Origin of the sequence: Pseudidiomarina aquimaris, from assembly GCF_003987395.1 — a bacterium.
Taxonomy (GTDB): domain Bacteria; phylum Pseudomonadota; class Gammaproteobacteria; order Enterobacterales; family Alteromonadaceae; genus Pseudidiomarina; species Pseudidiomarina aquimaris.
The window spans coordinates 173,015-230,685 of sequence record NZ_PIPT01000005.1; the positions used below are offsets into that span (position 1 = coordinate 173,015).

The 57,671-nt window shown below is 50.4% G+C and carries 49 protein-coding genes and 2 tRNA genes (2 of these 51 running past the window's edge); 32 read left to right on the top strand and 19 right to left on the bottom strand.

The window, feature by feature from the left end:
• A protein-coding gene (fadI, locus tag CWE21_RS07845) for an acetyl-CoA C-acyltransferase FadI (protein WP_126833888.1) crosses the window boundary here: on the top strand, positions 1–810 show its 3' portion. 501 nt of this gene lie to the left of the window's left edge; only the last 810 of its 1,311 coding nucleotides appear in the window; its start codon lies off the left edge, out of view; it ends in the stop codon at positions 808–810.
• Positions 810–2,948, top strand: a complete 2,139-nt coding sequence (gene fadJ, locus CWE21_RS07850; protein ID WP_126833889.1) for a fatty acid oxidation complex subunit alpha FadJ — start codon at positions 810–812, stop codon at positions 2,946–2,948. Before fadI ends, fadJ begins: the two co-directional genes overlap by 1 nt.
• A gap of 260 nt (positions 2,949–3,208) precedes the next feature.
• On the opposite strand, the gene CWE21_RS07860 is transcribed toward fadJ, so the two are convergent.
• From CWE21_RS07860 to nadK, 5 genes are all read right to left on the bottom strand, one after another.
• The gene (locus tag CWE21_RS07860) at positions 3,209–5,863 is read right to left on the bottom strand and encodes an EAL domain-containing protein (protein ID WP_126833891.1); all 2,655 of its coding nucleotides are present in this window, start codon (positions 5,861–5,863) and stop codon (positions 3,209–3,211) included.
• Between the two features lie 83 nt (positions 5,864–5,946).
• On the bottom strand, positions 5,947–8,688 hold the full coding sequence (locus tag CWE21_RS07865; protein WP_126833892.1) for an insulinase family protein: 2,742 nt from the start codon (positions 8,686–8,688) through the stop codon (positions 5,947–5,949).
• A gap of 52 nt (positions 8,689–8,740) precedes the next feature.
• Complete coding sequence (locus CWE21_RS07870) at positions 8,741–9,088, bottom strand: outer membrane protein assembly factor BamE (RefSeq protein ID WP_126833893.1); 348 nt, start codon at positions 9,086–9,088, stop codon at positions 8,741–8,743.
• A 116-nt stretch (positions 9,089–9,204) separates the two neighbouring features.
• On the bottom strand, positions 9,205–10,884 hold the full coding sequence (gene recN / locus CWE21_RS07875) for a DNA repair protein RecN (protein ID WP_126833894.1): 1,680 nt from the start codon (positions 10,882–10,884) through the stop codon (positions 9,205–9,207).
• Between the two features lie 87 nt (positions 10,885–10,971).
• Positions 10,972–11,862 (bottom strand): NAD(+) kinase, encoded by an 891-nt coding sequence (gene nadK, locus CWE21_RS07880; protein ID WP_126833895.1) that lies wholly within the window; start codon positions 11,860–11,862, stop codon positions 10,972–10,974.
• Between the two features lie 102 nt (positions 11,863–11,964).
• On the opposite strand from nadK, the gene grpE reads away from it, so the two are divergent.
• From grpE to greA, 12 genes are all read left to right on the top strand, one after another.
• Positions 11,965–12,573, top strand: a complete 609-nt coding sequence (grpE, locus tag CWE21_RS07885; protein ID WP_126833896.1) for a nucleotide exchange factor GrpE — start codon at positions 11,965–11,967, stop codon at positions 12,571–12,573.
• A gap of 157 nt (positions 12,574–12,730) precedes the next feature.
• Positions 12,731–15,697 (top strand): TonB-dependent receptor domain-containing protein, encoded by a 2,967-nt coding sequence (locus CWE21_RS07890; protein WP_126833897.1) that lies wholly within the window; start codon positions 12,731–12,733, stop codon positions 15,695–15,697.
• A gap of 118 nt (positions 15,698–15,815) precedes the next feature.
• A complete protein-coding gene (locus CWE21_RS07895) occupies positions 15,816–16,607 on the top strand; it encodes a hypothetical protein (RefSeq protein WP_126833898.1) in 792 nt (263 codons plus the stop codon).
• A gap of 25 nt (positions 16,608–16,632) precedes the next feature.
• A complete protein-coding gene (locus CWE21_RS07900; protein WP_126833899.1) occupies positions 16,633–18,276 on the top strand; it encodes a tryptophan halogenase family protein in 1,644 nt (547 codons plus the stop codon).
• A gap of 154 nt (positions 18,277–18,430) precedes the next feature.
• Positions 18,431–20,353: a molecular chaperone DnaK gene (dnaK, locus tag CWE21_RS07905; protein ID WP_126833900.1), complete on the top strand. Its 1,923-nt coding sequence runs from the start codon at positions 18,431–18,433 to the stop codon at positions 20,351–20,353.
• Between the two features lie 112 nt (positions 20,354–20,465).
• Positions 20,466–21,611, top strand: coding sequence for a molecular chaperone DnaJ (gene dnaJ, locus CWE21_RS07910; RefSeq protein ID WP_126833901.1), 1,146 nt, complete (start codon positions 20,466–20,468; stop codon positions 21,609–21,611).
• Positions 21,612–21,640: 29 nt separating this feature from the next.
• A complete protein-coding gene (locus tag CWE21_RS07915; protein ID WP_126833902.1) occupies positions 21,641–22,438 on the top strand; it encodes a M48 family metallopeptidase in 798 nt (265 codons plus the stop codon).
• A 289-nt stretch (positions 22,439–22,727) separates the two neighbouring features.
• Positions 22,728–23,951 carry a dicarboxylate/amino acid:cation symporter gene (locus CWE21_RS07920; RefSeq protein WP_126833903.1) on the top strand — a complete coding sequence of 408 codons (1,224 nt, stop codon included), beginning with the start codon at positions 22,728–22,730 and terminating at the stop codon, positions 23,949–23,951.
• Positions 23,951–24,742 (top strand): 4-hydroxy-tetrahydrodipicolinate reductase, encoded by a 792-nt coding sequence (dapB, locus tag CWE21_RS07925; protein WP_241970251.1) that lies wholly within the window; start codon positions 23,951–23,953, stop codon positions 24,740–24,742. Before CWE21_RS07920 ends, dapB begins: the two co-directional genes overlap by 1 nt.
• A 157-nt stretch (positions 24,743–24,899) precedes the next feature.
• Positions 24,900–26,057 (top strand): glutamine-hydrolyzing carbamoyl-phosphate synthase small subunit, encoded by a 1,158-nt coding sequence (gene carA / locus CWE21_RS07930; protein WP_126833905.1) that lies wholly within the window; start codon positions 24,900–24,902, stop codon positions 26,055–26,057.
• A gap of 30 nt (positions 26,058–26,087) precedes the next feature.
• The gene (carB, locus tag CWE21_RS07935) at positions 26,088–29,312 is read left to right on the top strand and encodes a carbamoyl-phosphate synthase large subunit (RefSeq protein ID WP_126833906.1); all 3,225 of its coding nucleotides are present in this window, start codon (positions 26,088–26,090) and stop codon (positions 29,310–29,312) included.
• On the top strand, positions 29,309–29,785 hold the full coding sequence (gene greA, locus CWE21_RS07940; RefSeq protein WP_126833907.1) for a transcription elongation factor GreA: 477 nt from the start codon (positions 29,309–29,311) through the stop codon (positions 29,783–29,785). Before carB ends, greA begins: the two co-directional genes overlap by 4 nt.
• A 22-nt stretch (positions 29,786–29,807) precedes the next feature.
• On the opposite strand, the gene CWE21_RS07945 is transcribed toward greA, so the two are convergent.
• Positions 29,808–30,086 (bottom strand): helix-turn-helix domain-containing protein, encoded by a 279-nt coding sequence (locus CWE21_RS07945; RefSeq protein WP_126833908.1) that lies wholly within the window; start codon positions 30,084–30,086, stop codon positions 29,808–29,810.
• 106 nt (positions 30,087–30,192) lie between these two features.
• Here CWE21_RS07945 and CWE21_RS07950 point away from each other — a divergent pair, with 106 nt between their 5' ends.
• Positions 30,193–30,723 (top strand): helix-turn-helix domain-containing protein, encoded by a 531-nt coding sequence (locus CWE21_RS07950; protein WP_126833909.1) that lies wholly within the window; start codon positions 30,193–30,195, stop codon positions 30,721–30,723.
• A 74-nt stretch (positions 30,724–30,797) separates the two neighbouring features.
• On the opposite strand, the gene yhbY is transcribed toward CWE21_RS07950, so the two are convergent.
• Entirely contained in the window at positions 30,798–31,106 is a 309-nt protein-coding gene (gene yhbY / locus CWE21_RS07955; protein WP_126833910.1) for a ribosome assembly RNA-binding protein YhbY, read from the bottom strand.
• Positions 31,107–31,186: 80 nt separating this feature from the next.
• Between yhbY and rlmE the strand changes: the two genes are divergently transcribed.
• The 17 genes from rlmE to CWE21_RS08040 all read left to right on the top strand — a co-directional run bounded on the left by rlmE (position 31,187) and on the right by CWE21_RS08040 (position 48,176).
• Entirely contained in the window at positions 31,187–31,813 is a 627-nt protein-coding gene (gene rlmE, locus CWE21_RS07960) for a 23S rRNA (uridine(2552)-2'-O)-methyltransferase RlmE (protein ID WP_126833911.1), read from the top strand.
• A gap of 43 nt (positions 31,814–31,856) precedes the next feature.
• Positions 31,857–33,782 carry an ATP-dependent zinc metalloprotease FtsH gene (gene ftsH, locus CWE21_RS07965; RefSeq protein WP_126833912.1) on the top strand — a complete coding sequence of 642 codons (1,926 nt, stop codon included), beginning with the start codon at positions 31,857–31,859 and terminating at the stop codon, positions 33,780–33,782.
• A gap of 57 nt (positions 33,783–33,839) precedes the next feature.
• Positions 33,840–34,652 carry a dihydropteroate synthase gene (gene folP, locus CWE21_RS07970; RefSeq protein ID WP_126833913.1) on the top strand — a complete coding sequence of 271 codons (813 nt, stop codon included), beginning with the start codon at positions 33,840–33,842 and terminating at the stop codon, positions 34,650–34,652.
• Positions 34,649–35,989 carry a phosphoglucosamine mutase gene (gene glmM / locus CWE21_RS07975; RefSeq protein WP_126833914.1) on the top strand — a complete coding sequence of 447 codons (1,341 nt, stop codon included), beginning with the start codon at positions 34,649–34,651 and terminating at the stop codon, positions 35,987–35,989. Before folP ends, glmM begins: the two co-directional genes overlap by 4 nt.
• Positions 35,990–36,093: 104 nt before the next feature.
• The gene (gene tpiA / locus CWE21_RS07980; RefSeq protein ID WP_126833915.1) at positions 36,094–36,870 is read left to right on the top strand and encodes a triose-phosphate isomerase; all 777 of its coding nucleotides are present in this window, start codon (positions 36,094–36,096) and stop codon (positions 36,868–36,870) included.
• 2 nt (positions 36,871–36,872) lie between these two features.
• Positions 36,873–37,220 carry a preprotein translocase subunit SecG gene (secG, locus tag CWE21_RS07985; RefSeq protein ID WP_126833916.1) on the top strand — a complete coding sequence of 116 codons (348 nt, stop codon included), beginning with the start codon at positions 36,873–36,875 and terminating at the stop codon, positions 37,218–37,220.
• A gap of 12 nt (positions 37,221–37,232) precedes the next feature.
• Positions 37,233–37,317, top strand: a tRNA-Leu gene (locus CWE21_RS07990).
• Positions 37,318–37,383: 66 nt separating this feature from the next.
• Positions 37,384–37,460: transfer RNA gene (locus CWE21_RS07995), tRNA-Met, on the top strand.
• Between the two features lie 158 nt (positions 37,461–37,618).
• The gene (gene rimP / locus CWE21_RS08000) at positions 37,619–38,077 is read left to right on the top strand and encodes a ribosome maturation factor RimP (protein ID WP_126833917.1); all 459 of its coding nucleotides are present in this window, start codon (positions 37,619–37,621) and stop codon (positions 38,075–38,077) included.
• A 24-nt stretch (positions 38,078–38,101) separates the two neighbouring features.
• Positions 38,102–39,601, top strand: a complete 1,500-nt coding sequence (nusA, locus tag CWE21_RS08005; RefSeq protein ID WP_126833918.1) for a transcription termination factor NusA — start codon at positions 38,102–38,104, stop codon at positions 39,599–39,601.
• A gap of 23 nt (positions 39,602–39,624) precedes the next feature.
• On the top strand, positions 39,625–42,291 hold the full coding sequence (gene infB, locus CWE21_RS08010) for a translation initiation factor IF-2 (RefSeq protein WP_126833919.1): 2,667 nt from the start codon (positions 39,625–39,627) through the stop codon (positions 42,289–42,291).
• Positions 42,292–42,296: 5 nt separating this feature from the next.
• Positions 42,297–42,692: a 30S ribosome-binding factor RbfA gene (rbfA, locus tag CWE21_RS08015; RefSeq protein WP_126833920.1), complete on the top strand. Its 396-nt coding sequence runs from the start codon at positions 42,297–42,299 to the stop codon at positions 42,690–42,692.
• On the top strand, positions 42,692–43,633 hold the full coding sequence (gene truB / locus CWE21_RS08020; protein ID WP_126833921.1) for a tRNA pseudouridine(55) synthase TruB: 942 nt from the start codon (positions 42,692–42,694) through the stop codon (positions 43,631–43,633). Before rbfA ends, truB begins: the two co-directional genes overlap by 1 nt.
• A gap of 82 nt (positions 43,634–43,715) precedes the next feature.
• Positions 43,716–43,985, top strand: coding sequence for a 30S ribosomal protein S15 (gene rpsO / locus CWE21_RS08025; RefSeq protein WP_126833922.1), 270 nt, complete (start codon positions 43,716–43,718; stop codon positions 43,983–43,985).
• 154 nt (positions 43,986–44,139) lie between these two features.
• Positions 44,140–46,290 (top strand): polyribonucleotide nucleotidyltransferase, encoded by a 2,151-nt coding sequence (pnp, locus tag CWE21_RS08030; RefSeq protein ID WP_126833923.1) that lies wholly within the window; start codon positions 44,140–44,142, stop codon positions 46,288–46,290.
• Between the two features lie 109 nt (positions 46,291–46,399).
• Positions 46,400–47,311 (top strand): lipoprotein NlpI, encoded by a 912-nt coding sequence (gene nlpI, locus CWE21_RS08035; RefSeq protein WP_126833924.1) that lies wholly within the window; start codon positions 46,400–46,402, stop codon positions 47,309–47,311.
• On the top strand, positions 47,244–48,176 hold the full coding sequence (locus tag CWE21_RS08040; RefSeq protein WP_126833925.1) for a hypothetical protein: 933 nt from the start codon (positions 47,244–47,246) through the stop codon (positions 48,174–48,176). The genes nlpI and CWE21_RS08040 overlap by 68 nt, the downstream gene beginning before the upstream one ends.
• Here the strand turns inward: CWE21_RS08040 and CWE21_RS08045 are convergent.
• The 12 genes from CWE21_RS08045 to nadD all read right to left on the bottom strand — a co-directional run.
• Positions 48,129–48,521: an MAPEG family protein gene (locus tag CWE21_RS08045; RefSeq protein WP_126833926.1), complete on the bottom strand. Its 393-nt coding sequence runs from the start codon at positions 48,519–48,521 to the stop codon at positions 48,129–48,131. The two genes, CWE21_RS08040 and CWE21_RS08045, sit on opposite strands and share 48 nt — an antisense overlap.
• Positions 48,522–48,540: 19 nt before the next feature.
• On the bottom strand, positions 48,541–49,506 hold the full coding sequence (gene lipA, locus CWE21_RS08050; RefSeq protein ID WP_126833927.1) for a lipoyl synthase: 966 nt from the start codon (positions 49,504–49,506) through the stop codon (positions 48,541–48,543).
• Entirely contained in the window at positions 49,490–50,155 is a 666-nt protein-coding gene (gene lipB, locus CWE21_RS08055; protein ID WP_126833928.1) for a lipoyl(octanoyl) transferase LipB, read from the bottom strand. The genes lipA and lipB overlap by 17 nt, the downstream gene beginning before the upstream one ends.
• Positions 50,145–50,411 (bottom strand): DUF493 family protein YbeD, encoded by a 267-nt coding sequence (gene ybeD / locus CWE21_RS08060; RefSeq protein ID WP_126833929.1) that lies wholly within the window; start codon positions 50,409–50,411, stop codon positions 50,145–50,147. The genes lipB and ybeD overlap by 11 nt, the downstream gene beginning before the upstream one ends.
• Before the next feature lie 19 nt (positions 50,412–50,430).
• Complete coding sequence (locus CWE21_RS08065; RefSeq protein WP_126833930.1) at positions 50,431–51,279, bottom strand: D-amino acid aminotransferase; 849 nt, start codon at positions 51,277–51,279, stop codon at positions 50,431–50,433.
• Positions 51,280–51,303: 24 nt separating this feature from the next.
• Positions 51,304–52,467, bottom strand: coding sequence for a D-alanyl-D-alanine carboxypeptidase family protein (locus tag CWE21_RS08070; RefSeq protein ID WP_126833931.1), 1,164 nt, complete (start codon positions 52,465–52,467; stop codon positions 51,304–51,306).
• A gap of 79 nt (positions 52,468–52,546) precedes the next feature.
• Positions 52,547–53,344, bottom strand: coding sequence for a septal ring lytic transglycosylase RlpA family protein (locus tag CWE21_RS08075; RefSeq protein ID WP_126833932.1), 798 nt, complete (start codon positions 53,342–53,344; stop codon positions 52,547–52,549).
• A 113-nt stretch (positions 53,345–53,457) separates the two neighbouring features.
• Positions 53,458–54,564, bottom strand: a complete 1,107-nt coding sequence (gene rodA / locus CWE21_RS08080; RefSeq protein WP_126833933.1) for a rod shape-determining protein RodA — start codon at positions 54,562–54,564, stop codon at positions 53,458–53,460.
• A complete protein-coding gene (mrdA, locus tag CWE21_RS08085; protein ID WP_126833934.1) occupies positions 54,554–56,443 on the bottom strand; it encodes a penicillin-binding protein 2 in 1,890 nt (629 codons plus the stop codon). The genes rodA and mrdA overlap by 11 nt, the downstream gene beginning before the upstream one ends.
• 3 nt (positions 56,444–56,446) lie before the next feature.
• Positions 56,447–56,917 (bottom strand): 23S rRNA (pseudouridine(1915)-N(3))-methyltransferase RlmH, encoded by a 471-nt coding sequence (rlmH, locus tag CWE21_RS08090; RefSeq protein WP_126833935.1) that lies wholly within the window; start codon positions 56,915–56,917, stop codon positions 56,447–56,449.
• On the bottom strand, positions 56,917–57,240 hold the full coding sequence (rsfS, locus tag CWE21_RS08095; protein WP_126833936.1) for a ribosome silencing factor: 324 nt from the start codon (positions 57,238–57,240) through the stop codon (positions 56,917–56,919). Before rsfS ends, rlmH begins: the two co-directional genes overlap by 1 nt.
• A gap of 67 nt (positions 57,241–57,307) precedes the next feature.
• A protein-coding gene (gene nadD, locus CWE21_RS08100; protein ID WP_126833937.1) for a nicotinate (nicotinamide) nucleotide adenylyltransferase crosses the window boundary here: on the bottom strand, positions 57,308–57,671 show its 3' portion. It continues 233 nt past the right edge of the window; the window shows 364 of its 597 coding nt (coding positions 234–597); its start codon lies off the right edge, out of view; the stop codon is at positions 57,308–57,310.

Sequence of the window (57,671 nt, forward strand, 5' to 3'; positions counted from 1 at the left end):
CTTTTACCGGTGCCGCCAGCGATTGCTGAATATAGTACCGGCTTAACGATGGGCGACACGGCTGAGCAGATGGCGAAGTCCCACGGTATCGAGCGTGCTGACCAAGATGCTTTAGCGCATCGCTCACACAGTCTTGCCCACGAGGCATGGGAAGCCGGCAAACTTGATGATGAAGTTATGACTGCTTTTGCTGAGCCATACAAAGACTTCTTGCGTCGTGACAATACGATTCGTAGTGATAGCAAGCTCGACAGCTACGCTAAGTTACGCCCCGTATTTGATCGCAAACACGGCTCGGTTACCGCCGCGAACAGTACCCCGTTAACCGATGGTGCTGCGGCAGTTTTATTGATGACAGAGAGTAAGGCAAAAGCCCTAGGCTATGAGATTTTAGGTTACATCAAGAGCTACGCATTTAGTGCCATAGGCGTAGAGAAAGATATGCTCATGGGACCATCGTTTGCGACACCGATCGCCCTGGATCGCGCAGGCATGAAGCTGAGCGATCTTGACTTAATCGATATGCACGAGGCGTTTGCTGCACAAACTCTTGCTAACGTAAAAATGTTTGCTAGTAAGAAGTTCGCGCAAGAGCAGCTGGGTCGCAGTGAAGCGATTGGCGAAATCGATATGGACAAATTTAATGTCTTAGGCGGCTCAATCGCTTATGGTCACCCATTTGCCGCAACTGGAGCGCGGATGATTACGCAAACCCTACGTGAGCTTAAACGACGCGGAGGCGGTACCGCATTAACCACAGCCTGTGCTGCAGGTGGCCTCGGTTCAGCAATGATTTTGGAGAGTAACTAATGACTGATACGAAACGCGCATTTACCCTTGAAACGCGTGACGATGGCGTCGCGGTTATTCATATTGATGTACCAGGCGAGTCGATGAATACGCTAAAAGCCAGCTTCGCTGAAGAAGTGAGCGAGGTGTTGGGTAAGCTGGAACAACTCAGTACGCTGAAAGGTGTAGTGGTGATCAGTGATAAGCCTGGTTCGTTTGTTGCCGGTGCCGATATCAGCATGATTGATGAATGTGAGAATGCGGCTGATGCTGAGAGCCTAGCGCGACAAGGTCAGGCAATGTTCGATCGCATCGAGCAACTCAAGGTGCCGGTGGTGGCTGCCATTGACGGTGCCTGTTTAGGTGGTGGCTTAGAGCTGGCGTTAGCTTGTCACTATCGCATCTGTACCGATAGCGAAAAAACCTCATTAGGTTTACCTGAGGTCCAGCTGGGTTTGTTGCCGGGCTCAGGCGGAACGCAACGCTTACCGCGTTTGATTGGTATTCAAAAAGCGTTGCCTTTAATCCTGGCGGGTAAGCAGTTGCGTCCAAAGCAAGCGAAGAAACAAGGCATTGTAGATGATGTGGTGCCCGCTAGCATTTTGCTAGAGGCCGCCGTTGAGAAAGCGCTGAATAGCAAACCGAAAGTACAAAAGGTGCACCATAGCTTGATTAATAAAGGGCTTGAGGGCACCAGCTTTGGTCGCGGTATTATTTTCAAGAAAGCCCGCGAACAGGCGCAAGCGAAGGCGAAGGGTAATTACCCGGCGATTGATGCCATCATCGACACCATTAGCTACGGTGCTGACCATGGCTTTGAAGAGGGGCTGCAGTACGAAGCGCGCCAGTTTGGCATGCTGGCAATGACCCCAGAATCGAAACAATTGCGTGGTATTTTCTTTGCCACAACGGCAATGAAGAAAGAGACCGGTGCTGGCGCGACGAAGCCGGCCACTGTTCAACGTGTCGGTGTGCTGGGTGGTGGCCTTATGGGTGGCGGTATTGCCTATGTTACTGCAGCAAAAGCTGGTATTCCGGTACGGATCAAGGATATCGCTGAGCAGGGCATTGTGCATGCGATGAAATATAGCTATGACTTGCTGAACAAGAAGGTAAAACGCAAGCATATGCGCCGTGCGGAACTTGAGAAAACTATGCTGCGCTTGAGCGGTACCTTAGATTATTCTGGTTTTGCCCGTACGGATCTGGTGATCGAAGCGGTTTTTGAGGACCTGGAACTCAAGCAAAAGATGGTTGCCGACGTCGAAGCTAATGCGCAAGAGCATACGATTTTTGCTACCAACACCTCGAGTTTGCCGATCACCCAGATTGCGGCCAAAGCGCAGCGACCAGAGAATGTGATTGGCCTGCATTACTTCTCGCCGGTCGACAAAATGCCATTGGCGGAAATCATAACCCATGCGAAAACTTCCGATGAGACCATTGCAACCACTGTTGCGTTGGCGAAGAAACAAGGCAAAACACCGATTGTCGTCAAAGACGGCGCAGGTTTTTATGTCAATCGCATCCTTGCGCCTTATATGAATGAGGCGGCGCGCATCGTTCTTGGTGGTGAGCCTATAGAGGTAGTCGACAAAGCGTTGGTGAAATTCGGCTTCCCAGTGGGGCCAATGAAGCTAATGGACGAGGTGGGTATTGATGTTGCAGCTAAAGTTGCGCCCATTATGGCGAATGAGTTAGGCGATCGTTTTCGCGCACCAGACGCCTTTAGCAAGCTGCTAGATGACGACCGTAAGGGTAAGAAGAATAAGAAAGGCTTCTATGCTTATAGCGGTAAGAAACCAGGTAAAGAAGTTGATAGCAGCGTCTATAGCTTGCTAGGAATTCAACCGAATGCGCAACTGAGTGCGAAAGAAATCGCACGTCGTACGGTTTTCTTAATGCTCAATGAGGCTGCGTATTGCCTGGCCGAAGACATCATTCGTAGTCCACGCGATGGCGATATTGGCGCTATTTTCGGAATCGGCTTCCCACCGTTCCGTGGTGGGCCTTTCCGCTACATGGATAGCCTTGGCATTGCTGAGGTGGTCGGGCAATTACGCGGTTATGCCAAAGAACATGGCGAGCGTTATGAGCCAGCACCATTGTTAGTCGAAATGGCAAATGAAGGCCGTTCGTTTTATAATGATGGCGATTAATACGTTGTGAGGGCGTTATGAAGTCGGCTAATGTCGGCTTCATAACACCTGTTTGAGGAGGTTGTTTTGTTGATTGCGCTGTGTTGTTTGCTGTCTGCGCTTTTGGTTTACGTTCAAGCTTTACGTAATGCGATGGGAGCGAAACGTTGGGGTTTTGCTGCGCTGATGCTTGGACCGATCGTCCTGCCTTTATTTATGTCACAAAAACGCATGACATTGTTGCGCGCCTTAGGCCGCGAAAACGTTTTGTGGCAGCCTCGTTAAGGATTATTTTTTAGCGTCGCCAGCGTGGTACCAATGTGTGCTAAGAAATTCTCGCGACGCAATGGCTCTGCAAATAAGAAGCCTTGTGCAAACTCACAGTTGAGATTGTTCAAGGTTGCTGCCTGTTCAAGATTTACCACGCCTTCTGCAACAACATCGAGGCCGAGATTGTGCGCCATGGCGACAATGGAGGCGACCATATTGCGATCGCGCTCAGCACCATTAATGTCGTCAATGAAGGCTTTGTCGATTTTCAGTGTTTGAATTGGGAAGCGCTTCAAATAGGCAAGCGATGAATAGCCGGTGCCGAAGTCGTCAAGTGCAAGGTGAATGCCTAAGTTATTCAGCTCGGTCATGATTTCAATGGCTCGCTCAGGATCGTCCATGACAACCCCTTCGGTGATCTCTAATTCCAAGTAGCTCGGATGCAGCTTCTCTTCCTGCAAGATACTCATGATGCGCTTCGCTAAGTCAGGCTGCAGGAACTGCTTGGCGGACAGGTTAACTGCAACGCGGCCTTGTACGGCACCTGCTTCAACCCATTCACGCATGTCGCGACAGGTTTGCCGTAATACGCGTTCACCCACATCGATAATCAAGCCAGTTTCTTCGGCGAGCGGAATAAAGTCTGCGGGACTGACCACTCCCACATCAGGGATTTCAAGCCGAACTAGAGCCTCTAAGCCAACGAACTTATTTGAGCGCAAGGAAACTTTTGGTTGGTAATGAACTTGCAGATAGTTATTGCGTAGGGCGTGGCGCAATTGGTTCTCCACTTGTAAACGCCGCACTGCGTTTTTGTTCATCGACTCATTAAAGAATTGATAGGTTGCACCACCACGATTTTTGGCATGGTACATCGCCGTATCGGCATTCTGCAGGAGTTCCTGTGATGATTGTCCGTCGTTCGGATAGACCACGATACCAATGGAACTGCTGACCACAATATCGTGACCGCTGATATGGAACGGCTGGGACAAACACTCAAGAATGCGTTTCGCCGCAGAAGTGATCACGCGCACATCGGTCGTGTCTTCCAGCATCAGAATAAATTCATCACCGCCGAGGCGATAGAAAGTATCTTGCGGGCGGCCTACTTCGCCGACACGTTCGGCAACATGCATTAATAAGTGGTCTCCGACCTCGTGGCCGAGGGAATCGTTGATCTTCTTGAAGTCATCGAGATCGAACAAGAGGAGGGCATGCATAATGCGTTTGCGCACCAGATTCGAATGACTTACTTGGAAATAGGAACGGTTGGGTAGACCGGTTAAAGTATCGGTGTTCGACAGTCGCCGTAGTTCGCGCTCGGCGTTTTTACGATCGGTGATATCTGAGAACGTAGCAACGTAATAGGAAATCTCTTTGCTTTCATCACGAATAGCATCAAGGGTTAATTCCATTTGGTACACGGTACCGTCTTTGCGTAGGTCCTCTAACTCGCCGTGCCAAGTTCCTTGTTGCTGGACAATTTGCTTGATTTGTTCAAGGTGATCAGGGCTGTACAAGCTGAAACGCAGGGAGCGACCAATCATGTCATCGCGACGATAGCCGGTGATGCGCGTAAATGACTGGTTAGTTTCAACAACGTTGAATTGCGCATCGTAAATGCAGACGCCATCAGAGATATTGGTGATGGACGCGGCAAGCATTTTTAGCCGTTCTTCAGCGGTCACCAGCGGCGTGATGTCTTTAAGGGTACCAGTCATACGACGCGGACGTTGCTGGTCATCGTAGGTGACTATTTTGCCGCGGTCGAGAACCCACATCCAACCTTTGTTTGAGGCGACACGGTAGGTTTGCTCATAATGGTCGGTTTTGCCTTCAAGATAATTTCGCAGTGTCCAACGAACCTTTGCAATGTCGGCCGGATGGATGTTGGATTTGCCACTGTCATCACCGTAGCGAATCCCATCTTCGGGAAAGGTCTTTAATTGCCGCCAGGTATTATGACGGTGCAACTCGTCAGTATCGATATGCCAATCCCACAATTGGTCGCCACTGCCCCACAAGCTCAGTTTTAGCCGTTCTTCGCTGTCACGCAGCAGGTGAATGGCTTGGCGGCGCGTACTGATGATAGCGCCTACGCCGACTAAAACACCAATCAGCAGCGCGGCATAAAAGGCGATAGCCCATGGCGATAGCCAGAGCGGTGCTGCAACATCAAGTTCAATGGTACGGGTACCGAACCAGTAATTACCGTTAGGCGAGGCTTCTACACGAAAGGTATAGCTACCAAAATCAAGATTAGTATAGGTTGCGCGGCGATAATCTGCGTCTGTGTAAATCCAGTTGGCGTCAAAGCCGTCTAACTTATAGCGGTAGCGGAGTTTCTGCGCACTAGGAGCGTAAGGAGCTCCAAACTCGATAGTTAGCGGCTCTTGCAGGCGAGGTACGTGAAGTTGTGTGGCGTTATAGAGTTGCGCGAGGTTGCGTTCATCAAGAGTGTCTGCGCTAATGGGTTTATTTGCTACGCGCAACGTTATCAGCTCAACCCGCCAATCGTTGCCAGAGGCAACTTGCGCAGAGGCTGTGGGGATGCCAAATACACTGGTGAAGATTACTAAAAAAGTGGCAACGCTAAGCCCCAGAACGATTCTGTTATGGGTACAAGCTATCCACCACTTTCTAAATTGTGTATTAAAGCGCACGTGTCATCCCATTGGTGGGTTGTGTTTCGGCACAACTCTTATTTTTGTTATACCGCTCAACTTACCCAATAATTTAGGGGCTGTCAAAGTTCTTTAGGACTCGCGGTAATATAGCCTTGATGCCCTGTTGTAGCTAGTATTTCAGCTAATTCTTTGATGAAAAAAGAAGTTGTGTTGACTTCTAGCTGTTGAGCCATTTTTTCGAGGCGGTCAAAACTTACGTCAGTTGGCGAAATTGTGCTCCACAAACGTTGACTACGTAACCTCAAATTCGTGTCAGGTTCGCGTAACTTACGAATAAGGTGCCCCTTCACTTGGTCTAATTCGTCGTGAATGCGCTCATCAAATTGCTGCAAAAAATGCTTGCGGAACGCTTCGATGGCCTTACATAGCTCGGGCGCCTTCGAATTACTTGATTGCACATACATCAACAGGTGCGGGCGCTGCTCAATCGGCATATAGGTACTTCCCACCAGATAGCCAAGCTGTTGGCGAGTTCGCAGCTCATTAAATAAATGCGGCTGAATAAATTGATTGAGTAATAACATGCAGGTTTGCTGCAAGACACTGGTATCGCTGCCTTGAATTACCAACATGGCGGCATGGTCGGTATGCCGTGTCAGAAGCTGCCCGCGCGTTTCAAGCTTTCCCGAACTCTTTAGTTCGGCGAGGTCGCGTGTCGCTGGCATATTCGCTTGCAGATTTGCCTGCATGCTAAAGGTCTGCTGAGCGCACTCGGTTAACGGACGCAGTGTTTCTTGGGTGAGGTCGCCATGGGCAAACAGTTTTAACTCAACCTCTGCAAATAGCTGCTGTTGCCAATCGTCAAAGCCTGAGCGCGTAATTTGCGCCAGTGCTTCGGCAAGATCGCTGAGTGCATACATGTGCGGCTGCAAAAGTACATTTAACCGGGCAAACAAAAGGTTCAATGGTTTATTGGCGAGGGCCGACTGCCAATTGACATACAGCTTTTGTTTAATATCGGCAAAACGCGATTCACTGAACCGAGTTGTTTGTAGCCGCTCGAGCAAATCTCGGCTGAGCTCTACAATTCCTTGCGAGTAACCACTGATGTGCAAAGTGATACCATAATGCTGCGGATAAATATTGAAATGCAAGCCGGCAATTTCTGCATCGTAGCAGTCCTCATTGAGGCGGTCGATCATCAACTCGCACCATAATCGTGCACTGGCATAGTGGGTCGCACTTGCGGTGACATTCGGTAGCGTAAATTGACAATAAATATGGGCCTTTGGCGCCCGAAAGTCAGGGTCTTGCAAATGCCACAAGGTTAGCCCATCGGCTAACTGATGCTGGCGTGGGTCGCGCGAGACCGGTTCGCTAAGCGCTTGCGGTGGCCGTAAAGGGTGCAAATAAGGGTTGGGTCCAGGTAACTGAATTGCCGAGACCTCGGCACTTTGCCAAAACTCCAGCTGCGCTTCGGTAAACGGACGCACCTGATAATCAGTACCATAAATCGGCTCGTGTTGATCAACCTCAACCTGACGGTGAATAAGTGTCGCGCGTAAATTGTCAGCGCGCATGCAGTCCAACAGTTCGCGCGCCTTACTGACATTCAGTTGGTCCATACGATAATCACCAAAGATTAAATCGTGTGGCTGATAATGATGCATATTAATAGCGAGTTGAGGGGCTAAATCTGCGGTTCGGGCCGGTTCCTGAAAACGGAACGCGTTGGCAATCGCAACTTGTCGCTCTTTGTAACGCCAGTCTTCAAGCCCTTCATGCTTTATACGGTCGATAGCGGCTAATACTTCCGCAATAATCCGATCGGTGTGTTGCAACCCATATTCGGTAAGTTGCATATTCAGATTAAAGTCTTTGAAGTTACTACCGCTAATGCCGCCACCTGCGGCCAGACTATTAATTAAATTGGCATGGTGCAGCTCGGCATAGAGGCTACCAGGACCTTCATAACCCAATAAATGGGCAATGAAACTGGTTGTCTTGTATGGGTAGTCTTTGTCAATGCTGGGTAAAGCGAAGGCGAGTATGAGTCGCCGAGCATCCTTGAGTGGGCGCACATGGAGCTGTATGCCGGTTTGTTCAGGCAAATAAAGTGGCGCCTGTTCGGGGGTAACGGTGGCACCGTTACCTGGGATCGACTGAAAACATGCAATCGCCAATGTTTCGAGTTCATCAAGCGATTGCGGTCCTGCCAGAACGAGTGTCATGCGGTTGGCTCGGTACCAAGTCGAAAAATAGCTTCGCATGTGCTGATCGAGGCCAGTCGTGTCGCCTTTGTTAGTGAGCGTATTAAAATTCCCAACCGAAAATTTAGAAAACGGATGCGCTGGGTTAGCAGTGACTTTATGCACCTGATACAGCCGCCGAAGCTCGTCTTTTCGTTTTAACTGGAACTCGGACTCAATGGCATTGACTTCTTTTGCAATCCACTCGGGATTGAATGTCGGTTGATAGAAAAAACGTGAAAAACGATCCAGTGCTTCGGCAAAGCTAGGCGCGTCGACGCTGCAATAATAGCTACTGTACTCGGTTCCGGTCCACGCGTTGTGGTGGCCACCGTGTTGGTGAATAAAGTCTTGATAGGCAGTGGCTTCAGGATACTTTTCAGTTCCTAAAAAAAGCATATGCTCGAGAAAATGCGCGAGACCTTGGTTTTCGAGGGGATCTTGGAAGTGACCTGCGGCAACTGCCAGGGCTGCTGTACTTTGATGAGCTTCTGGGTCATGAACAAGCGTGCAGCGTAAACCATTCGACAAGGTCACCATCGCGTAATCGCGATGGTCTGTCGGACTTTTTATAATGTCAGTAAAGCGCTCGAGGCGGCTGCTCGGTTCCATACACTCCCCATGTTGTGCTTAAAATGACGGAAGTGCGCTGGCAACAGCCTGATTATTGATCCAGCGGCGTGTCAAAGTTCTTAGGGCGATCAAAGTCGCCAGCGTAATCGCTCAGTTGATTATCGACAAAGGTCAGCGTCACACTGCGACGGTAATCATTCCCACTACCTGAATTCATGTTAAAAACATAGTACCAAGTGTCGTCTGCGAAAACGTTCTCAGCGACGGGAGCCCCTAGAACATAATTAACTTGTTCTTTCGACATACCGATACGTAATTGGTCAACGTCACGTTGTTCTAAGTAGTTGCCTTGTGGCACATCAATTCGGTGCACTAGACCATCAAATACGGAGCAACCACTAAGGGTGATCACTAGGCCTGCCAACAATAATTTCTTCATAAATGCGACTTAACTTCTTTTTTATGGAGTTCAATAGTTCCGATGATAAACAAAGCAAGGCCGAATAACTAGCCTTGCAGTGTTTAGATTGACCGAATAATTGTGGAAACGTTCACTCAACTGGCGTTGGCGAGTAACTCTTTCGCATTTGCTTTAGTCGTATCGGTAATTCGATCACCGCCGAGCAGGCGGGCTAACTCAATAACGCGGTTATCATGATCGAGTGTGACCATTTGTGTTTCAGTGTGCTCACCATCGGTTGTTTTATCGACGCGCAATTGCTGGTGAGCCTGAGCTGCGACTTGCGGTAAGTGGGTAACACAGATCACTTGGTTCTGTTGGCCGAGCTGTCGCAAAAGTTTGCCGACAGTTGCCGCAGTCGCACCACTCACGCCCACGTCGACTTCGTCAAACATCAACGTAGGAGTTGTCATTTGTGCGGCCGCGATAACTTGCACGGCGAGACTAATGCGCGAGAGTTCACCGCCTGACGCAACGCGAGCTAGCGATTGTAGCGGCTGTCCTGGGTTTGTGGTCACTTGGAACTGCACATTATCGGTACCTAAGCGCGTTGCAGGTGCCTCGGCTTGATGATCCACGGCAATCACGAAGCGGCCATGCGGCATATTTAGTTCGCGCATTGAGTGCGAAATCTGCTCACTCAGTTCTTGTGCCGCTTTTTGTCGCTGGGTCGAGAGTTTAGCTGCGCATTTACGGTAATGTTTGGCTGCAGCTTGTACTGCTTCATCTGAATTTGCTAACGCATCAGCAGCGGCATCAAGTTCTGCTAATTCGCTGGTAAGTTGCTTGTGAAGACCAGGTAAAGCTGTGGGTTCAATTTGATGCTTTCGGGCTAATTGAACCGCTTGTGTGACACGTTTTTCGGCATTGACCAGCTCAGCTTCATCCAACTCAATAGCATCACTGTAGTGGCGCAACTCACGTGCCGCTTCCTCAATCTGTACGCTCGCTTCACGCAGCATCTTCACCGCAGGTTCCAGTTCAGGGTCATTGTCCAGTTGCTGCTCTAATCTTTGCACAGCCGCTTGCACAAGTCCGTAGGCATTGTTGTGCTCTCCCTCAAACAGGGCGTTCACTGCAAATTGACTGTCTTCTTGCAGAGCGGAGCTATTACTAAGCTTCTTGTGAAGTTGCTCGAGCTCTTCATATTCACCTTCTTGCAGCGCAAACTGGTCGAGTTCTTCAACTTGATAACGAATCAATTGCGCCCGCGCTTGACGTTCTTCTTGTTGTTGCAAAGCTTGCTTTTGTTCTTTCCGTAAGCTGTACCACTGACGGTAAGCCTCGCTTACTTCGTTCAATAAATCAGCGTGGCGCGCGTAAGCATCTAAAAGTTCGAGTTGATGTTCTGGCTTAGTTAACAACTGATGCTCGTGTTGGCCATGAATGTTGACGAGTAATGGTGCCAGTTGCTTCAGTTGCGTCACATTCACGGGGCAGCCGTTGATCCAAGCTTTAGAGCGTCCTTCACGGGTAATCACCCGACGCAATACGCAGTGATCGGGTTCCGCCTCATCGCTCAACTCTTGACTTTTTAGCCATGCATCCGCTGGGCCTGCGGTCACTAACTGGAAACTGGCGATGACTTCGGCCTTTTCTGCACCTGGGCGTATCGTATCGCTATCGGCACGATCACCAAGACACAGCCCTAAGGCGTCCAGTGCAATGGATTTACCTGCCCCGGTTTCGCCAGTGATGGCTGTCATACCTTGTTTAAAATCAACGTCGAGTTGCCGTACCACGGCAAAATTGCGAACGTGTAGATGCACCAACATAGAAAGCTCCTTACGCATAACGTGCTACAACTACTGTGTTTACATACAGTAGTTATACAGTATTTATACAGTAATGCAAGCCAGTGCTTAAAAGAGTCGACTGCCCCAACCGAGTTTGTTACGTAAGACTTTGAAGTAACTATGATCTTTTGGATGCAAAAGGGTGAGGGTATAGGCGTATTTGTGAATCAACACCTCATCTTTGGGGAGTACCTCCATGCGCATGTGACCATCACAACTTAATTGCAGGTTGCCGTTGTCGGGTGAGGGTTTTAGGTGCAGCGTGCAATTAGCACCTACCACGATTGGGCGGCTACTTAAGGTGTGCGGGAACATTGGCACCAAGCTAATGGCGTCTAAACCGGGCGTCAAAATCGGGCCGCCACCAGAAAGAGAATAGGCAGTAGAACCGGTTGGAGTGCTGACGATGAGGCCATCAGAGCGCTGACTGTAGACGAAGTCACTGTCAACATAGACCTCGAACTCGATCATATGTGCGACTTTGTCGGAATGCAGTACCACTTCGTTGATGGCGCGTCCGACGTTATGACGATGGCCGTCTCGGATCACTTCTGCTTGCAGCAAGAAGCGCTCCTCGGTGATGTAATCGCCGTTTAATACCGCACGCAACTGTTGCATCACATGGTCGGGGTCAATATCGGTCAGAAAGCCAAGGTTGCCGCGGTTGACGCCGACCACCGCGACGTTAAACTCGCAAAGAATTCGCGCTGCGCCGAGCATATTACCATCACCGCCAACGACCACGGCAAGATCTGCCGCTTCACCGAGTTGCTCAAGTGGAAGTGTTCGACGTTCGCGCTTATCCAGTTGTTGTGCGGTGCGTTCTTCAATAATGACGTCCAAGCCAAGGGCGCCCAGCTCTTGTTCCAAGGTAAGGAGCGTGGCACGGGTCGCCTCATGGTTGACCTTACCGAGTAGAGCAATGCGTTGAAAGGCTAGCGCCTGTGGATTCGCCATAAAACTTCCCTCGATTTTTATGCAAAATACCTTGAATCAAAAAATCACGCCCCCATAACTGAGCACAAGCTTAGTTATATCACATTGAAAGAGTAACGAAACATGACCCAACACGATTCTGCGAAGGAAAATGAGCAAAAAGTTGCAGCTGAGGAGCACGAGCAAGTGACGACCGAGCAGACAGAAAGTAATGCTACGGACACAAATGAAGAGGAACTATTGTCGACCGCAGCAGACGAGCGTATCGCTGAACTTGAATTAGCTTTGAGTCAAGCCGAGCAGCGTGCCGATGAGTCAAAGGACCGCGCTGTGCGTGCCGTGGCAGAAATGGAAAACGTGCGTCGCCGCGCGGCGCAAGATGTAGAGAAAGCCCACAAGTTTGCGCTAGAGAAGTTCGCCAATGAGCTTCTGACCACGGTTGACAACCTTGAGCGCGCATTAGCGATTGCGGATCAGGAAGAAACCATTAATGCCAACTTCCTCGAGGGAATCGAGTTAACGCATAAGAGTCTGTTGAGCACGCTCAATAAGTTTGGCGTAGAGGCTGTCGGCGAAGAGGGCGAAGCTTTCAATCCGGATTTACATCAAGCAATGTCGATGCAAGCGGCTGAGGGTAAAGACAACAACACTATCCTAGCGGTCATGCAAAAAGGCTACACCTTGAGTGGCCGATTGCTACGTCCGGCGATGGTGATGGTGGTCAAAAACTAAACCGTCGTAAGACGGACGAATTAAACGAGTAAGACGTCCAATCCCGCATTTTGGGTTGTAAACTCGTTTTTATGGTTTATTATCATTTGTTAGGGGCAAAGCCTGCGCTTTCCTGTTCCCTGATGATAATTATCATAAAAACAATAAAGGACGTCTTATGACTACATTCCTCGAAGAGTTGAAGCTGAGTCGCTTGGCGATTGCTATGGGCTGCGTTTTTGCCGCAACTAGCCCAGCAGCATTTGCGCAAGACACCGGCTCTGACGACGAAAACGATAATGCGGTTGCAGAAGAGCCGCAAGAAAAAATCCAAGTACTTGGTTCGCGTATTCGCACTGATGGTTTAGACCAAGCGGCGCCTGTAGAGATCATCAATGCGAGTGACGCGGTTGACCAAGGTCTTGTCACTCTAGGTGACTTGCTGCGCACCTCAACTGTAGCAGCTGGTTCAAACCAGATCACCGCTGCGACTTCTACTGCATTCGTAACTGAAGGTGGTACAGGTACTGAAACCTTCTCACTTCGCGGCCTCGGCGCAAACCGTACTCTCGTACTCTTGAATGGCCGTCGTATCGGTCCTGCGGGTACGCGTGGTCAGGTTTCTGCGTTTGACTTAAACATCATGCCTTTGTCTGCCGTTGAGCGTGTTGAGATCCTGAAAGATGGTGCCTCTTCACTATATGGTTCTGATGCGGTTGCAGGTGTTGTGAACATCATCACCAAATCAGGTGATGAAAGTAGCCTCAACTTGAACATGAGTCAGCCGATGGACGACGGCGGTGCGCAGTTCCGCCTAAGCGGTACTATGGGCCGCAGCTTTGACAGCGGTTCAGTGCGCGTAGTCGGTGACTATCAGCGTACTCAAGAGCTTGCGCGCGGTGACCGTGATGTGTTTGCTTGTGCAAACCCGTACTTCTTTGATCCAGACTCAGGTGAGCGTGTTGATGTAGTTGACCCGCGTACCAACGAATACCATTGTAACGACTTACTTTGGGGTCATGTTTGGATTTATGATTACTCTGACGAAGTTCCTCCAGGCGCGAAAGCGCAGTACGATTACGATGGCGACTTAGGTCAATACCTCGATTCGTTTAATGAGCGTGCGACCGGCCCTAACTCAATGCGTACGCCAGAAGGCTGGTACCCAGTTGCTTACGACCGCGAATCTTTCGGCGTAACCAATGCTGACCATCCTTTCCAAGATCTTGAAACCTTGTCGCCAGAAACCGAAGTCGCAACCGTCTTCGTTGAAGGTGAATACTGGGCATCAGATACCACTACTTTGTACACAGAGGTGTTGCTAAACCGTCGTAAAACCACCACCAATGGTTATCGTCAGTTCTGGAGCTACATCTACAACGAAAACTTCTTCGCTGGCGATTCGCGCAGTGAAGGGTGGACGGGTGCACAGTGGTTAAGCCCAACCGCGATCACTGATCATTCTGGTAGTGAAATCACCGTTGATTACCGTCGTTTTGTGGCCGGAATCGAAGGCTCTATTGGCGATTGGTACTGGGATATTAACTATCAAGACAGCCGCAGTGACGGTGATTATCAGCAGAAAATCATCTATCAAGACGCTATCTTCGATCAGAACTTCCTAACAGGTTCATGTGAAGGCATGGAACTGTCGGTACGTGGCATTCCGTGTAAAGATATTCCATGGCTCGATCCGCAATTCTTGGCGGGTAACATCAGCCCGGAAATGCAAGACTTCTTGTTTGGCAGCGAAACCGGTAACACCATCTACGAACAACGTACGCTGGAAGGTATTATCACGGGCGACTTGATGGAGCTTCCAGCTGGCTTTGTCGGCATGGCTGCAGGCTTGTCATTCCAACAAGATAAAATCAACGATACTCCTGGAGAAGTAACGCTGCAGGGGAACAGTTGGGGCATGTCATCAGCAGGTATCACCCGCGGTAAATCACTCACTCGCGCAGCTTTCGCAGAATTACAGATTCCAGTTGTCCGAGATTTACCATTAGTTGAAAGACTCGACGCATCTATTTCAGGGCGCTTCACTGATGTATCGACTTACGGCAGTGATACAACATACAAAATGGGTTTGAACTGGTCGATTACTGAAGACCTACGCGTTCGAGCATCACAAGGCACCTCGTTCCGTTCACCAGCGCTGTATGAGCTGTTCTTGAATGACCAAACAAGCTTCGTAGGTCAGCGTATCGACCCATGTGTTCGTTGGGGGCAAGGCGTTGAGGATGGCAGTACTTCTGACATCGTAGCGGCGAATTGTGCGGCTGACGGTATTCCAGACGATTATCCGGGCGGTGCGATTTCTGCAGAGGTTGTCACCGGAGGTGGTTTCGGTAAGCTGAAAGCAGAAACCTCAACTGCGCGAACTTTAGGCGTAGTATGGACACCGAGTTTCACTGATTTTGCGATGAGTATTGACTATTTCGATATCGAAATTGAAGGTGAGGTAACGCTTCTGTCAGCGGGTGAAATTGTTGGTGGTTGCTATGCATCTCAGAACTTCTCGACCGAGCCGTTGTGTGATCAGTTCTTCCGTAACGATACTGACTTACGTATCGAAGAAGTCCAAGGTGAGTACCTGAACATTGCGAGTCAGGTCAACCGTGGTATCGATTTGCAAATGAGCTATCCGTTCTCTACTGATTTTGCTGAGTTCGAATTGAGCTATGAGCACACTTACCAAATCGAAGCTTCGAGCAAGTTGTTGCCTACCAGTGAGCGTCAAGACCGCGCTGGCCGCTTAGGTCGTCCTGAGCACGTAGGTAACTTCAACTTCGCAATGATGAAAGGCGATTGGACCTTTAACTGGACCGCCCGTTATATCGGTGATGCGTCGAACCATGAGTTTTATGGTGACGGTGAGTACCGTGATGATGCAACTTACTGGGGGGAAACCGTTCGAGTTGACCTAGCAACGCCTTCAGTTACGTATCACGCACTTTCTGTGACGCGTGACTTCATAGATGAGGGTCTTAGCGTGACGTTCGGTGTTGCGAATGCATTCGATAAAGAAGCACCGCAAATTTCATCGAACGCCTATACTACACGTGTAGGTAACGCAGCGTTCTACAGTCAGTATGACTGGTTAGGTCGCCGTGCGTTCGTCAACATTGCTTACGACTTTTAATTAGCAGTGTAGAGACAAGCACTAAGATAAAATGCCGACTTTTTGTCGGCATTTTCTTTTTTATAGGCCATGAAAATGGCACACTCATAGAACTAATAACAACAACAGTGAGTAGACAATGGCGCGTATTGTGACTAAGCCTGATACCCTTAACGAGCGTAATCAGGACTTTGAACAACAAGTTCTAACCGTTCCCGTATTTTTAAATTCAGTTCCTAAATGTGGTACGCACCTCATCCGCAATATCTTTCGGATGTTTGTTCCAGTGAATCAGCAATACCACGATACTTTTATTCAGATCCCGGTTTTGCGTCAGCATGTTGGTGCTTTTAACCCGTTGCAGCCGAAATTAAGTTGGGGGCATCTGCTGTTCTCCGATGAGGCCTGCATTGCGTTGCACAAAGCCCAACATATTGTCGTCGTTCGAGACCCGTATGATTGGGTTTTAGCGCGCGCACGTTTCTTCCTGTCAGACAATTTCCAAGGCAACCTTGAGCATCTTAAAGCGGGCCAAATAAACCTCGAAGAAATCCTCAATATGATGATTTTTGGTATCCATCAGAAGGTTCCCTCATTGGCCGATATCTTCGATAACAACGCTGCGGCATGGTTGGGTACCGGAGTGAAACTGGTGCGCTACGAAGAACTTCGCGATCATGTTGTGAATCTCGATACCGACGCTGCTGAAACCTACTTCCGCGAGTTGCTGGCGCCACTGAACTTACGTGAATTCCCCGCGGACTGGCGTGAGCGCATTCGTGTGGGGGCCGACCGTGAGCAAAGCGGTACCTATCGCGACAACCTCAGCAATACGGCATTTTCAATTCCCAATGAGCTTCCTGAACAACAGCGCAAATTGGTGGATTACGCTGCTCCAGGTTTGCGGGCGCTGTTAGGTTACGATTCATAATTACAAAGCATAAGCGGAGTTGGGTATGGAAAAGCGGAAGATTCTTATTGTCGGTGGCGGCTCGGCAGGCTGGATGGCAGCTGCTTATCTTAATGGTGCGCTGAATCGTCGTGGTAATGACCACCGCGTTGATATCGAACTGCTCGAGTCACCGGATACACCCCGTATTTCAGTTGGTGAAGCAACCATTCCGTCGATGCGACACCTATTAGCGGCTATTGGTATCGATGAAATGGAATTCATGCGCGTTACCGAAGGTACGTTTAAACAGTCGATTAAGTACGTGAATTGGGTGCATAACGACAATAGCTTCTACCATCACCCGTTCAGTAGTTTACGCACCCACCCCATCGATTATGCTGGCAGTAACTGGCTGCGCTCTGACCGCAGTGTGCCGTTCATGGAAACTTGTTCCATACAGCCGCTCATTTGTGAGTGGGGTCGCGCTCCAGTTATGTTTGGTGAATGGCGCATGGGCGCACGGCTCAACTATGCCTACCAAATGAATGCGCAAAAGTTTGCCGACTATTTACGCGATTTCTCCACGGCGCGTGGCGTGGTGCATACCAAGGCTAACATGGCGCAGGTGAAAAAGCACGCCAATGGCGATATTGCCAGCGTCACCACTGACAAAGGCCAAGAAATCACGGCCGATATTTTTGTCGACTGTACGGGTTTCCGCTCGCTGCTGTTAGAAAAAGAAATGGGCGTCGGCTACGAGGATTTTGGCAAGTACCTGCTTTGCGATCGTGCGGTGACAATGCACGTGCCCTATGACACGCATTACCCCGGCATGGTGCGGCCTTATACGACCGCCACAGCGTTGTCGAACGGTTGGATCTGGGACATTCCTATGCAAACCCGTCGTTCGATTGGCTATGTGCATTCCAGTGCCTTTATTGACGAAGAAGCTGCCGAGCGTGAAATGCGTGCTTACCAGGGCGGTAATACAGACGATTTACCGTGTCGCTTTATTCCATTTAAAGCCGGCCGTCGTCATCAACAGTGGCAGGGCAATTGCGTTGCTATCGGTCTTTCTGGTGGCTTCATTGAGCCGTTAGAGTCAACAGGCCTCTACCTGAGTGACTTGGGCGCGGTCTTGTTGGCGGAGCACTTCCCATGGCGTCGTGAAGACCAAGAGATGCTCGCCGCGCGCTACAATCGCCTGATGACCAACCGCTACTATGAGATCCTTGATTTCATTAATATGCACTATTGCCTCACCAAGCGCACCGACACGGAGTTCTGGCGTACTGTGCAAGAGCGAGAGCATATCACCGACCGTTTACAGGCAAAATTTGACTACTGGCGCCGCAAGCCGCCAAGTCCGCATGATTTCCAAGACCAAAACTTTGCTGCCATGTTAGGGCAAGACACGTCCGCGCTACCACCTATCGGGAATGGCCGGCAAGATGCACGTGCACCGGTTGATACCGGCGGCCTATGGAATCATGAAAGTTACGAGTGCATTCTCTATGGCATGGAATTCCTGCAAAAAGAATGTGATCAGTGGTTCGGTGAGCGTCGTCCACCCACACAAGTGAATCCAGCGATTTTGCAACGCCTTCAAATGGCGCGACAAATGCTACCGCCGCACGAGCTTTGGCTGCAACAGGCACTTGGCATGCAGGATTACCCGAAGGCAGCACGTCCAAAAGGCTGGATTTAAGAAAAAAATTAACCACAAGACTTGTAATCCTTTTTCGCAACCCCATAACACTGTCAACCAAAGATGAAATACCTGAGTGGGCATTGAAAAAAGTTAAAGATGCCCCATATCAGGAATAACAAAGTAATTTGAATGTTGGAGTTTGGAGACAGTCATGGGCAAAATTATTGGTATTGATTTAGGTACGACTAACTCATGTGTTGCTGTATTAGACGGCGACAAAGCACGCGTTATCGAAAACGCTGAGGGTGATCGTACAACCCCTTCAGTGGTTGCGTTTACCGACGACGGTGAAACATTAGTGGGTCAGCCGGCCAAGCGCCAGGCGGTAACCAACCCGAATAAAACCCTTTTCGCAATCAAGCGCTTGATCGGTCGTCGCTTTAAAGACGAGGAAGTCCAGCGCGATATCGGCATTATGCCGTACAAAATCGTCGAAGCTGACAATGGCGATGCTTGGGTCGAAATCAACGATGACAAGAAAGCGCCACCACAAATTTCTGCGGAAATCTTGAAGAAGATGAAAAAGACCGCAGAAGACTTCCTTGGTGAGAAAGTAACTGAAGCTGTTATTACGGTTCCGGCTTACTTTAACGATGCGCAGCGTCAAGCAACCAAAGATGCGGGTCGTATCGCTGGTCTTGAAGTGAAGCGTATTATCAACGAGCCAACCGCCGCAGCTCTTGCGTACGGTATGGACAAGAAGAAAGGTGACAACACCATCGCAGTATATGACTTAGGTGGTGGTACCTTCGATATCTCAATCATCGAAATCGACGAAGTTGAAGGCGAGCACACCTTTGAAGTATTGGCGACCAATGGTGACACGCACCTTGGTGGTGAAGACTTCGATAACCGCTTGATCAACTACTTAGTAGAGCAGTTCAATAAAGACCAAGGCATCGACTTACGCAAAGATCCGTTAGCGATGCAACGTCTGAAAGAGGCTGCTGAGAAAGCGAAGATTGAATTGTCATCAGCACAGCAGACCGAAGTAAACCTGCCGTACATCACTGCAGACAACACCGGTCCTAAGCACTTAGCGATTAAAGTAACGCGTGCGAAGCTTGAGTCACTGGTCGAAGACTTGATCACCAAGTCATTGGAGCCAGTAAAACAAGCACTTGCTGACGCGGATCTATCAGTGAGTGATATCCAAGATATCATCATGGTAGGTGGTCAAACACGGATGCCGAAAGTACAGCAAGCCGTGACCGATTTCTTCGGTAAAGAACCACGTCGTGACGTTAACCCTGATGAAGCGGTAGCGGTAGGTGCTGCGGTCCAAGCGGGTGTATTGCAAGGTGACGTGAAAGACGTTCTGTTGCTTGACGTAACCCCATTGTCGCTGGGTATCGAGACCATGGGCGGCGTGATGACCAAGTTGATTGAGAAGAACACGACGATTCCTACGAAACAGTCGCAAACCTTCTCAACTGCCGAAGACAATCAGTCAGCGGTAACCGTCCATGTGATTCAAGGTGAGCGTAAGCGCGCTGCCGACAACAAATCACTTGGTCAGTTTAACTTAGAAGGTATCCGTCCGGCTCAACGTGGCGTACCGCAAATCGAAGTAACCTTTGATCTTGATGCTGACGGTATCTTACATGTGTCGGCGAAAGACAAAGACACTGGTAAAGAGCAGAAGATCACCATTAAGGCTTCTTCAGGCTTGAGCGATGACGACGTCGAAAAAATGGTACGTGACGCTGAAGCGCATGCTGAAGAAGATCGTAAGTTCGAGGAAATGGTGCAGGTTCGCAACCAAGCTGACGGCCTTGTGCATGCAACCCGTAAGCAACTTGAAGAAGTTGGCGACAGCTTAGATAGTGCTGAGAAAGAGAAAATCGAAGCGGCTATCAGTGAACTTGAAGCGGCTGTGAAGAGCAACGATAAAGAACAAATCGAAGCCAAGCAGCAGGCCTTGATCGAAGCTTCTAGCAAGCTCATGGAAGCGGCACAACAAAAAGCACAGCAAGCTGGCGCTGATGCAGGTGCTGGTGAGCAACAAGCGAAGCAAGACGATGACGTTGTTGATGCTGAGTTTGAAGAAGTCAAAGACGACGAGAAAAAGTAAACATACGCCCACCGGGTGTCTGTGATAACAACGCACGGGGGTTGCCAGCAGGTGGCCTCCGTGTGTTTGTGTCAGGACAAAGCAAATTTAGAAAAGTGGAAGACGCAAGATTATGGCGAAACCAGATTTTTATGAAGTGCTGGGCGTAAGCAGAGATGCCAGCGAACGCGACATCAAAAAAGCTTATAAGCGCATGGCGATGAAGTATCACCCAGACCGTACCAAGGGTGATAAAGAGCTTGAGCTTAAGTTTAAAGAAGTCAAAGCAGCGTACGAGGTCCTCATGGATCCGCAAAAACGTGCGGCCTATGACCAATACGGGCACGCAGCCTTTGAGCAAGGCCAAGGTGGCTTTGGTGGCGGTGGTGCTGGCGCAGCTGACTTCGCGGATATTTTTGGTGATGTGTTCGGTGATATCTTTGGTGGCGGCCGTCGTGGCGGTGGTCGCGCACAAGCGCAACGCGGTGCCGACTTACGTTACAACCTCGAATTGTCGCTGGAAGAAGCTGTTCGCGGCAAAGAAGTTGAATTAAAGATTCCAAAATTGTCCGAGTGTGAAGACTGTGATGGTTCAGGCGCACGCAATGGCAGTAGCGCAGAAACCTGCTCGCACTGTCACGGTGCAGGCCATATTCAAATGCGCCAAGGCTTTTTCGCGGTGCAACAGCCATGCCCTCATTGCCGCGGTCGTGGCAAGGTTATTAAGGACCCATGTCGTACCTGTCACGGTGAAGGCCGTGTCGAACGCACGAAGACCTTGAATGTAAAAATTCCGGCAGGCGTTGATACCGGTGACCGTATCCGCTTAAATGGTGAAGGTGAAGCGGGCGAGATGGGGGCTCCAGCGGGCGACTTGTATGTGCAAGTACATGTTCGAGAGCACCCGATTTTCAAACGCGATGGCAATAACCTGTATTGTGAAGTACCTTTAAGTTTCACTCATGCTGCGTTGGGCGGCGAAATTCAAGTTCCGACCTTAGATGGCAAAGTGAAATTAAAGATTCCGGCGGAAACCCAAACCGGCAAACTCTTCCGTATGCGTGGCAAGGGGGTTCGCTCAGTTCGCACGGGTGCCACCGGTGACTTGATCTGTAAAGTGGTACTGGAAACACCAGTGAACTTGTCAGATGAACAGAAAGATTTATTACGCCAACTCGATGATTCGATGGGTAGCGGTGAGGAAGCCGCGCGCTATCGACCAAAAGAAAAAGGCTTTTTCGATGGCGTGAAACGTTTCTTTGATGACCTCCGTAGCTAAGCGCGGAGGTGTGAGCTAGGAGAAAGCATATGCGCACCTTTAAGAAGGCTTTAATTGCAGCGGCAGTAGTCGGTTTAGCGGCTTGTACGCAATCACCAACAGGTCGTTCGCAATTGCAACTGTTTAGCAGTGATGAGCTGGCTCAATTAGGTGCGCAAAGCTACAGCTCTATCAAAGAAAAAGAAAAAGTTTCGCAAGACCCTGCACTCAATCAATACGTGCAATGTATTACCAACGACCTCATTGCCGTACTGCCATCGCCTTGGTCGCAGCAGCAATGGGACGTTACGGTATTTGAAAGTGAGCAGGTGAACGCATTTGCTTTACCTGGCGGTAAGATCGGCGTTTACATCGGACTCATCAATGTTGCCGAAACCCCTGACCAACTCGCTGCTGTCATTGGCCATGAGATTGGTCATGTCATCGCGCAACACAGCAACGAGCGGATGTCGAATCAGTTCGCGGCAGGTCTGGGCCTGCAACTTGGCGGGATGCTCATTGGTCAGGAAATGGATAGCGACCAAGCGGCGCTTATCATGGGGGTGCTCGGGGTCGGTGTGCAATTGGGCTACATCTTGCCATACTCGCGTATTCACGAGAGCGAATCTGACGAATTAGGAATGCGCTATATGGCTGCTGCGGGCTATGATCCACGCGAAGCTGCTGAGTTATGGCGCAATATGGCGAAACAAGGTGGTCCAACGCCACCAGAGTTTCTCTCCACGCACCCATCGCCGCAAACACGTATCGACGCCCTCGAACAACTTAGCGCTGAGGCAATGCCAACATTCCGCCAAGCCCCCCGCGCCAACTGCCCAAAACCGTAAAAACCTCAAGGCGTTCTTCGCTCCAAGCGGAAACGTGGGCGAAAAGTTTAGGGACGCCGTGAACCCATCCGTGGGGGCTTGCCTGCCGCGTCCCTGCGGCAGACACCCTAAACTTTCCGCCCAAGCTTCCACTCACGCTCACTCGCTTTTGGTTTAAACGAACAGCGAACAGCGAACATCGAACATCGAACAGCAAACAACGCTCTTTGCATAACGCATAACGAATCGATCTAATCGCAAAACCCACAAGCGCCGTACAATAGCCCAAATTCGACAAAGTAGAGATAGTATGTTGAAAGCTTGGTTTGCGATTCCGTTTTGGCAACGGGTACTCGGAGCATTCGTGCTCGGTATTGTGGCAGGTTTAGTGGTGCCGGAGTACGCGGTCCAACTCAAACCCTTGGGTGACTTGTTTATTCGTGCGCTGAAAATGCTCGTTGCGCCGCTGATCTTCTGCGCCATCGGGAATGCGATTCTGCAGTTTGGTGAGGGCGAGGGGCTTGGCCAGATTGGTGCGAAGACGGTTGGTTTATTCCTGTTAACTGCCGTTATCGCCAGTGTTATTGGCTTGAGCGTCGGCAGTTTGTTGGACGTGACGGCGGCGCAAGATTTGAGCGCGGCGGCGGATTATCAGGAAAAAGAAGTTCCCGGTCCGGCGGCGGTGTTCTTGAATATGATTCCGGTGAACCCTTTTGCGGCGCTGTCGGAAGGTAAGATCTTGCAAATAGTGGTTTTTGCCGCGTTGGTGGGCATTGCTATTCGTCAGGTGGGCGAGCCTGCTCGAGCTTTAGGGAATGTGCTTAAAGCGGGTGCGCAAGTCATGTACCGCATCACCAAAATGGTTCTAGAGTTGACGCCGCTTGGGGTGCTCGGCTTGATGGCCTGGGTGGTCGGGCATTACGGACTATCGAGTTTGGCGCCCTTAGCTGCCTTTATTGGTGCAATTTACTTGGCCTGTTTGCTACACATTTTCCTGACCTACGGGACAATGGTAAAACTTGCGGGGATGTCGCCGTGGTATTTCTTTAAGTCGGTATTTTCCGCGCAATTGGTAGCCTTCACTACGTGCAGTAGCTTTGGCACGATTCCGGCCGCACACCAAGCGATTACGGAGAAACTTGGGGTCAAGAAGTCCTACGCGAGCTTTGTGCTGCCGCTTGGGGCAACCATAAATATGGATGGTTGTGGCGGTATTTACCCAGCGATTGCGTCGATTTTTATTGCCCAGCTTTACGGTATTCCGTTGGAATTCACCGATTACTTGTTGATTACTGCGACGGCGACTTTGGCCTCGATAGGAACTGCCGGCGTGCCCGGTACCGCATTAGTGATGCTGACGGTAACCTTAAATGTGGTAGGCTTACCGCTTGAGGGGATAGCCTTCATCGCAGCGGTTGATCGGATTATCGATATGATGCGCACAGCCACGAATGTGACGGGCGATATGGCAGTGTCGGTGGTGTTAGGTCGACAAGAACGAGAACAGCAGCTAGCAACGGAATCGACAGCATAATGAAGATTGGAGTAATTGGCGCAAGTGGGCGCATGGGACAAGCTGTATTACATGAGGCACAGACGCAAGGTCTAGAGCCTGCTGCAGCTATCGTCGGTGCGCACTCAACCAAGCGCGGCGAGAGAACAGTAGCGGGCTTGCAGTTCATTGATGGCAGCGAACTGACGGCGGCTGCGGTTGATGTGCTGGTTGATTTTAGTTTGCCGGCAGCGTTGCCAGCAAACGTAGAATTAGCTGAGCGCTTAGGTGCGCCTCTTGTGGTCTGCACGACTGGACTTGCTGCTGAGCAGCACCGCCTTTTGGATCGGGCCGCCGTATCAGTACCCGTGCTTTATGCGGCAAATACCAGCGTGGGTATTTGTTTGTTGGAGCAATTAGTCGAGCTGGCCAGTGCGAGTTTACCTGATGCCGATATTGAAATTACCGAAGCGCACCATAGTGCCAAGCGCGACGGTCCTTCCGGTACGGCATTGGTGCTCGGTGAGGCGGCAGCACGCGGGCGTGGTACCACTTTAGCGGAGGTCAGTGCAGGGGTGCGTGGTGATGGGCTCCGGCAAGCTGAAAGTATTGGTTTTTCGGTGATTCGTGCGGCGGACATTATTGGCGAGCATTCGGTTTTGCTGGCCCAGCCGGGCGAGCGTGTTGAGCTAAACCATCGGGTCAGTGACCGGCGGATTTTTGCTCGTGGCGCGCTGCAGGCGGCACAATGGCTTGTGCGACAGCCAGCGGGCCGCTACCGCATGGCTGATAGTCTCAATTTAACGGCACACTTGAGAAAGTTATTGGTGTAAATTTAGCTAGACGCAGCAGCGCTTTTTTAATAGAATACGACCAATTTGCCGACGCAAAGTTGGCAAGCTGAAAACGCGCACTTTTAAGCTGGTGCAAGGTAATCAACGGGGAAGTCAATTTTTGATTCACCCGTTTTTTTATGTACGGAGGTTAACCTTGAGTATTCTAGCGAGCCATTCAGCGAGCAAAGCCATTCTGGTGCTTGCGGATGGAACTGTTTTTCACGGCACAGCTATCGGTGCCGGTGGTACCGCAGTCGGCGAAGTTGTTTTTAATACTGCAATGACTGGCTACCAAGAAATTCTCACCGATCCCTCCTATGCTGAACAAATCGTTACTCTTACTTATCCCCACATTGGCAATTACGGCACGACCCACGAAGACGAAGAATCCAACCGCGTTTGGGCTAAAGGTCTGGTGATCCGTGACATGTCACTTAAAGCTAGCAACTTCCGGCAAGAGCAGTCACTCGGTGACTACCTGCGGCAGCGTAACGTAGTTGGCATCGCTGACATCGATACGCGCAAGCTAACCCGTCTTCTACGTGAAAAGGGTGCTCAAAACGGCTGCATCATGGCTGGTAATGTGGACGGCGAGCTCGATGTCGACAAAGCATTGGAATTGGCACAAGGCTTTCCTGGTTTGAAAGGAATGGATTTGGCCAAAGAAGTGACGATTCGTACACCACACGAGTGGACGAGTACCAGTTGGCAGTTAGGTGAAGGCTTTGGTGAGCTCACAGAACCGAAGTTTCACGTCGTTGCTTATGACTATGGCTGTAAGCGCAATATTCTACGGATGTTGGCGGACCGCGGCTGTAAAGTCACGCTGGTGCCAGCACAGACGCCAGCCAAGGATGTCTTGGCAATGAACCCAGATGGCGTATTTTTATCGAACGGACCTGGCGACCCAGAGCCTTGTGATTATGCAATTACTGCAATTCGTGAGCTCATCGAGGCCAAACTGCCGGTTTTCGGTATCTGTTTAGGCCACCAATTACTTGCGCTCGCTAGCGGTGCCAAGACTGGCAAAATGAAGTTTGGTCACCATGGCGCGAACCACCCAGTGCAAGATCTGGCGACGGGTCGGGTGATGATTACCAGTCAGAACCACGGCTTCGCGGTAACCGAGGATAACCTCCCAGACAATTTGAAAGTGACACATAAGTCACTGTTCGACGGCACGCTGCAGGGCATTCACCGTACAGATGTTCCAGCCTTTAGCTTCCAAGGCCACCCAGAAGCGAGCCCAGGGCCACATGACGCAGCGCCATTGTTTGATCACTTTATTGAATTGATGAGCCAGCACGCGTAAGCGTTGCCGGAACGGAGGACGAATTAAATTATGCCAAAACGTACCGACATAAAGAGCATCCTCATTCTTGGCGCTGGCCCTATCGTTATCGGCCAGGCCTGTGAATTTGATTACTCGGGCGCACAAGCGTGTAAAGCGCTGCGCGAAGAGGGTTATAAAGTCATCTTGGTGAACTCGAATCCAGCGACCATCATGACCGACCCAGAAATGGCTGATGTGACTTACATCGAGCCGATTCATTGGGAAGTAGTAGCCAAAATTATTGAAGTTGAACGTCCAGACGCAGTATTGCCAACCATGGGCGGACAAACAGCGTTGAACTGTGCGCTCGACCTTGATCGCCACGGTGTACTTGAGAAGTACAATGTTGAGATGATTGGCGCGAATGCAGATGCCATTGACAAAGCGGAAGACCGTGATCGTTTCGACAAAGCCATGAAAGCGATTGGTCTTGAGACTCCTAACGCTGAAGTTGCGCATAGTCTTGACGAAGCTTTCGATGTACTTGACCGCCTAGGCTTCCCGTGCATTATCCGCCCATCGTTCACCATGGGTGGCAGCGGTGGCGGTATTGCCTATAACCGCGAAGAGTTTGAAGAGATCTGTCGTCGCGGTCTCGACCTTTCGACCACCAATCAGTTGCTTATCGACGAATCGCTGATTGGTTGGAAAGAGTACGAAATGGAAGTGGTGCGCGACAAAAATGACAACTGCATCATTGTTTGTGCCATTGAAAACTTCGATGCCATGGGAATTCATACCGGTGACTCGATCACCGTAGCGCCGGCCCAAACCTTAACCGATAAAGAATATCAGTTGATGCGTGATGCGGCGATGGCGGTGTTGCGTGAGATTGGTGTTGAAACCGGTGGTTCAAACGTACAGTTTGGCGTTGACCCTGATACGGGTCGCATGGTTGTGATTGAAATGAATCCGCGCGTGTCGCGTTCGTCAGCGCTGGCGTCCAAAGCGACCGGTTTCCCGATTGCTAAAGTCGCTGCCAAGTTAGCTGTGGGCTACACCCTAGATGAGCTTGAAAACGAAATTACCGGTGGGGTCACACCTGCTTCGTTTGAACCGGCGCTCGACTATGTTGTGACTAAAATCCCACGTTTTAACTTCGAAAAGTTTGCAGGCTGTAATGACCGTCTGACGACGCAAATGAAGTCAGTCGGCGAGGTGATGGCTATCGGCCGTAACCAGCAAGAGTCGCTACAAAAAGCATTACGTGGCTTGGAAATTGGTGCAACTGGCTTTGACCCGATGGTTGACCCAGCTGACCCAGAAGCGCGTGGCAAAGTTATTCGCGAACTGAAAGAGCCAGGTGCAGAGCGTATTTTCTACATCGCTGATGCCTTCCGTTTAGGTATGACTGTGCGCGATGTGTTTGAACAGACGCGTATCGATGAATGGTATCTCATTCAGATCGAAGAGATCGTTCTACTGGAAGCTGAGATTCAGAAGCTTGGCATGGCAGGACTCGACGAGCGTGTGCTGCGCGTGCTGAAGCGCAAAGGCTTCTCGGATGCACGTATCGCCGACATTCTGGATGTGGCCGAGGGCGAGATTCGTCGTCGTCGCCATGAGCTAAATGTTTTGCCGGTGTATAAGCGAGTGGATACCTGTGCGGCAGAATTCGCCTCAGACACTGCCTACATGTACTCAAGCTACGACGAGGAGTGTGAAGCTGCACCGTCGGATCGTGAGAAAATCATGGTGATTGGTGGCGGCCCGAACCGTATTGGTCAAGGTATTGAGTTCGATTACTGCTGTGTGCATGCTGCATTAGCTCTGCGTGATGACGGTTACGAAACCATTATGGTGAACTGTAACCCAGAGACCGTTTCGACCGATTACGATACTTCTGATCGCTTGTATTTCGAGCCGATCACTTTAGAAGACGTACTAGAAATTGTGCGTGTCGAGCAGCCGAAGGGCGTTATCGTGCAGTACGGTGGTCAAACACCACTCAAACTAGCCCGTGAGCTTGAGGCGAATGGCGTGCCAGTTATCGGTACTTCACCTGATGCGATTGACCGTTCGGAAGACCGTGAGCGCTTCCAAAGTGCAGTGCGCCGACTCGGCTTGAAACAGCCGGAAAATGCCACGGTTACCAAGGTTGACGAAGCATTACGCGAAGCAGAGCGAATTGGCTATCCGTTGGTCGTGCGTCCAAGTTATGTCTTGGGTGGCCGCGCTATGGAAATCGTCTATGACGAGAGCGACTTACATCGTTATTTGACCGATGCGGTTAAAGTGTCGAACTCGGCGCCAGTGTTATTGGATCGCTTCCTTGATAACGCCATTGAGGTGGATGTCGACGCAATTTGTGACGGTCAAGACTTGTTTATTGGCGGCATCATGCAACACATCGAACAAGCCGGGGTTCACTCAGGTGACTCAGCCTGTTCGTTACCGCCTTATTCGTTGAGCGATAAAATCCAAGACGAATTGCGTGAGCAAATGCGCAAATTAGCGTTTGAACTCAATGTACATGGCCTGATGAACGCGCAGTTCGCGATTAAAGACGATGAAGTTTACTTGATCGAAGTGAACCCGCGTGCAGCGCGTACCGTGCCGTTTGTTTCGAAAGCGACTGGGGTGCCGTTAGCGAAGATTGCAGCGCGCGTGATGGTTGGGCAGACATTGCAGCAACAAGGCTACACGAAGGAAGTGATTCCGCCTTACTTCTCAGTAAAAGAAGTGGTGATTCCGTTTGCTAAGTTCCAAGGGGTCGACCCGATTCGTGGTCCTGAAATGCGCTCCACGGGCGAGGTGATGGGTGTTGGTGAAAGCTTCGAAGAAGCCTACGCTAAAGCGAACCTTGGTGCTGGTGAGGCCTTAGCGAAAGCAGGTAAAGCCTTGCTTTCGGTACGTGATGGCGACAAGGCGCGGCTGTTTGATCTGGCACGCGGTCTACTGGGCTTAGGCTTCTCATTGGAAGCGACGCGCGGTACGGCGAAGATGCTAAATGAAGAAGGCATTACCTGTTCGGTGGTAAATAAACTGCAAGAAGGCCGCCCGAATATTGTTGATGCAATCAAAAACGGCGAGTACAGTTACATCATTAATACCGTCGAAGGGCGCCAGGCGATTGAAGATTCGGTCTACATTCGTCGTGAAGCACTCTTGAATAAAGTGATTTACACCACCACGTTAAATGCAGCCTTTGCTACCGTAAAAGCCAATACTGCAGACGATAGAGCACGGGTAAATTCACTGCAGTCATTACATAAAAGGGTTCTAACAGCATGAGTCAAATTCCAATGACGACCCGCGGCGCTGAGATGCTGCGGGAGGAATTGAAGCGTCTAAAAACTGAAGATCGCCCGCGCATCATTCAAGCGATCGCAGATGCGCGTGAGCACGGCGACTTGAAAGAGAATGCCGAGTATCACGCTGCTCGCGAACAGCAAGGTTTCTGTGAGGGACGTATTCAAGAAATCGAAGCAAAATTGTCAAATGCACAGATTATTGATGTCACGAAAGTACCGAATCAAGGGAAAATTATCTTTGGCTCTACCGTGACGCTTTATAACACTGCAACTGACAAAGAAGTTCGTTACCGGATTGTGGGTGATGATGAGGCAGATATTAAGCAAAACCTAATATCTGTGAACTCGCCTATCTCGCGTGCGCTTATCGGCAAACAAGTTGATGACGTTGCACGGGTGAACACCCCCAACGGTGAAGTTGAATATGAAGTAGTAAGCGTTGAGTACATCTAACGCTGCTTAACATTCCAAAAGATTACTTCTCATCATTTAAGAGCGCGATTAATTCGCGCTCTTTTTGTTCGCGCTCATGACGATTTTTAGGTACCGCAACGCGGTATTCAGGCACATCAGGAAAAACCTCCTCAATCGGCCGACCCAGAGCTTTAGCGATAGCCGCAGCTACCGCGTGAGAGCGCGCTTTGCGCGAGGCGACCTTGGAAATGAGCGACGGGCTTTTGCCTAGAGCTTTTGCCAGCATCGAGAAATCGAAGCCGCGTTTTGCTAATTCCATTTTTATTTTTTGACTATCCATAGTGGCTCGGCTGTGGTTGAATGTTTTATTGTGAACCACATGTGAGTTCACAAGTAGTTCAAATGAATTTAAATGTAGGTCAAAAGACACCAAATAAGGAAAAAAGATGTCAAATGACGCTAAAATAAATACTACACAAGGGCCGCAGAAAAGCAATGTTGAAATGCTCAATATGGATGAGGTGATTGCGCGGTTAAAACTCTATTTTGGTAATGAATCCACAGCATCGCTGATGCGGCGGCTGGGTATTCCCAAATCTACCTATGGTAACTGGAAGAAACGTAAGACGATTTCCTACGATTATCTGGTGCAAGGCTTGTTGCAGGCTGGAGTCTCATTGGATTGGTTCTTTGCACCGCGGCAGCAGTTGAATTATCCGCGCCCGTCTGAGTTACATCTGAATGAGCCTATTGTTTTGCACTATCAGCCATCCTCAGACACCGAAGAAGTGCTCAAGGCAACCGCAGAGATTAAACCGTTTCTCCAGCGTTACAACTTGCCGGAGACCACGCGTAATCAGCAGTTGTTGGTCGACACTTATTTGGCCTCACGGGCGGATCACATAGGCATTGATTTCGCTTTGAATCAGATTGCCTTGGCGTTGAGTTGGGCGCCGGAAACAACTGAACCAGAGTAACAGAGAGCCGTACGAGCGAGGTGCGTGCATCGGCAGGTTACGATGCACGCGACGATCACTTGCAGGTAAACAGGTTAGCGACGCGGAAGCTGAATCTTACCTTCCGGACTTGGTTTGTATAGCGTCAAAACTTTGCCAACGACTTGCACACGATAGGCTTGGGTGTGCGCAACGATGGTCGCATAGACTTGCTCGCGAAGCTCACGATCTTCCTCAGGCACTTTTACCTTGATTAATTCGTGGTGATTCAACGCCAGTTCAATTTCCGCCATGACACCCTCGGTCAGGCCATTTGCGCCGAGTAGCACCACCGGCTTCAGAGAATGAGCCAGACTTTTTAGGTGCTGTTTTTGTTTATTGCTTAAAGTTAACCCTTCGGCCATGTAATAATATCCCACTATCACTTGAATTTTCGCTATTCTACCGCCATCTGGGTAGAAGAAGCCAGTTTGGTATTGAGGCAATGGGAAAAAAACGTTCAGCAAGTAGTACACGATGGCTGCAAGAGCACTTTAGCGATCATTATGTGCAGAAAGCGCAGAAGAAAGGGCTGCGCTCGCGTGCAGTATTCAAAATTGAAGAGATTCAGAACAAAGACAAGTTGCTGAAGCAAGGCATGACGGTCGTCGACCTCGGGGCTGCGCCAGGTGGCTGGTCTCAATATGTCGTAGATACCTTGCAAGGAAATTGCCAAGTGATTGCTTGCGACATCTTACCGATGGATCCGATCGCCGGCGTTGACTTTTTAGAGGGCGACTTTCGTGAAGAAAGCGTTTTAAATGCTTTATTGAACCGCATCGGTGGCAAAAACGTAGATGTAGTATTGTCAGATATGGCACCGAACATGAGCGGGAATGATAACGTTGACCAACCCCGAGCCATGTACTTGGTCGAACTGGCACTTGATATGTGCCACCAAGTTTTGAAACCCAACGGCAGTTTTGTCGTCAAAGTATTCCATGGACAAGGTTTTGAAGAATTCTTAAAAGACGTACGTGCGGCTTTTAAAACGGTCAAAACTCGCAAACCAGACTCGTCACGGGCGCGTTCACGTGAGGTCTATTTGGTAGCGACTGGATATAAATTGTAGTAGGCTGTTGCGCATGCAACGCAAGTAAATGAGGTAGTCAGCTTTGAGCGATATGGCAAAAAATCTAATTTTATGGCTGGTGATCGCTGTTGTTTTGATGACAGTGTTCAATAGTTTCAGCCCCGGTGCGAATAATGGCTCGCAAGTTGCGTACAGCCAGTTTATTTCGCAAGTGAACAACGGTGGGGTGCGTAAAGTCGATATCGACGGCCGCATGATCACGGCGCAATCGCGCACCGGTGATACCTTCACCACGGTGATGCCAGTTAGCGACCCAGACTTGCTCAATGACTTGCTGGAAAACAATGTTGAAGTCGTTGGGAAGCCACCGGAAGAGCCAAGTATTCTTACCTCGATTTTCATTTCGTGGTTCCCGATGCTGTTGTTGATCGGTGTATGGATTTTCTTCATGCGTCAAATGCAGGGCGGCGGCGGTGGCCGTGGTGCCATGAGCTTTGGTAAGAGCAAAGCGCGCTTGATGAGTGAAGACCAAATTAAAACCACTTTTGCCGATGTCGCAGGCTGTGATGAGGCGAAAGAAGAAGTGTCGGAATTGGTTGATTACTTGCGTGACCCAAGTAAGTTCCAGCGTCTCGGCGGTAAAATTCCGAAGGGCGTGCTTATGGTCGGTCCTCCGGGTACTGGTAAAACGCTTATTGCCAAAGCCATCGCCGGTGAAGCAAAAGTGCCTTTCTTCTCGATTTCGGGTTCCGATTTCGTCGAAATGTTTGTCGGTGTCGGTGCCTCACGGGTACGTGACATGTTCGAGCAAGCGAAGAAGTCAGCGCCATGCATTATCTTCATCGATGAGATTGATGCCGTAGGTCGTCAGCGTGGTGCTGGCCTTGGTGGCGGTCACGACGAGCGTGAGCAAACCTTGAACCAAATGCTAGTTGAGATGGATGGTTTTGAAGGCAACGAAGGTATTATTGTTATCGCTGCTACTAACCGCCCAGATGTGCTTGACCCAGCCTTGTTGCGTCCGGGACGCTTTGACCGTCAAGTACCGGTAGGTTTACCTGATGTTCGTGGTCGTGAGCAAATTCTTAAGGTCCACATGCGCAAAGTTCCGCTCGGCGATGATGTAGACGCGTCTGTGATTGCGCGTGGTACGCCTGGTTTCTCGGGTGCCGATTTGGCGAACCTAGTGAACGAAGCTGCGTTGTTCGCGGCGCGTAACAACAAGCGCGTTGTGGCAATGGAAGAATTCGACAAAGCGAAAGATAAGATCATGATGGGCGCGGAACGTCGCTCCATGGTGATGACGGATGAAGAGAAGGCTATGACAGCCTATCACGAAGCCGGTCACGCGATTGTGGGGCGCTTGGTGCCTGAGCATGATCCCGTCTACAAAGTATCGATTATTCCGCGTGGTCGTGCTCTGGGTGTCACTATGTACTTACCAGAACAAGATCGTGTCAGCCATACCAAGCAGCACCTTGAAAGTATGATTTCGAGCTTGTTTGGTGGGCGTTTGGCAGAAGCTATTATTTATGGCGAAGATAAGGTAACCACGGGTGCATCCAATGACATCGAGCGAGCAACGCAGATTGCGCGCAAGATGGTGACCCAATGGGGCTTGTCAGAGAAGATGGGGCCTTTGCTCTACGCTGACGATGAAAATGAAGTATTCCTTGGTCGCTCGGTAACGCAGCACAAGCATATGTCAGACGACACAGCGCGTGCGATTGACCAAGAGGTTAAGTTGTTCATCGATCGCAACTATGACCGGGCCAAGCGTATTCTCGAAGAAAACATCGATATCTTGCATTCCATGAAAGATGCACTGATGAAGTATGAAACTATCGATGCGGATCAAATCGATGATCTTATGAATCGACGCGATGTACGTGAGCCGCGTGATTGGCGTAAGCCAGACCAAGACAACAACACCAGCGGTGGTGCAACGGCCAGCTCAGACGAGCGACCGTTAACCGATGGGAAGCCGGGAGACGCTCCGGCGAGTTAACAAAAAAGCCCCGAGTTCGGGGCTTTTTTATGAGAATAGAAGTTTGAGGATCGAGTCATGAGCACAGCTGTACTTCCGCAAGTTATGGGAATTCTCAACGTCACCCCCGACTCCTTTTCTGATGGTGGTCGCTATAATCATCTCGATGAGGCCTTGCGCCAAGCTGAGCAAATGATTGCCGATGGTGCGACTTACATCGACATAGGGGGGGAATCAACGCGACCTGGTGCAGCGAGTGTCGCTGTGCAGGAAGAAATCGACCGGGTGGTTCCGGTGATTGAGCGTTTACGCGCCGAAACCGACGTAGCGATTTCGTTAGACACCTGCAAAACTCCGGTGATGGCGGAGGGCTTAAAGCACGGTGTCGACATGATTAACGATATACGCGCATTGCAGGACGAGGGCGCAGTAGCGCTGCTGGCCCAGCATGAAGCTGATATCTGCCTCATGCATATGCAAGGCGAGCCACGCACGATGCAACACGAACCCCGGTATGATGACGTGGTGGTCGAGGTGAAGGCGTTTTTACAAGAACGCATGCGTGCCTGCGAAGCGGCAGGAATTAGTAAAGACCGGGTTTTTCTCGATCCAGGCTTTGGTTTTGGCAAGTCAGTCAGGCATAATTACCAGCTGTTACAACGCATGCAAGCACTCCACGAGCTGCAGGCGCCGTTGTTGATTGGCATGTCACGCAAGTCGATGTTAGGTCATGTGACGGGGCGTGAGGTGCAGGACCGCTTATCAGCGAGCATTGCAGCCGCGACTATAGCTGCGATGAAAGGGGCACGCATTATTCGCGTGCATGATGTCAGGGAAACGGTTGATGCAATGAAAGTCGTTGCAGCAACCTTGGCTGGAGATTTAGTTTGAGTCAACGTAAGTATTTTGGCACTGATGGCGTCCGCGGACGCGTCGGTGACTTTCCGATTACTCCGGATTTTGCCGTAAAGCTCGGTTGGGCCGCAGGTACCGTCCTGTCGAAGTCAGGCAACCAACGCGTTTTAGTGGGCAAGGACACCCGTTTATCGGGGTATATGCTCGAGTCGGCACTTGAAGCAGGGTTGTTATCGGCGGGCGTGAGTGTTGAATTTTTGGGGCCGATGCCGACCCCCGCAGTGGCTTATCTAACGCGCAATTTCCGTGCCGCGGCAGGTATTGTGATTAGCGCATCACATAATCCTTATCACGATAACGGTATCAAGTTTTTCTCTGATTCTGGCAGTAAATTACCTGATGCAGTCGAAAGCGAGATTGAGCGCCTACTCGACGAAGATTTAGTGTGCGTGCCATCTGAGCAAATGGGGCGCGCGAGCCGTATAGACGATGCACCTGGGCGCTACATTGAGTTTTGTAAAAGTGCGTTCCCAAGTGAGTTATCACTTACTGGCTTAACGATTGTCGTTGACTGTGCCCATGGTGCGACCTATCACATTGCTCCAGATGTTTTGCGTGAGCTTGGCGCACAAGTCATTGAGATCGGTACCGCGCCGAATGGCGTCAATATCAATGATAAATGTGGCGCAACCGATTTAGCTACTTTACAAGCAGCGGTGCAAGAGCACAAAGCAGACCTTGGCTTCGCACTTGACGGTGATGGCGACCGCTTGATGATGATTACGGCGGACGGACGTGTCGTTGACGGTGATGACGTGATCTACATCTTGGCACGCGCGGCGCAGCAAGATGGCTTGCTCCAAGGTGGTATTGTTGGCACTTTGATGTCGAACTTTGCCTTGGAAAAGCATTTTGCCGACCGGAATATCCCTTTTGTGCGCGCAAAAGTGGGTGACCGCTACGTGATGGAAGAGCTGGTGAAACGCGATTGGAAAATCGGTGGCGAAAATTCAGGGCACATCATCAACCGACAGTTTCATAGTACCGGCGATGGCATTATTGCAGGTTTGCAAGTGCTCACCGCGATGCAGCGCGAGCAGTGCAGCCTAGCGGACCTTTTGAAAGGCTTTGAAAAATACCCACAAGTTTTAATTAATGTGCGTTTTAAAGCCGGCTCAGACCCGTTAAGTGATGAAGCGGTCAAAGCAGCGGTGAAAGATGTTGAAGATCGTTTGGGCGATGAGGGCCGTGTATTGCTGCGTAAATCAGGGACGGAACCGCTGATTCGAGTGATGGTCGAAGGGCGTGATGAGCAAATTACCAAGACCTTTGCGCAACAAATCGCCGGTGAAGTAGAGGCGGCGGCGAATTAATAAGCAGTCTCGCTGATTTATCGCATTCAGTACTTGTAAGTTAGCGGCAGGTTATGTAATATCTCGCCGCTCTTGAGGTAGCAACTTAAGACCAAGAGGCAACTATGCAACGGCAATCGTTAGTTATCGCTAACTGGAAAATGAATGGCTCACGTCATCTCGTCAAACAGTTGGCCAACACTTTGCGCAACGCGCCAGAAGTATTAGCTGATGTCACTGTTGCGGTTTGTCCTCCAGCCGTACTACTAGCTGCTTGGCAAAGCGAAGTTTTTTACGATCAAGTGCATCTAGGTGCACAAGACGTGAACGAAAATGCTTCTGGAGCTCATACCGGTGAACATAGCCTCGCGCTCGTAGCGGAAGCAGGCGCCGAGTATGTACTCATCGGTCATTCCGAGCGTCGCCAGTTTTACGGCGATACAGAACAGCGGATACAAGCGAAAGTTGAATCGGCTTTAGCTGCTACTGAACCCAAGTTTAAAGTCGTTCTGTGTGTTGGCGAAAGCGAACAAGAACGCGAAGCTGAACAAACCATGCAGGTGGTGCAGGCGCAATTAGAAAGCGCATTGCAAAACGTGACGAGCGCAAAAATGGCGCAGGTAGTCATCGCGTACGAACCGGTTTGGGCCATAGGTACGGGTAAAACCGCAAGCCCAGCTCAAGCACAGGAAGTTCATGCATTTATTCGGCAGTGGTTGCAGCAAAAATATGATGCTGCGGGCACAAGCGTTCCACTGCTGTACGGTGGTAGCGTAAAGGCAGAAAATGCCGAAACATTGTTTGCAGAAGCAGATATTGATGGCGGCTTGATTGGCGGCGCAAGTCTTGAACCAGAAGCGTTCCTTGCAATTTGTCGCGCAGCGCAAGCCCGGAGAAGTTAACTATGTACGAATTTTTATTGATTGCGTATCTTATTGTGGCCATCGTGCTGATCGGTTTTATCATGATCCAGCAGGGTAAAGGTGCCGACATGGGCGCATCTTTCGGTGCCGGCGCATCGAACACTGTTTTTGGGTCAGGTGGTTCAGGTAACTTTTTGACCCGTACGACAGCAATCGTAGCGATTATCTTTTTTGTTTTAAGCTTAGTTTTAGGTAATCTTTCTTCAGGTAACGGTGACGTAGAGAGTGAGTTCGAAAGCATCGAAACTCCAGCGCCAACCATGAATGAAGTGCCAGCGTCAGATGAAGAAGTTCCAAGTTCTTCAAACGACGTACCAGAATCGAACTAAGTTATTGTTTTTGCGGATGTGGTGGAATTGGTAGACACGCTATCTTGAGGGGGTAGTGCTTTCGGGCGTGCGGGTTCAAGTCCCGCCATCCGCACCAAATTTCGCAACCGAATCTTGGTTGCGTTTCCTTCGGGAATCCTTATAATATGGACACGTTTTCGGACGCGGGGTGGAGCAGTCTGGTAGCTCGTCGGGCTCATAACCCGAAGGTCGTAGGTTCAAATCCTGCCCCCGCAACCATTTAACAAAGGGTCCAGTGTTTTAAAAGCCCCGCAGCAGTTCGGGGCTTTTTACTATGTGACCTCTGCTGCCATGTGGTACGGCTAGACTTAGCGGCCAAATGAGCAGCACTAACACTGGGCGTTTACGCCCTTTTTTTGTTTCAGGAGTTCAAGAATTTGGCACGTATTGAAGAGCGCTTAGTCGAGATGCTAGAGCCCGCAGTGGCTGCATTAGGATTCGAGTTATGGGGTGTGGAATTTGTCCGCGCCGGCAAGCATTCAACCTTGCGCGTTTATATTGATCATGACAACGGCATCAGTGTTGATGACTGTGCTGACGTGAGTCACCAAGTAAGCGCATTATTGGATGTCGAAGACCCGATTTCGAGCGAATACTATTTAGAGGTATCGTCGCCCGGTATGGAGCGTCCTTTCTTCAGTGCGGCTCAAATGCAAGACTATTTGGGTGAAACGGCAGCGGTTGAGCTGACCATGGCCCAACAAAACAAACGTAAATTTAAGGGCGTGATCAAAGCGATTGATGGCGACCAAGTTGAATTCGAAGTTGATGGCGAACCACTGAAGGTAAGCTATTCAACAGTTAAAAAAGCTCATTTAGTTCCTCAGTTTAACTAAGGATTGCGCAGGCGAGGCAAGATAATGGCAAAAGAGATTTTATTAGTTGCAGAAGCTGTTTCGAATGAAAAAGATGTGTCGAAAGACAAGATCTTTGAAGCGCTAGAGTCTGCGCTGGCACATGCAACCAAGAAGAAATATGAAGGCGACATCGACGTCCGTGTCAGTATCGATCGCACCACTGGTGATTTCGATACCTTCCGCCGTTGGTTAGTGGTCGACGATTCTGAGACGCCACTTGAGCATCCGTATCGTGAAATTAGTTTAGCTGCGGCGCAGTATGAAGACGACTCAGTGGAAGCGGGTGATTATGTTGAAGAACAAATCGACTCAATCGAGTTTGACCGTATTACCACGCAAACCGCGAAGCAAGTCATCGTGCAGAAGGTACGCGAAGCTGAGCGTGCGAAAGTTGTCGATGAATACAAAGATCAAGTCGGTGAGTTGGTAAGTGGTATCGTGAAGCGCGCGAATCGCGAGCACGTGCTGCTGGACCTAGGTAACAACGCTGAAGCGATTATTTACCGCGAAGAAATGCTGCCACGCGAATCTGTTCGTGTGGGTGACCGTGTACGTGGTTTGTTGTATGACGTGCGTCCAGAAGCACGTGGCGCACAATTATTCGTGAGCCGTACGCATCCTGATTTCTTGGTCGAGCTATTCCGCATTGAAGTGCCGGAAATCGGTGAAGAAATGATTGAAATCCGTGGCGCAGCGCGCGATCCAGGTTCTCGTGCAAAGATTGCGGTGAAGAGCAACGACCGTCGTATCGACCCAGTCGGTGCTTGTGTCGGTATGCGTGGAGCGCGTGTACAAGCGGTGTCTGGCGAGCTCGGTGGCGAGCGTGTGGATATCGTATTGTGGGATGACAATCCGGCGCAGTTCGTTATCAATGCGATGGCTCCAGCTGAAGTTGCTTCAATCGTTGTCGATGAAGATGCACATACCATGGATATCGCTGTGGAAGAGGGTAATCTTGCCCAAGCGATTGGTAAAGCAGGCCAGAACGTTCGCCTCGCTAGCCAGTTAACCGGTTGGCAGTTGAACGTGATGTCAGAAGAAGAGTTCACTGAGAAAAACGAAGCCGAATCGCAACGTTTACTCGACCTCTTTACGAAACATCTTGATATCGATGAAGATTTTGCCGCGGTATTGGTCGATGAAGGTTTCTCTACGTTAGAAGAAATCGCTTATGTACCAATGGACGAGCTGTTGGCCATCGACGGCATGGATGAAGACATTGTCGAAGAGTTACGTAACCGTGCTCGTGCAGTGTTGACCACCAAAGCATTGAAAGATGAAGAATCACTCGAAAGCGCAGAGCCAGATGAAACCCTGCTTAACCTAGAGGGCTTAGATCGTCACTTGGCGTATGTGCTAGCCAGTAAAGGGATTATCACCCTTGAAGACTTGGCTGAGCAGGGTATCGATGACCTTGCTGAAATTGAAGAGTTAACCGAACAACGAGCTGGTGAGCTGATTATGCAAGCGCGTAATATTTGCTGGTTCGGTGACGAAGAATAAGATCAACGGGGGTACGACGGACTATGGAAGAAGTAACGCTGGATAAACTAGCTAAAGATGTAGGTACGACAGTTGATCGTTTGGTGACGCAATTCGCCGAGGCTGGCATGAAAAAGTCAGCGGGCGACTCGGTTACTGAAGACGAAAAACAAGCGCTGTTGGCGCACCTGAACAAACAGCACGGCGGCAAAGGCCCGCAAGAGCCAAGCAAAATGACCCTGAAGCGGAAAGAGAAAAGTACGCTAAGCATTGGCGGCGGTCCGCGTAGCAAGTCTGTGCAAGTTGAAGTACGTAAAAAGCGTACTTACGTGAAGCGTTCTGCGCTCGAAGAAGAGCAGAAGGCGGCACAAGAGCAAGCTGAGCAAGAACGTTTAGCAGCTGAAGCGAAACGCAAGGAAGAAGAAGCGAAAGCAGCAGCCGAAGCAAAAGCTAAGGCTGAAAAGAAAGCAGCTGAAGAAAAAGCGAAGCAGGAAGCTGCTCGCAAAGAGAAAGAAAAGGCTAAAGCCAAAGCTGAAGCTGAAAAACGCGCGGCAATGACGCCGGAAGAGCGTAAGAAAGCTGACGAAGCTAAAGCTGAAGCAGAAAAACTACGTAAGGCGCAAGAGGAAGAGGCTCGTAAAAAAGCGGAAGCTGAAGCTGCGCGTCAAGCCGAAGAAGCGCGCAAACTTGCCGAAGAAAATGAAGCGCGTTGGCAAGAAGAAGAAGCCAAACGTAAGCAAGCTGAGCAAGAAGACGTTCACTTCACTACCTCACAATACGCGCAAGAAGCGGAAGACGAGCAAGACGTTGATGAAGAGCGTCGTAATCGTAAGAAGTCAAAGCGTCGTGCAAAAGATGATGAGCGTGATGAAGCACCGCGTCGCGAGAAGCGTCGCAAAGGTTCGAAGCGTTCTACCTTGCAGCAGGCCTTTACCAAGCCAGCCTCACCTGTCGAGCGCGAAGTGAAGCTTGGTGAGACGATTACCGTAGGCGAGCTTGCGAACCGTATGGCGGTAAAAGCCAGCGAAGTGATCAAGACCATGATGAAAATGGGCGAAATGGTCACCATTAACCAAGTACTGGATCAAGAAACAGCATCACTTGTGGTTGAAGAAATGGGCCACAAAGTACAGTTGGTCAGCGATAACGCGCTAGAGCAAGAAGTCCTTGCTGAGCGTAATGAGGGCGAAGAGAAAGCGAAAACCCCACGCGCGCCAGTGGTAACCGTAATGGGCCACGTTGACCACGGTAAAACCTCATTACTTGACTACATCCGTAAGGCGAAAGTTGCATCAGGCGAGGCCGGTGGTATTACTCAGCACATTGGTGCTTACCACGTTGAAACAGGCCACGGCATGATCACCTTCTTGGATACTCCAGGTCACGCGGCGTTTACCTCAATGCGTGCTCGTGGTGCGAGTGCGACGGATATCGTCATCTTGGTTGTTGCGGCGGACGACGGCGTAATGCCACAGACTATCGAAGCGATCCAGCACGCGAAAGCAGCTGGTGTACCGATTGTCGTTGCAGTGAACAAGATGGATAAGCCTGAAGCCGATCCAGACCGCGTGAAGAACGAACTTGCACAGCGTGATGTTATCCCTGAAGACTGGGGTGGTGACGTGCAGTTTGTGCCGGTATCTGCGCACAGCGGTCAAGGTATTGACGAGCTTCTTGAAGCCCTGTTGCTACAAGCTGAAGTTCTTGACTTACAAGCCGTTTCAGAAGGTATGGCACACGGTATCGTGATTGAGTCACGCCTCGATAAAGGTCGTGGTCCAGTGGCGTCAATCTTGGTACAAGAAGGTACCTTGCGCCAAGGCGATATCGTACTTTGTGGTCTTGAGTACGGTCGTATTCGGGCAATGCGCGATGAACTCGGTCGTGAAATCAAAGAAGCGGGTCCATCGATTCCAGTAGAGATTCTTGGTTTGTCAGGTGTACCGCAAGCCGGTGACGAAGCAACCGTGGTCAAAGACGAACGTAAAGCACGCGAAGTTGCAAACTACCGTCAAGGTAAGTACCGCGAAGTGAAACTCGCGAAGCAACAGAAAGCGAAGCTTGAGAACATGTTTGCGAACATGCAAGAAGGTGACGTCCAAGAGCTGAACATCGTCTTGAAATCAGACGTGCAAGGTTCGTTGGAAGCGATTGCCGACTCATTGCAGAAACTGTCGACGGATGAAGTGAAAGTGAACATCATCGGTAGTGGCGTGGGTGGTATTACCGAAACCGACGCCTCACTTGCAAGTGCTTCGAACGCTATCGTAGTGGGCTTCAACGTACGTGCTGATGCCTCTGCCAAACGCTTAATCGAACAAGAAAGCGTCGACCTTCGTTACTACAGCGTCATTTATGACCTGATCGACGAAGTGAAGCAGGCAATGGGTGGTATGTTGGCACCAGAGTTCAAGCAAGAAATCATTGGTCTTGCTGAAGTTCGTGACGTGTTTAAGTCACCGAAGATTGGCGCAATTGCCGGTTGTATGGTTACCGAAGGTGTGGTGAAGCGTTCAGCGCCAATTCGTGTACTACGCGACAACGTGGTCATCTACGAGGGTGAACTTGAGTCACTCCGCCGTTTCAAAGACGACGTCCAAGAAGTTCGTAACGGCATGGAATGTGGTATCGGCGTGAAGAACTACAACGACGTGAAAGTGGGTGACCAAATCGAGGTCTTCGAAACTGTTCAAGTCGAACGGAGTCTGTAACCCTTATGGCGAAAGACTACAGTCGGACAGAGCGAGTCGGTCAGCAGTATCAACGTGAAATAGCGTTGATATTGCAACGCGAAATCAAAGACCCGCGCGTATCTATGGTAACGGTCTCGGCGGTTGAAGTATCGCGAGACCTTGCCTATGCCAAAGTCTATGTGACGTTTTTGCAAGACGACGACCAACAAGTCAAACAAGGCCTGAAAGTGCTGAATGAAGCTTCAGGTTTTGTCCGCTCGTTGTTGGGCAAGCGTGTGCGAGCGCGCATAACGCCTGAACTTCGTTTCGTACACGACCCATCGTTGAACGAAGGGATTCGTATGTCGCGTTTGGTTGATGATGCGATAAAACGCGATCAAGAGCGCACAAATTCAAAGGACGAGCACGGAGACGATTAATGGGACGACGTAAATCGGGTCGCGATATCAGCGGCGTGATTGTCTTAGATAAGCCTCTGGAACTCACATCAAACGCCGCACTGCAACAGGTGCGGCGTTTTTTTGACGCCCGTAAAGGGGGGCACACAGGCGCTTTGGATCCACTGGCGACCGGTGTGCTGCCACTGTGTTTTGGCGAGGCAACCAAGCTTTCGCACTTTGCTTTAGAAGCCGACAAAACCTATGTCGTAACTGCAAAACTGGGCCAGCGGACCAGCACCAGTGATGCCGAAGGTGAAGTCGTCGAAGAACGCCCCATTGGTTTCGCAGACGCACAATTGTCAGCAGCGCTTGAACATTTCACCGGCGAACAAGCTCAATCACCATCGATGTTTTCAGCGCTCAAGCATGAAGGCCGACCGTTGTACTATTATGCACGGCAGGGTATCGATGTGCCGCGCAAGTCGCGCACCATTACGATTCACAACATAACGCTGCTAGAGCTCAAGGACGACTTACTTACCCTTGAAGTAACTTGTTCGAAGGGCACGTATATTCGTACTTTGGTCGATGATATGGGGCAGTATCTAGGTTGTGGCGCACATGTGCAGGCCCTGCGACGCACCTGGATTGAAGGTGTTGTTGGCGACATGGTCACCCCTGAAGAACTAGCGGCCAAAGCGGCACAATGTGATCCTGAAAGCGACGATTTTGCCGCTTTAGATGCGTTACTACTGCCTTGTGATGCGGTCATCCAGCAGATTCCCGAAGTGTTTATCGAACCAGCTGATGCACCGCGTTTTACGGCCGGCAACCCTGCGCAAGCAGTGAATGCTGAACCGCAAGCGGAAGATGTCATTTTGCGGGTCAAAACGGCAGGGGAAGAACAACTGTTGGGCCTAGGCTTTTGGCGCGACAATAAAATTATGCCCAAGCGGGTGCTGAGCATTGCTAAAATTTAGCTGAGTACGTATAATGCTCGGCGATCGCGTCGGTGCTGAATTAGTGATTGGCACTGACTGTTTTAACTACTAGGAGTAATTTATGTCACTAACTGCGGCACAAAAAGCTGAAATCGTTAAAGAATACGGCCAAGGCGAAAACGACACTGGTTCACCAGAAGTTCAAGTAGCTTTGTTAACCCATAACATTAACGAGTTACAGGGCCACTTTAAAGAACACGCAAAAGACCATCACTCACGTCGTGGTTTGTTGCGCATGGTAAGCCAACGTCGTAAATTGTTGGACTACCTGAAGCGTAAAGACAATCAGCGTTACGCAACTCTGATTGAGCGACTCGGTTTACGTCGCTAAGCAATGTTCGCAAAAGGGGGCCGTAAGGCCCCTTTTTACTTATAAAAGCGCTATTGGCTATTCGCTGTTCGCTATTTGATAAAAAAGATAACGAACAGCAAATAGCAAATAGCAAAGAACGCATTTAAAGAAGAAAGTAGGAAAGGAAAAAAACGTGAATCCAATAACTAAGCAATTTCAATACGGTCGTCACACAGTGACATTAGAAACAGGTGCGATAGCGCGCCAAGCGACCGGTGCCGTGCTAGCGAGCATGGACGATACCACCGTTTTAGTAACTGTGGTCGCTAAAAAAGAAGCGAAAGAAGGTCAAGACTTCTTCCCATTGACAGTCAATTATCAAGAGCGTACCTACGCTGCCGGTAAAATCCCAGGTGGTTTCTTTAAGCGTGAAGGCCGCCCATCAGAAAACGAAACCTTGACGTCGCGTCTGATTGACCGTCCGATTCGTCCACTGTTCCCAGAAGGCTTTAAGAACGAAGTACAAATTATTGCCACTGTAGTTTCAGTTAATCCACAAGTAAGCCCTGATATCGTTGCTTTGATTGGTGCTTCTGCAGCCCTTTCAATTGCTGGCGTACCATTCGCAGGCCCAATTGGTGCTGCGCGTGTAGGTGTTCTTAACGATGAATATGTGCTGAACCCAACCCTAGACGAGCTTGCAGAATCGAAACTCGACTTGGTTGTTGCAGGTACCGAAAATGCGGTATTGATGGTTGAGTCAGAAGCACAGTTGCTGTCTGAAGATGCCATGTTAGGTGCAGTGGTTTATGGTCACGAGCAAATGCAAGCTGTGATCAACGCCATCAACGAATTCACTGCTGAAGCCGGCAAGCCGAAGTGGGATTGGCAGGCACCAGCAGAAAATACCTCGTTGAAAGACAAGGTAAAAGCGTTGGCAGAACAAGGTATCGGCGATGCTTATCGTATCACTGAGAAAGCTGAACGCTACGAGCAAATCAGCAAGTTACGTGATGAAGTCATCACTAAACTGACTGAAGAAGATGAATCACTTGATAGCAAAGAAATCGGCGACATCTTCCATGCCCTAGAAAGCGATGTGGTGCGTAGCCGCATTATCGCTGGCGAGAAGCGCATCGATGGCCGTGACCCAGATATGGTTCGTGGTTTGCACATCGCTACGGGCGTATTGCCACGCGTACACGGCTCGGCCATTTTCACTCGTGGTGAAACGCAGGCATTGGTTGCTGCTACCCTAGGTACTGAGCGCGATGCGCAGATGATTGATGACCTCGTGGGTTCAAGCAACAACCGCTTCATGTTGCACTACAACTTCCCTCCATACTGTGTTGGTGAGACTGGTATGGTCGGCTCACCGAAGCGTCGCGAAATCGGTCACGGCCGTTTGGCGAAGCGCGGTGTGCAGGCAGTCATGCCTTCACAAGAAGAATTCCCGTACACCATTCGTGTGGTATCAGAAATCACTGAATCAAACGGTTCAAGCTCAATGGCCTCAGTGTGTGGTACTTCATTGGCATTGATGGACGCGGGCGTTCCAATCAAAGCTTCAGTTGCGGGTATCGCAATGGGCTTGGTGAAAGAAGGCGATAAGTTTGTCGTTCTGTCTGATATCTTGGGTGACGAAGATCACTTAGGCGACATGGACTTCAAAGTTGCCGGTAGCAAAGACGGTGTCACTGCGTTGCAGATGGACATCAAGATTGACGGTATCACGCGTGAAATCATGGAGCAGGCACTTGAGCAAGCGAAAGCTGCGCGTCTGCACATTTTGAATGTGATGGACGATGCAATTTCTGGTGCTCGTGAAGAGCTTTCTGACTTTGCTCCTCGCTACCACACCATGAAGATCAACCCAGATAAAATCCGTGACGTGATTGGTAAAGGTGGTGCGGTGATTCGTGAATTGACTGAAAGCACGAACACCAACATCGAAATCAATGATGACGGTACGGTACGTATTGCTGCAACTGACCAAGCGTCAGCGCAAGCGGCGATTGACCGTATTAAAGAGTTAACTGAAGACGTTGAAGTGGGTCGCATCTACCAAGGTAAAGTGGCACGTATCGTCGACTTCGGTGCGTTCGTGACTATCCTGCCTGGTAAAGATGGCTTGGTACACATTTCTCAAATCGCTGAAGAGCGTGTGAACGACGTCAACGAATACTTGAAAGTCGGTCAGACAGTACCAGTGAAGGTACTTGAGATTGACCGTCAAGGCCGTGTCCGTCTGAGCATGAAAGATGCAGCAGAAAAGCCAGCTCAAGCAGACACTGCAGAGCAAGCGGATAATGCTGAAGAGAAAGGTCAGGACGAAGCGGAATAAAACCGTTTAAGTTCTTTACAATTCTCTACGAAAAGGGGCTTCGGCCCCTTTTCTTTTTTGTCTTTAGTTGCGCTATGATGAGAGTCTAACCAGCGAGAAAGGAAGTGGTATGAATTACGCGAAGGTTGTTGCTGTGCTACTAACCTTGGGCGCACTCAGCGCTTGCACGGCGACTCCGCAAAGCGAGCAGGGCATGCTCGCCAACTTAGTAGTGCCCACGCCACAAGTCGCCGATGGTCGCTATCAATTAGAAGTGGCAAAACTGACGGAAGTCATCACCCGTGGCGAAGAGGAACTCGATGCGGAAGCAATGGGGCAATTACTCTACCGCCGTGGCAGTCTTTACGATGCACTCGGTTTGGCAACGCTTGCGCGTATCGATTTCAATCGCGCGCTGGACTATCAACCACGATTGGCCGACGCCTATAACTACTTGGGCATTCATTACACGCAGGTGGGCCAATTTGATTACGCTTATGAAGCGCTTGATGCCGCATTGGAGCTAGAGCCTGAACATCCCTATGCTTATCTGAATCGGGGCGTAGCAGGCTATTACGATGGGCGCTTTGATCTTGCTTTAGCTGACCTAGAGCATTTCTATCAAGCCGACCCCGATGATCCCTACCGTGCGCTGTGGCGCTATCTTGCCAAAGTCGAAGTCGAATCCGCAGAACAAGCCAAACAAGAGCTTGCTGCTGCGCGCCTCGCCAGTAATTCAGAGGCTTGGGGTTGGGGCATCGTTGACCTCTATGTCGGCGGTATGAGCGAACAAACATTTTTACAAAGCTATGCAACGCAACAGTTGGGTGAGGATGAGACGCTAGCTGAACGTATGTGTGAAGCTTATTTCTACCTGGGCAAGCTGCAACAGTTGCAGGGCAAGTGGGATACTGCGGCGGTTTACTTCCGGCTAGCCCTCGCCACCAATGTGCATCTATTTTTAGAACACCGTTATGCAGCAATGGAAATGGATGCGAGCCAAGCGCGCGCAGCTTATGAAACCAAGCCTAACGTCGATTAACACGGGTCTGAGTTTACTCCTCGGGTGCTTGGCTATTGCACCTCCGGCCAACGCCGCGGCGAGCTTGCCAGAATGGCCGCTAGCACCGGCGGCGTCAGCCGCAGCCGTAGCGACATGTGACGCAACTGATGAGAAGATCTGGGTGTGGCTACCACAGCATGGCGATGCGCCAGCGCAAGCGATGTTACAACGCTGGCAACAACACCCGCTGGCAGCTTTGAGCGGTTGTCTACAATACCGCACCTACAGTGATGCCGAACAACTGCAATGCACCGTTAATGGCGAGCGTCAGCATCAGCGCTGTAACCTACCGCTATTGCCGCGTGAGCTATTGCAGCGCCACATCGTTTTTACCGATGCCGAAATAGGCAGTGCTTCTGCGCAGCAAATAGTGTTACCGCTCAATGCGAACTTAACGGTATTTGCGCATGAAATCGCGCATTGGTTGGGTTTTGCCGACGAATATCAAATGTCGCCGAGCCTTGCTAAGAATTACTGTCAGGGGCGTTATGAGCATCCGTCATTGAACGTGGTGCTAACGCGCAGCAAGCAACTCAGTGCGCAAGAATTAGAGCAACTTTGGCAACGTCTTCCTTGGCGCGAGGCGATAGCAGACTGGCGTTTATTGGGGCAACAACAAGCAGACGGTAAATGGTTGTTAGGCTCAGCAAGCTCGACTGAGGTTGGCCTGTTTACCAGCCAAACCTGTGCTGGCGTTGCTGGGGTCTATAGTTGGAAGCCCGTCGCCAAGCTCACCGCGATGGAGTATCACGATGTCAATGTTTGGCCGACGGTCTATCTCGAGACGGCGCGTGCGCTACAGCGCGGTAGCCGTTTGCGCAATCATGATGATGGGGCAGAGTAGTGCGAAAAACCAGACCAAGCTGCGTAACTTGTCCCAATTGGCAAGGTAGAGCACGTGATAGGCGATTCTGAAACCGATAAAACCCACCGCCAACCATTGGTTCAGCGCATTGACTTGATCAGTGGCAATGACCAGCAAAACTGCCGCCGCAAATAACGGAAACGCTTCGTAGGCATTGTAATGGCCTGCAACCGCGCGTGCTCCAGCACCTGTCAAACGTTGCTGTTGGGCACGCGGGTGGCGGTTATCGTAGCCATTATCACGATTTTGAAAATAGACTACCGGAGCTTTGGCGGCGATGGGTAACAAGCCGGCAATTAATAAACACCAAATCATGAGACTCATCGCACACTCCTTTTCGTGATTATTTAACTTCTTTACCTGCAGCCTGAAGGTCTGCGTGATAAGAAGAACGTACAAGTGGGCCACTGGCAATGTGAGTGAAGCCCATTTTAACGCCTTCTTGGCGGAACATTTCAAACTCATCCGGCGTTACATAGCGCGTGACCGGAAGGTGATGACGACTCGGCTGTAAGTATTGACCGATGGTGAGCATGTCAACATCGTACTCACGCAAATCGCGCATGACTTCGAGGATCTCTTCGTTGGTTTCCCCAAGACCTACCATGAGTCCTGACTTGGTACGGACATCTGGGCGTGCTTTTTTGTAGCCCTGCAACAATTCCAACGACCATTTATAGTTGGCGCCTGGACGCGCTGCTTTGTACATACGTGGCACCGTTTCCAGATTATGGTTGAAGACGTCTGGCGCTTCGTCGCTAAGAATATCCAGTGCTACCTGCATACGGCCACGGAAGTCAGGTACTAAGACTTCGACTTGAATACCTGGGCTATGGGCACGGATCTCACGAATACAATCAGCAAAGTGCTGTGCACCGCCGTCACGCAGGTCGTCACGGTCAACCGAGGTCACCACCACATACTTAACTTTCATGTCACGCACTGTAGCGCCAAGCTTCACCGCTTCTTCAGGGTCAGGTGGCAGCGGGCGACCGTGGGCAACGTCACAGAAAGGACATCGACGGGTACAAATCGCACCCAAAATCATAAAGGTTGCAGTACCGTGGTTGAAGCACTCGGGTAAGTTAGGACACGAGGCTTCTTCACACACCGAGTGTAAACCGTGCTTGCGCATGGCTTGTTTGATCTCGTCGATGCGCTGGGTAGAGGCTGGTAATTTCACTTTCAGCCACTCAGGTTTGCGCAACATCTGATCGCGTTCAGTTGGGACTACTTTTACCGGGATGAGTGCCATTTTGTCGGCATCACGTAGTTTGACGCCCGGTTCAACTCTAACTGGCTTGGACATAAGCGTTGTCGAATCCTGTCTGTTGGTGAATATCTTCATACCCTAGGCGCTCAGCAAACAGCGCGGTTACACGCTCAGCGGCTGCAGCGACGGTGGCAGGGCCATTGAGCTCTGCAGTCTGTACCATTTGCATGCCAGCATAGCCACAAGGGTTAATGCGTAAAAAGGGACTAAGGTCCATATTAACATTGAGCGCTAGTCCATGAAACGAGCAGCCGCGGCGGATCCTTAGGCCCAAAGAGCATAACTTAGCGCCATCGACATAGACGCCCGGTGCATCAGGGCGCGCTGCCGCTTTAACGTTGTGTTCAGCCATTAAAGCTACGATGGTTTCTTCAATATGGGTCACTAACTGACGCACGCCAATCTTCAGGCGCCGCAAATCAAGTAGAAAATAAACCACTAATTGGCCTGGTCCGTGGTAGGTAACTTGGCCTCCGCGGTCGACTTTCACAACGGGAATATCGCCTGGCGCGAGCAGGTGCTCTTCTTTGCCTGCTTGGCCTTGGGTGAAAACCGGCTCATGCTCGAGTACCCATAACTCGTCAGGGCTGTGTTCGTCACGCTGGTCAGTATAGTTCTGCATGGCTTGCCATACGGGTTCGTAGGGCTGTCGGCCTAACTGACGAATGATCAGCTTAGAGGACATAGCGAACTTCTTCGATAGCAGCCAACGCTTGGTACAGCTTTTCTATGTGTTGTTGGCTTTCAACCCGAATTTGAATTGAAACCGAATGATAATTACCTTTACTACTTGGTTTAACGGTTGGGCTGTAATCGCCAGGCGCATGTTCTTGCGCAACCGCAACCACCGCGTCAGGAAGTTCTGGTGTCGCCACGCCCATCACCTTAAAGGTGAAATGGCAGGGAAATTCAACCAGTTCGTCAAAACGGGTTTTTTGCATTACCTACTCCTCTAAACTTTTACTGCGCGCTGAGTTGGCGCTTGCTGGCGTGGAAAGCGTGAACAAGTCGTTCAGTTATCTCTCCACAACCGCCTTGACCGATGATTATATCATCAATTTGGCCAATCGGCTGTACTTCGCGGCTTGAACTGGTGAGAAAAAGCTCATCGAGTTGCGCTAAGTCAGCAACACTGAATGCTTGCTCATGCACTGGAATCGCCAATTCTTTGGCGAGCTTCAGCACCCACATGCGGGTAATGCCAGGCAAAATCAAGTGGTCGGTGGGTGCAGTGTAGATAGCACCATCTTTGACGGCAAAGTAATTGCTCGAAGCGCCCTCTGTGACCAAGCCGTTACGGTGTAACAACGGCTCTAGGGCACCACAAGCTTGAGCTTGCTGCTTGAGCATGATGTTGCCGAGTAAGCTGATACTTTTAATGTCGCAGCGGAGCCAGCGAATGTCGTCGAGCAGGGTGACTTTCACCGGCGTTGGCACATCCCAATGCACGGGCATCGCAGAGACACTGGCAAAAATCGTCGGTTGTAGAGGGCCTTGGGGAAGGTGCGAGCGTTTTGCTTCGGCACCGCGGGTGACTTGAATGTAGACCAAGGCGTCTTGACTGTGATTACGCGTTAGCAGTTGTTGAATTAAGTCTAACCAAAACGCTTGTCCGGGATTGGCTATTTCTAACGCGGCAAGGGAGCGTTCGAGGCGAGCTAAATGGTCTTCAAGCAAAAACGGATGGCCGTGATAGACCGGGACCACTTCATAGATACCGTCTGCAAACAAAAAGCCTCGGTCGAAAACCGAGACTTTTGCAGCTTCAGGGGCGAGCCACTCGCCATTAAGGTAAACGCTCTCAGGCATGTTCGCCCCCTTTAAAACAAACGCTTATTCGCTTTCAAACTTACGTAAAACCCAATCTTGCAGTTGCTTAAACATGCCACCTTCAGCGACCTCGTTTAAGGTCACTAACGGGAAGCTAACTAAGGTTTCACCTTCCAGTTGAATACTCACGGTACCCACTTCGGTGCCCTTAGCGATTGGAGCTTCCAGCTCTTGCGCCAATTCAATGCTGGCTTTTAAATTGTCACGTTGACCACGTGGCAACGTCATGACTGCGTCTTGCGCAATACCGAGTGCTACGGTGTCTTGTTCGCCACCCCACACGCGCTGATCAACGAAACTCTCGCCAGCGCTGTAGGCTTGCACAGTTTCATAGTAGCGGAAGCCGTAGTTAAGGAGCTTTTTGCTCTCAACTTTACGCGCTTGCTCACTGCTGGTACCCATCACAACTGCCACAAGACGCGTATCGCCTTCTACCGCTGAGCTGACAAGACTGTAACCTGCCTCTTGCGTGTGACCGGTTTTAATACCGTCGACGTTCATGCTCGCATCCCATAACAGCGAGTTACGGTTGTACTGCTTAATGTTGTTGAAGGTGAATTCTTTTTCACTATAAATGGCGTATTCTTCAGGCACATCACGAATAAGCGCAATACCCATGGTCGCCATGTCACGTGCGGTGGTGTACTGATCAGGATCCGGTAGGCCATGGCTATTCATAAAGTTAGTGCCCGTCATGCCCAATTCAAACGCATAGTTGTTCATTAAATCAGCAAACGCACTTTCACTGCCAGCAATATGTTCTGCCATCGCGACACAGGCGTCGTTCCCTGAAGAAATGATGATGCCGCGGTTCAAATCTGCCACGCTGATTTGCTTACCGACTTCGATAAACATCTTGGACGACTCAGGGAAGTTTTTCGCCCATGCATTTTCGCTAACGGTCACCAAGTCGTTTGGGCTGACACGGCCATCTTGAATTTCACGGCCGATAATATAGCTGGTCATCATTTTCGTTAAACTAGCTGGCGCCAGCTGCTCGTCGGCGTTCCCTTCGGCGATCACATAGCCGGTGGTGTAGTCCACCAAAATATAGCCATTGGCATTGACTTGTGGTGCAGGTGGAATAATAGCGGCATTCGCGGCGACGGTAACAAGGCCGGCAAGGAGGGCGACGGCACGCGTTAGCTGTGATACGACAGATTGCATGATTGATTTCTCTACGTTGTCTTTTAACTATGGATTTAGCGCGCTGAATAGTAGCATAGCCGCGCTCGAAAGGCAGCTTCTATGGGCTCACCGGCACTCGAAAAACGCCATTGTAACCATCAGCGCGTAACTGATTGATGAGTTGGTCGGTCTGCGTTGCAGCAAACGGTCCCAACATTAAAGCGTGTAGACCATTTTTCGGCCGAGTAGTTGCAGGAACTTCATAGATTTGTGCCAATTTATTGGCTTCTTGTGCAACGCGCTGAGCATCGCTACTGGCCACCACTTGGATGTAATACTGCTCGGCTTCGAGCGGTGGTGCCACTGCAAGCGCTTGGTTGTTGGCTTCCGGATGTAAGGCTTCAATGCGGACGCGTGCGGTACCCGTGGCAAGCATGCCAAGTTTGTAGGCGGCGACATAGGATAAGTCGATCATGCGATCGCCATGAAAAGGACCGCGGTCATTAACGCGCACAACCACTGATTTATTGTTGGCGAGATTGGTGACGCGAACGTAGGTTGGTAAGGGTAGTGTTTTATGCGCTGCACTCATGGCGTACATGTCATAGGTTTCGCCATTCGAGGTGAGGTGGCCATGAAATTTTTCACCATACCAAGAGGCAGTCCCTTCGGCTGTGTAACCGCGTGCATCCGGCATAATGTTGTAGGTTTTACCAAAGAGCGTGTAGGTTCGATTCCCCTGGGGGCTGGGCGGTAAAGTTTTCGGGATCGGTTCGGCGAGCTCGTCGGCACTCGGCAAACGGCTTGGAATACTGTCATGCGTTTGACTGTAGCGACCGCTGTTAGGTGAGGGCGATGAGCTGCAACCAATAACGACTATGAGTGTGAGAGCGAGGCTGATGAGTACGCGCGTCATACCGAATCCAGTTTCCCCAGCAAAAAGTGTTAGCGTTATTATTAGGCAGTGTTCACTTTCGCACAAGCCACATCATAAGAGTAGCCTATTTGCGGTAAATCTTCTGCAAAGCCTCAGGCGTGAACGAGACGACGATTCGTTGCAATGGCCATAAGCAGACCAAAACCGGCAAACAGGGTTACCATTGAGGTGCCGCCATATGAGATCAGAGGTAAGGGCACTCCTACCACCGGCAATAAGCCGGAAACCATGCCAACGTTGACCATCACATAGACGAAAAAGGTGAGCGTCAAACTACCAGCAAGTAACTTTTGATAGACGCGTTGCGCGCGCATGGCAATGATCATGCCGCGAAAAATGATAAAGCCGTAGAGCACAAAAAGACCGGCAACGCCAAGCAGGCCAAATTCTTCGCTAAAAACAGAGAAGATAAAGTCGGTATGCCGTTCAGGCAAGAATTCAAGTTGCGATTGCGTACCTTGCAACCAACCTTTACCTTCAATGCCGCCGGAGCCGATGGCTATCTTCGATTGAATGATTTGATAGCCTGCGCCGAGTGGATCACGCTCGGGATCTAAAAAAGTGAGTACCCGCTGGCGCTGATAATCACGCATGAGGAACATCCAGAGCACCGGAATAAACGAGCCAATCGCAACCGCAAAGAAGCCGATCAATTTCCACGACATGCCGGCGAGAAATAGGACGAATATTCCAGAGCTCGCAATAAGCAGTGAGGTACCCAGATCAGGTTGTTTGGCAATCATTAGCACGGGTATCAGCAGTAAAATAAACGCGGCGGCGAGGCGTCGTTTCGTCGGTGGCATGCCTTGCTCCGCGATAAACCAGGCGACGGCCATGGGCACGGCTAGCTTCATAAGCTCAGAGGGCTGAATTGTGGCGACCCCGATATTTAACCAGCGCTGTGCACCCTTGCTACTCTCACCTACCAACAGCACCGCGACCAATAACACAAGGCCGACAGTAAAGATGGGCAATGACCAGCGTTGCACACTATCAAGCGGAATTTGGGCAATCACAAACATAGCGAAAAATGCGGCGCCAATGCGAATGACCTGGCGTTCGGTCATGGCCATACTCTCGCCACTGGCCGAATAGACCGTAACTAAGCTCACCACGGAGATAACCAATAGTGCCAAAAACAGCGGTGGATCGATGTGCAAACGTTGTAGCCAAGAGGTACGTTGTTGATCAGGGAGCATTAGCGGTCACCGTTGCTTCAGGTTGTTTTGCGGCGAAATAGAAATCAAGCAATTCGCGGGCCATGGGCGCAGCTACTGAACCACCGCCACCAATGACGTTTTCGGCAGTGATCACGATCACCACTTCAGGATTCTCAACTGGGGCGTAGCCCACGTACATAGCGTTATCACGATAACGTTCGGCAATTTCTTCGGCGTTGTATTCTTCATCTTGGCCGATACTACGCACCTGTGCGGTACCGGTTTTCCCTGCCGAGGTGTATTCAGCACCACGGAATGCCTTATGCGCGGTTCCTTTGATGCTCGACACGACCTTTTCCATACCGTCGAGGGCGATATCCCAATGTTCGGGATTACGGAGCTGCACAGGCGGCTTTTGCTCGACCACTGCTGGGAGTTCGATACCGGCGTCTTGAATAGCGCTCAGTAAGCGGGGAACGGGGCGGCCTCCACGATTGACCATGACTGCGGTCGCCACCGCTAACTGCATGGGTGTTACCGTCCAATAGCTTTGCCCGATACCGATCGATACGGTTTCGCCCGCATACCAAGGCTGGTTGAAACGTGCGCGTTTCCAGCCGCGACTAGGCATGACCGCAGCCGACTCTTCGCCAATATCAATGCCCGTGTACTCGCCGAAACCATACTGAAACATATGCTCAGAGATGGTGTCGATGCCGAGTTTTAGTGCTAAGTCGTAGTAAAAAGTATCGCAACTTTCGATGATAGCGGTGTCGACATTGACCCAACCATGTCCCCAGGACAACCAGTCACGGTACTTGTGGTTGACACCTTTGATCTGGAACCAGCCTGGATCCCAAACTTGGCTATCGCGTGTAATCGTGCCTTCCTCTAGGCCAACGACAGCAAGTTGTGGCTTGATGGTTGAGGCGGGTGGGTAGCCGCCTTGTGTTGCACGGTTCAACAACGGCGAATGGCGCGAATTGAGCAGGCCTCGGTACTGTTCAACCGAGATCCCTTGGGCAAACCAATTAGGGTCATAACTGGGTTGGCTGACCATCGCCATGACGCCGCCGTCTTCAGGGTCCATGACAATAATGGTGCCGCGCTGTTCGCCCAAGATTTCCTGTGCACGTTGTTGCAACTCGATATCAATTTCGAGGACCAAGTCTTGTCCAGGGATAGGAGGCTCAATTTCAAGGGTGCGGAGTTGTCGCCCGTGAATATCCACTTCGACTTGTTGGTAGCCAACGGTGCCGTGCAGCTGTTCTTCATAGTAACCTTCGACGCCAAGCTTACCGATGGTACGTGTTGCTGCGTAGTTCGCATTAATGCCTTGCTCTTTCAGACGCTGCACATCGCGCTGATTAATTTTCGCAACGTAGCCCAAGGCATGGGTGAGGGTATCGCCGTAGGGATAGTAGCGTACGAGGCGAGCCTCGATACTGACGCCAGGGAATTCGTGTTGTCGCGCGGCAAACCGCGCCGCTTGGGCTTCGCTCATCCGGTCGAGCAGGATGACCTGTTCAAAACGTCTTTCACGTTTGCGGTTACGCTCAAACTGATCGAGTTGCTCTTGATTCAAACCAAGTAAATTACTCAGATCAGTGAGGGTTTGGTTGAGGTCCTCAACGCGTTCAGGCACCACTTCGAGACTGAGCACGGGAATATTTTCAGCAAGCAATTTGCCGTTGCGGTCGTAAATCAGGCCACGATTGGGTGCTAAGGGGACCACCTTGATACGGTTATCATTTGAGCGCGTTTGGAAGGTTTCGAATTGCTTGACCTGCAACTGATACATGTTGGCCAGCAGAACCATGAATACACCCACCACAATTACCAGAGCAAAAACCACGCGGCGACCAAATAAGGCGCTCTCAGCATGGTGATCTCGAATTGTGGTACGGCGTCTTCTCATTATTTATTCACGGTGGTAAGGGTGGTTGGCATTCACACTCCAAGCGCGATACAGCGCTTCGGCTAAAATCACCCGCACCAACGGGTGGGGCAGTGTGAGTGGCGATAAACTCCAGCGTTCGTCAGCGACGGCGCAACATTCGGCGGCAAGGCCTTCTGGACCACCCACTAATAAGCTCACGTCGCGTCCATCCATTTGCCAAGCACCCAAGCGCTCAGCTAGTTTCGGGGTGTCCCAGGCGCGGCCATTCACTTCAAGTGTCACAACGCGGTCACCTTTGCCGATGGCGGCGAGCATTGCTTCGCCTTCTTGCTTGGTGAGGCGCGCAATATCGGCGTTCTTGCCGCGTTTACCTGCGGCGATTTCAATCAGTTCAAGCTGACAGTCGGCAGGTAAACGTTTCGCGTACGTCGTGTAGCCTTCGGTGACCCAGTTCGGCATTTTTTGTCCGACTGCGATCAACCTAATACGCATTAACGCGGCCCCCAGAGTTTTTCAAGTTCATAAAAGTCACGGATAGATTCTTGCATGACATGGACAACAACGTCACCAAGGTCAACCAACACCCACTCTGAGCTATCAGCACCTTCAACACCAATCGGCGGAACACCATGGTGTTTAGCTTCGGTGGCGACATGATTTGCTAGGCTTTTCACATGTGTTTTTGAGTTGCCTGAGCACACAACCATGTATTCTGCTACGTCCGTCTGATCGTGCACATCAAGAACTTTGATGTCACGACCTTTTAAGTCTTCTAGTTTATCGACCACAAAGTCGCGTAATTGTTCAGCTTGCAAAAGTGAAATTCTCCATGATGTAGTTCAGGCGCTAAGTTTATCACGAGCGGAGGGGAAAAAGCAGTGTCTAGCGACCGTACAAATGCTGTTGTTCGATGAATGCTGCCACCGCTTCGGGAACTTGCTCGCGCCAAGCGCGGTTGGCGGCAATAGCAGCACGCAGCTCAGTCGCTGATACGGCAACATTGGGCGTGTTGAGCTGCTTAATCTGCGCGCTGTGGGTGCGTGCCAACTCGGTGACTGCGGGTGACCACGGGGTGTCTTGCGCTTGCCGGCGCATGACTGCTAGATCAGCGTAATGCAGAAGCTCTTGCCAACCGTACCAGGTATCTAGTTTGGCAAAGGCGTCATTACCTAATAAGAAAACCAGCTTGTCTTGCGGCCAACGCTGCTGCATTTCTTGTAATGTGAGTAGGCTGTATGAGGGACCA

What these genes read in the sequence shown, in the direction of transcription:
- fadJ (WP_126833889.1), top strand. Translation starts at nt 810, where the DNA reads ATGACTGATACGAAACGCGCATTTACCCTTGAAACGCGTGACGATGGC.
- CWE21_RS07865 (WP_126833892.1), bottom strand. Translation starts at nt 8,688, where the DNA reads ATGGAACCGAGCAGCCGCCTCGAGCGCTTTACTGACATTATAAAAAGT.
- CWE21_RS07870 (WP_126833893.1), bottom strand. Translation starts at nt 9,088, where the DNA reads ATGAAGAAATTATTGTTGGCAGGCCTAGTGATCACCCTTAGTGGTTGC.
- recN (WP_126833894.1), bottom strand. Translation starts at nt 10,884, where the DNA reads ATGTTGGTGCATCTACACGTTCGCAATTTTGCCGTGGTACGGCAACTC.
- nadK (WP_126833895.1), bottom strand. Translation starts at nt 11,862, where the DNA reads ATGGCGAATCCACAGGCGCTAGCCTTTCAACGCATTGCTCTACTCGGT.
- grpE (WP_126833896.1), top strand. Translation starts at nt 11,965, where the DNA reads ATGACCCAACACGATTCTGCGAAGGAAAATGAGCAAAAAGTTGCAGCT.
- CWE21_RS07890 (WP_126833897.1), top strand. Translation starts at nt 12,731, where the DNA reads ATGACTACATTCCTCGAAGAGTTGAAGCTGAGTCGCTTGGCGATTGCT.
- CWE21_RS07895 (WP_126833898.1), top strand. Translation starts at nt 15,816, where the DNA reads ATGGCGCGTATTGTGACTAAGCCTGATACCCTTAACGAGCGTAATCAG.
- CWE21_RS07900 (WP_126833899.1), top strand. Translation starts at nt 16,633, where the DNA reads ATGGAAAAGCGGAAGATTCTTATTGTCGGTGGCGGCTCGGCAGGCTGG.
- dnaK (WP_126833900.1), top strand. Translation starts at nt 18,431, where the DNA reads ATGGGCAAAATTATTGGTATTGATTTAGGTACGACTAACTCATGTGTT.
- dnaJ (WP_126833901.1), top strand. Translation starts at nt 20,466, where the DNA reads ATGGCGAAACCAGATTTTTATGAAGTGCTGGGCGTAAGCAGAGATGCC.
- CWE21_RS07915 (WP_126833902.1), top strand. Translation starts at nt 21,641, where the DNA reads ATGCGCACCTTTAAGAAGGCTTTAATTGCAGCGGCAGTAGTCGGTTTA.
- CWE21_RS07920 (WP_126833903.1), top strand. Translation starts at nt 22,728, where the DNA reads ATGTTGAAAGCTTGGTTTGCGATTCCGTTTTGGCAACGGGTACTCGGA.
- dapB (WP_241970251.1), top strand. Translation starts at nt 23,951, where the DNA reads ATGAAGATTGGAGTAATTGGCGCAAGTGGGCGCATGGGACAAGCTGTA.
- carB (WP_126833906.1), top strand. Translation starts at nt 26,088, where the DNA reads ATGCCAAAACGTACCGACATAAAGAGCATCCTCATTCTTGGCGCTGGC.
- greA (WP_126833907.1), top strand. Translation starts at nt 29,309, where the DNA reads ATGAGTCAAATTCCAATGACGACCCGCGGCGCTGAGATGCTGCGGGAG.
- CWE21_RS07945 (WP_126833908.1), bottom strand. Translation starts at nt 30,086, where the DNA reads ATGGATAGTCAAAAAATAAAAATGGAATTAGCAAAACGCGGCTTCGAT.
- CWE21_RS07950 (WP_126833909.1), top strand. Translation starts at nt 30,193, where the DNA reads ATGTCAAATGACGCTAAAATAAATACTACACAAGGGCCGCAGAAAAGC.
- yhbY (WP_126833910.1), bottom strand. Translation starts at nt 31,106, where the DNA reads ATGGCCGAAGGGTTAACTTTAAGCAATAAACAAAAACAGCACCTAAAA.
- rlmE (WP_126833911.1), top strand. Translation starts at nt 31,187, where the DNA reads ATGGGAAAAAAACGTTCAGCAAGTAGTACACGATGGCTGCAAGAGCAC.
- folP (WP_126833913.1), top strand. Translation starts at nt 33,840, where the DNA reads ATGAGCACAGCTGTACTTCCGCAAGTTATGGGAATTCTCAACGTCACC.
- tpiA (WP_126833915.1), top strand. Translation starts at nt 36,094, where the DNA reads ATGCAACGGCAATCGTTAGTTATCGCTAACTGGAAAATGAATGGCTCA.
- secG (WP_126833916.1), top strand. Translation starts at nt 36,873, where the DNA reads ATGTACGAATTTTTATTGATTGCGTATCTTATTGTGGCCATCGTGCTG.
- nusA (WP_126833918.1), top strand. Translation starts at nt 38,102, where the DNA reads ATGGCAAAAGAGATTTTATTAGTTGCAGAAGCTGTTTCGAATGAAAAA.
- infB (WP_126833919.1), top strand. Translation starts at nt 39,625, where the DNA reads ATGGAAGAAGTAACGCTGGATAAACTAGCTAAAGATGTAGGTACGACA.
- rbfA (WP_126833920.1), top strand. Translation starts at nt 42,297, where the DNA reads ATGGCGAAAGACTACAGTCGGACAGAGCGAGTCGGTCAGCAGTATCAA.
- truB (WP_126833921.1), top strand. Translation starts at nt 42,692, where the DNA reads ATGGGACGACGTAAATCGGGTCGCGATATCAGCGGCGTGATTGTCTTA.
- rpsO (WP_126833922.1), top strand. Translation starts at nt 43,716, where the DNA reads ATGTCACTAACTGCGGCACAAAAAGCTGAAATCGTTAAAGAATACGGC.
- nlpI (WP_126833924.1), top strand. Translation starts at nt 46,400, where the DNA reads ATGAATTACGCGAAGGTTGTTGCTGTGCTACTAACCTTGGGCGCACTC.
- CWE21_RS08040 (WP_126833925.1), top strand. Translation starts at nt 47,244, where the DNA reads ATGCAGCAATGGAAATGGATGCGAGCCAAGCGCGCGCAGCTTATGAAA.
- CWE21_RS08045 (WP_126833926.1), bottom strand. Translation starts at nt 48,521, where the DNA reads ATGAGTCTCATGATTTGGTGTTTATTAATTGCCGGCTTGTTACCCATC.
- lipA (WP_126833927.1), bottom strand. Translation starts at nt 49,506, where the DNA reads ATGTCCAAGCCAGTTAGAGTTGAACCGGGCGTCAAACTACGTGATGCC.
- lipB (WP_126833928.1), bottom strand. Translation starts at nt 50,155, where the DNA reads ATGTCCTCTAAGCTGATCATTCGTCAGTTAGGCCGACAGCCCTACGAA.
- ybeD (WP_126833929.1), bottom strand. Translation starts at nt 50,411, where the DNA reads ATGCAAAAAACCCGTTTTGACGAACTGGTTGAATTTCCCTGCCATTTC.
- CWE21_RS08065 (WP_126833930.1), bottom strand. Translation starts at nt 51,279, where the DNA reads ATGCCTGAGAGCGTTTACCTTAATGGCGAGTGGCTCGCCCCTGAAGCT.
- CWE21_RS08070 (WP_126833931.1), bottom strand. Translation starts at nt 52,467, where the DNA reads ATGCAATCTGTCGTATCACAGCTAACGCGTGCCGTCGCCCTCCTTGCC.
- CWE21_RS08075 (WP_126833932.1), bottom strand. Translation starts at nt 53,344, where the DNA reads ATGACGCGCGTACTCATCAGCCTCGCTCTCACACTCATAGTCGTTATT.
- rodA (WP_126833933.1), bottom strand. Translation starts at nt 54,564, where the DNA reads ATGCTCCCTGATCAACAACGTACCTCTTGGCTACAACGTTTGCACATC.
- mrdA (WP_126833934.1), bottom strand. Translation starts at nt 56,443, where the DNA reads ATGAGAAGACGCCGTACCACAATTCGAGATCACCATGCTGAGAGCGCC.
- rlmH (WP_126833935.1), bottom strand. Translation starts at nt 56,917, where the DNA reads ATGCGTATTAGGTTGATCGCAGTCGGACAAAAAATGCCGAACTGGGTC.